Origin of the sequence: Sulfuricaulis sp., assembly GCF_040901545.1 — a bacterium.
Lineage (GTDB): Bacteria > Pseudomonadota > Gammaproteobacteria > Acidiferrobacterales > Sulfurifustaceae > Sulfuricaulis.
Genome location: NZ_JBBDYL010000018.1, coordinates 1 through 40,381 on the forward strand (window position 1 = coordinate 1; position 40,381 = coordinate 40,381).

Here is a 40,381-nt window from a genome sequence, read left to right on the forward strand (position 1 = left end):
TGGGATGCGGCACAGTACGCCAAAGCTTGACACCGGATACAGTTGCTTTTCTTTGTCCGTACAAAGAAAAGTCACCCAGGGTGCAGGGGCGGAGCACCCCGCAAATATGCTTTTGAGCCGTGCGCGGAGCGCACACAAGAGGTTTCCGTGGGTCAGCCACCCTCAAGTATAAATGCGGCCGCAGGCCGCTCGACACGTAATAACGGATCTCAGCCATGATGCTCAATCCTCGGCAAAACCTTCCTCGCGGATGACCCGCGGCACCTGAATTCTCGGCTCGATGGAAACCGGCTGATAAACTACCCGTTGTTTTTCCGCGTCATAACGCATTTCGACCTCGCCGATAAGCGGGAAATCCTTGCGGAAGGGATGCCCGATAAAACCGTAATCGGTGAGCAAGCGGCGCAGATCCGGGTGCCCTTCAAACACGATACCGAAAAGATCGAACGCCTCGCGCTCGTACCAGTTGGCTGAATTCCAGATGCCGGTCACTGAGGCAACCAGGGGGTTTTCATCGTCCAGGTACGTGCGCAGCCGCAGCCTTCGATTGTGTTTGAGCGACAACAGATGGTAAACCACGGCAAACCGCGGGCCCTTTCTCGGTCCCTGGGGGGATTCGCGCTTATAATCCAGGTAATCCACGCCACACAGATCGATCAATTGCGCGAACGAAAAAACCGCATTGTCGCGCATGGCGCGACATACCTCGAGGATTTTGTCACGCTGTACTTCCAATGTGAGTTGTCCGGCCGACTCGCGCTCGCCGGTGATCGCCGCGCCGAATAATTCCCGGGCGTGCGCGACGAGTTGCTGATGAACTTCATTCATGACCAGAATTTCTCGGTGGTATCAGCGGGCAATGGTATTCGTCCGCTTGATTTTTTTTTGCAGCTGAATGATGCCGTAAAGCAGGGCTTCCGCGGTCGGAGGACAACCGGGAACATAAACGTCCACTGGCACGATGCGGTCACAACCACGCACCACGGAATAGGAATAATGATAATAACCTCCGCCATTGGCGCAGGAACCCATCGAAATCACCCAGCGGGGTTCGGCCATCTGGTCATAGACCTTGCGCAGCGCCGGCGCCATTTTATTTACCAACGTACCTGCCACGATCATGACGTCGGCCTGGCGCGGGCTCGCTCGGAAAATGATACCGAAACGGTCCAAGTCGTAGCGCGCGGCGGCGGAGTGCATCATTTCTATCGCGCAACACGCAAGTCCGAAAGTCACGGGCCAGAGCGATCCCGTCCGGGCGGCGTTGATCAACTTGTCTGCCTGCGTGGTTACCCAGCCTTTTTGGGAAATACTCTCCAGGCCCCGGCCGGCTTCGGGCCGGGAGATGCCTTTAAAGCCGGTGCCGGCGGGCGTATCCAGAACGCCTCTTATTACTCCCATTCCAATGCCCCCTTCTTCCATTCGTAGATGAAGCCAACGACCAGAATTCCGAGAAATACCATCATCGAAAGGAAGCCGAACATGCCGATTTCATCAAGCACAACCGCCCACGGGAATAAAAACGCAATTTCAAGATCGAAAATAACGAACAGGATGGCAACGAGATAATAGCGGACGTCGAACTTCACGCGGGCATCTTCAAACGCTTCAAATCCGCACTCGTACGGTGACAGCTTTTCATCATAAGGGTGGTGCGGGCCAAGCAGTCGTCCCGCCAAAACGATGACACTGCCCATGACGAGAGCGACAGCAATGAATATCAGGATGGGAAGGTAACCTTCTAGCATTCAAATCCCGGGAATACCCCGGTGGAATACATGGCAACACGATGGATATGAAGATGCGGCGAGTCTAGGCCCTCACAACAAAGGATGTCAAGCATCCACCAGTGTAAAAAACCTCTAACTTTCATAGGATTATGTTACTTTCGCCGATCACAAAGACCTTAGTAATTTAATATTTTCCTGAACAAGAACTCGGTGTTCGTTTTAAGTCAAGGCAAGCAATGAATAAATTATTTTTACTTTTTTTGTTTATTAATTAAATGGTGCCGAAGGTGGGACTCGAACCCACACGGCTTTCGCCACTACCCCCTCAAGATAGCGTGTCTACCAATTTCACCACTTCGGCGCGAAACTTAAGGTTATTTTAGCGGCAGCGCGCGAATAGCAAAACATGAATCTGATCTTGATGCCCGCTGCTTCGTTTAATAATTATGGAACTGAATGTACGTGTTATTTTGGAACTTCAGGCGCCTTGGGTGGCGCGGGCACCTCGGAAGGAGATATCGGCATATCGGTCTTCGGTTGCGGCTTCGTCTCCACGCTCTGGGTCACGCTCGCGGGCTCAGTATTCTGAGAATACAGCCAGGCAAGCCCGAGGTTGGAAAGGAAAAAAATCGCGGCCAATACCGCCGTGGTGCGAGTCAAAAAATTGGCTGAGCCCCGGCTGCCAAAAAGCGTTTGTGAGGCGCCGCTGCCGAAGGCCGCTCCGATATCCGCACCTTTGCCCTGCTGAAGCAATATCAGCGCAATCAGGAATACAGCCGATAACACATCAATCACCAGTACCAGATCTCTCATAGTATCTCCTTCATTTGGCGGCACGGCAGATTGAAAGAAATTCATCCGCTGACAGCGATGCGCCGCCGACCAATCCCCCATCGATATCCGGCTGGGCCAGAAGCTCGCCCGCACTGGTTGCTTTCATGCTTCCACCATAAAGAATACGGACGCCGTCCGCCACGGATTTGTCCATGACGGCCAGGCGTCCACGGATGAATCGGTGCACGTCCTGCGCCTGCTCCGGTGTGGCGGTTTTGCCGGTACCGATGGCCCACACGGGTTCGTAAGCAATCACGGCATGCTTAAAGCTGCTCACGCCATGCGCGCGGATCACGGCATTCAGTTGTCTGGCCACCACGTCTTCAGTCCGATTCGATTCCCGCTCTTGCAAAGTCTCGCCCACACACAGAATAGGAATCAGCTCTGCGGCTTGAGCAGCGCCGTATTTTTCCGCCACCAGACTATCGTTCTCGCCATACAACGTGCGCCGCTCGGAATGTCCGACGATAACATACGTACAGCCATAATCCTTGAGCATTGAGCCGGATATTTCACCGGTGTAGGCGCCGGATTTGTGCGTGCTCAGGTTTTGCCCGCCCCAAAAAACGGGGCCGCCTGCGAGTTTTTCGGCAACAAGCGGTATCAGGATAAAGGGCGGACAAACCGCCACGTCCGCGACAGAGAAAGCATCAACACCATGCCGGATGGTAGCAACGAGCGCCGCCGTTTCCACGCGATTCCCGTGCATTTTCCAATTACCCGCCACCAGCGGCCGACGCGTAGCCATGTCTCCTCCGGATAAGCAGTTCGGTGCAGAAAAATGCGCGCGATGTTACCGGTCACCCTCACAGAAAGCAATTGTCAAACGCCAACCAAGCAACACTTTTAGGCGCTCGCCACAGGCTTACCTGGCGGCGGCGTAATGCGGGGCATTCCGGCACGGATACCGGATGCCTAGAACAACATACTGGCGCCGATATAGAGGCCGCGAATGCCAGCGTCGACCGAATTGCCGGCATCATCTTCAGTCTTCGCCGAAAGCCGCTTCAGTTCGGTATAGGCACTGACTTGGCGCCAGCGCATTTCGAATCCGAACATGGCCTGAAAGGCCAACCCGATGGTATCGCCGCTTAAGGCCGCGCCGCTGAAGTCCGATCTCGCCACACCCGCACCGAGACCAAGATATGGATAGAAGTTACCACCGGCGGAAAAATATTTCTTTCCATTGAACATTTCACCGCCGAAGTCCATGGTGCTGGCCAAGCCCGTAGAAGTAGCGGTAAGTTTATTGCTGTAACGTATCAACTCGAAACCGAAAGCCAAACCGTTTTTCAGGCGCCATTCCCCTTCAAAACTGAAGGGGCTGGACGCGCTGTCCGCAAATTCCGACGGCACCGAACCGGATGCGGTCTGAATGGTTTGGCGGCGGTTAGACATTTTAACGCTGCCGGTTTTCAACATCAGGGCAACACCTTGTGCATGACCGGGTCCTGGCGACCCAGTCGTTAATCCGGAAGCCGGCCTGGCTTCTCGCGTTGGCTTGGCCTTCGGAACCGGTCGGCCGAGTGCCATGGCAGTATATGCCGATTCGGCTTCAATCAACCGGCAGCGGTTGACGGCCACACGTCCCCGGGCGTATGAAACTGATTTCAACTCAAGCGGCGCACCGGTTGCCGTGACGCGCAGTGCCACAAAGTAGTTGCGGCCGGATTCAACGTCCAGTGCCACGGTCACACCACGGTCGTTCCCGGCGGCTATCCTGTGTCTTCCGGGATCGACTGCCCATAAATAATAGGAACGCGGCGCGCTCATACCCATGTAACTGTCATCGAGCCATACCGGTTCTTCACCTTTTTTTTCCGTGTTGTCTTCCCGGAACAAAAAGACCAGCGCCTTCCCGGACGGGGGCAGGGCATTCTTGGCGCGAACATCATCTGCCTTGGGAGCGAATGTCACTTCTGCAAATGACTCTCCCGCAGCGAGCAACAGCAGCAGCGCCATGGCACCAACCCGGACACGTGTAGTTTCCATCAAGATTTTGCTTTATTGTAATTTTCCGGACAACGAGCGCGCGATCATGCGCTCTTAAGCCGCCTGGTCCGCGGCACGCTGCACGGTATCAGCAAGGTGACGGGAAAGGCGCGCGACCTGTTCCGCATCGCGCCCTTCCACCATGACGCGGATTACCGACTCGGTGCCCGAGGCGCGAAGGACCACCCTGCCCGCATTCCCGAGCTCTTTTTCCACCTGTTTGATCGCCTGCTGCACGAAAACCGATCCCTTGACATCAAAACGCCGTTTCATCCGCACATTGATCATGCTCTGGGGATAAATTTCCATGCCAGCGCTGATATCGGCCAACGTTTTGCCTGCGCCAATCATGGCCAACAGAACCTGCAACGCCGCAATGATGCCGTCTCCCGTCGTGCTGCGGTCGAGACAGATGATGTGGCCCGAGGTTTCACCGCCCAGATCCCATCCCTGATCATGCAACATCGCCAGCACATAGCGGTCGCCGACGGCGGCTCGGCGAAAGGGTATGTTGAGTGCCCCGCACGCATGCTCAAGGCCCAGATTGCTCATGAGCGTTCCGACAACACCGCCACGCAGGCGACCGCTTCGCTGGCGTTCATGCGCGATCACGTAAAGCATTTGGTCGCCGTCGATGATATTACCGTTGTTATCAACCATGATGACCCGGTCGCCATCGCCATCGAGCGCCAAGCCGAGATCCGCGTTTTTTTCCAGCACGGTCTTGCGCAGAAGCTCCGGCTGGGTCGAGCCGCATTCATGATTGATGTTGAATCCATCGGGCTCATTCGCGATGGGTATGACGTTGGCGCCAAGTTCGGTGAAAACATGCGGGGCGATGTTGTAGGCGGCGCCATTCGCGCAATCCACAACGATGGTCAGGTGGCTAAGACCGAGTCGGTGTGGAAAAGTGCTTTTGCAGAATTCAATGTACCGTCCTCCGGCATCGTCGTACCGTTTGGCTTTGCCGAGTTCCGCCGGTTTTGCCGTGGTCAGCGGCTTTTGCATCATTTCTTCAATGGCGAGTTCCACCTCGTCCGGCAATTTGGTGCCTTCGGACGAGAAGAACTTGATGCCGTTATCGTCGTAGGGGTTGTGCGAGGCGGAAATCACGATGCCGGCGCGGGCACGGGCCGTACGCGTGAGGTAAGCGATTGCCGGGGTGGGCATCGGTCCGAGTAAATTAATATCCACGCCGGCCGCGGAGAGCCCGGCCTCCAGCAACGACTCGAGAAGATATCCGGAAATCCGCGTGTCCTTGCCGATAAGTATCTTGGCGTGATCGGATGCCCCTTTGCCAAGTACGCGCCCGGCGGCCCAGCCCAGCTTGAGAATCGTTTCCGGAGTGATCGGATCATCGCCGACCTTGCCGCGAACACCGTCGGTGCCGAAATAGTGTCGCTTCTTGTCCATGTTCTTACTCTCCCCTGCTTCCCGGGTACACGATCTTCCACATACGCAGCGCCTCGACCGTCGGGCCCACATCGTGCACCCGGACAATTCGCGCGCCATTCTGCACCGCCAGTATCGCCAGCGCCACACTCGCGTGGAGACGCCGATGAACGGGATATCCCAGCGCATGGCCTATCATGGATTTGCGCGACAATCCGGCGAGTATCGGTGCGCCGAGACAATTCAGTTTATCGAGGCCTCGCAGTAATTCTAGATTATGCGCCAGGGTTTTGCCGAAACCGAATCCGGGATCGATCACCAGGCGTTCGGCCGCAATACCCGCATCCTGGGCGGCTTTCAGGCGAACACGCAAAAAATCGGTTACCTCGGCCACGACTTCACGATAAACAGGATTTTCCTGCATCATGCGCGGTTCGCCTTGCATGTGCATGAGGCATACCGGCACTTGCAATTCCGCCGCAGCCTCAAGCGCACCGACTTCACGCAAGGCACGCACATCGTTGATAAACCCCGCCCCCGCCGCCACCGCGGCCCGCATAACCTCGGGCTTGGAGGTATCGACAGATAGCGGCAATGGGAACTCCCCGTGCAGGATCTCTATGACCGGGAGCACACGCTCCAGCTCCTCCTGCGCCGGGACCGATGATGCGCCGGGCCGGGTCGACTCGCCGCCAATATCGATCATATCGGCGCCGGCCTCGATCATTTGCCGGGCGTGAGCGATGGCATTTTCGCGGGACAAAAAAACACCCCCGTCCGAAAACGAATCGGGGGTGACATTGAGAATTCCCATGACCGCGGGACGGCTCAAATCGAGCCGCCGCCCGCCGCAGTCCAGTACCGTCATTTCAGCTCAGTGCTCTCCGGCGGGCGAGTCGAGGCGCGGTTTGATTACCTTGCCGCTCGGCTTCTTTGGAGTGCCGGCATCGTTCGAGGACGAACCATCCAATCCCGCCGGTGGACGCGGTTCCTTGCCTGCCATGATGGCTTCGATCTGGTCGGATTCCAGCGTCTCCCATTCGAGCAGCGACTTGGCCAACTTCTCGACCTTGTCACGGTTCTCCTCGATGATGGCGCGCGCCCGCGCATATTGCTCGTCGATGATGCGGCGGATTTCCTTGTCAACGGTTTCGGCCACCGCGTTGCTCATGTTCTTGTGCGTCATGACATCGCGTCCGAGAAATATCTCGCTTTGATTGTCGCCGTATACCCGCGTACCCATCACATCCGACATGCCCCAGCGCATGACCATGTTGCGCGCCAGATCGGTTGCGCGTTCGAAATCGTTGGACGCACCGGTCGTCATCTGGTGCATGAACACTTCTTCGGCAATACGTCCGCCCATCAGCACCGCGATCGTCGCGAGCAGGCTCTCCCGATCATGGCTGTATCGGTCTTCGGTCGGCAATTGCATGGTGACACCCAGCGCGCGACCGCGCGGAATGATCGTAACCTTGTGTACCGGGTCGGTATTGGGCAGTGATTTGGCGACCACGGTATGTCCGGACTCATGGTACGCCGTGTTTCTGCGCTCTTTCTCGGGCATGACAATCGAACGACGTTCCGCGCCCATCACCACCTTGTCCTTGGCGCGCTCGAAATCCTCCATGTCCACAAGACGTTTGTTCGCGCGCGCGGCGAAGAGCGCGGCTTCATTGACAAGATTCGCCAGATCCGCGCCGGAGAAACCGGGCGTGCCGCGCGCGATAATATTTGCATCCACATCATCCGATACCGGCACTTTGCGCATATGGACTTTCAGTATTTGCTCGCGCCCGCGAATATCGGGAAGCGGTACGTATACCTGACGATCGAATCGGCCCGGTCGCAGGAGCGCGGGGTCGAGGACATCCGGTCGGTTGGTGGCCGCGATCACGATCACGCCTTCGGTGCCTTCAAAACCATCCATTTCGACGAGCAGTTGGTTCAATGTCTGTTCGCGCTCGTCATGTCCGCCACCGAGGCCCGCGCCGCGCTGACGCCCGACAGCATCGATTTCATCGATAAATATAATGCAGGGTGCGTGCTTCTTCGCTTGCTCAAACATGTCGCGCACGCGCGAAGCGCCGACACCGACAAACATCTCGACAAAATCAGAACCGGAAATGGAGAAAAAAGGAACCTTCGCCTCGCCGGCAATGGCCTTCGCGAGCAACGTTTTGCCCGTACCCGGGCTGCCGGTCATGAGCACCCCCTTGGGGATACGACCGCCGAGTTTCTGGAACTTGGACGGGTCACGCAGAAATTCCACGAGTTCCCCCACCTCTTCCTTGGCCTCCTCGACACCGGCCACATCGTCAAACGTGATTTTGTTCTGTTCCTCGCTGAGCATGCGCGCCTTGCTCTTGCCGAAGCTCATTGCGCCGCGGCCACCCACACCGCCCTGCATCTGGCGCATGAAAAATACCCACACGCCCACCAGCAACAGCAGCGGGAACCAATTGATGAAGATGGTCAACAACAGCGATTGCTCATCCGGCGGCTTGGCCTCGATCGTGACGCCGTGCTCAAGCATGTCCCCGATCATGGCCTTGTTGTCGGTCTCGGGGCTGTAGGTGGTGAATGATTCGCCGCTTTTATACTTGCCTGCGATCTCGCGCCCCTGGATGGTTACACGGTCGACCTCGTTCTGCTTCACTTTCTGGATGAAGGAAGAGTATTCGAGCGGGCGCGTGGCCTGCTGGCGGTTGCCGAAATTATTGAACACCGACATCAAAACGACGGCGATGACAAGCCAGAGCAGGAGATTCTTCGTGAGATTGTTCAAGCTTTACCTCGTTGCATTCAGCAGTGCCGCGACCGGCGGCTCGTGTACGGCAATAACCGTATTTTCCTACTAATAACTCATCGGTACAAATCCGCCGGGAACGTGCTGCATTGGGTTGCAAATATGTTCCGTTAGCGCATCCCCTGAACCGTCAGTTTGCAAATCAAACGCCTTTAAACCCTTTTCCCAGCAAGAATATTTCGCGGCTCTCGGACCGCGATGCGGTCGGTTTGCGTGACACAAGTTTTGCAAAGCGCCCGCGCATCCGGTCATAAAGCGGGTTAAACCCTTCACCCTGAAAGGTCTTGATTAACAAGGAACCTCCGGGCTTGAGCATTTTGTCGGCGAATTCCAGCACAAGTTCCGCCAACCCGATGCTGCGCGCCTGATCGACGGTGGCCATACCGCTCATATTGGGGGCCACGTCCGAAATTACAAGGTCAACAGGCTTGTCCATCAGCCGCTCTCTTATCAAGTCTAGCACCGGCGGTTGCGCAATATCGCCTTCAATGACCTCAACGCCGGGAATCGGCGCTAGCGGCAAAATATCCACGGCAATCACTCGACCGGATCCACCCACGCGTTTAATAGCGTACTGCGACCAACCGCCCGGCGCCGCGCCCAGATCAACCACGGTCATGCCCGTCTGGATCAGGTGGTCGCGCCGGTCAATTTCTTCCAGCTTGTAGGCGGCGCGTGATCGCGCTCCTTCCTGGCGGGCACGTCTGACGAATTTATCTTTTACGTGCCGCGCCAGCCAGCGACGACTGCTGTTAGAACGAGACATGGATCGTGAGTCGTGAACCGTAAGACGTGAATTGTAAGGCGTGTATTATGAATGTTCTACGACTAACAATTCACGACTTACCGCCTTGTCAGACGTAACTAATGGAGAGAATTTCGTAACGGCGTATGCCGCCGGGCACCTGGACCTCGACCACGTCGCCGAGTTCTTTACCAATCAGCGCGCGCGCGATGGGCGAGCTAATGGATATCTTCCCCTGGGCAATTTCCGACTCATGATCACCGACGATTTGATAAGTCACCTCCTGGCGGGATTGATCATCCATAAGACAAAGCGTGGCGCCGAACACCACCCGACCGTCGGCACTGACAGTCCTGGGATCGATGACCTGCGCGGTCGCGAGCTTCAATTCGAGATCGGCGATACGTCCCTCGACGAAGCCTTGCTGCTCCTTGGCGGCATGATACTCGGCGTTTTCCGAAATATCGCCGTGCGAACGCGCATCGGTGATGTGCTGAATGATGCGTGGACGTTCGATCGTCTTCAGACGGTGCAGTTCAGCCTTGAGCTTTTCAGCACCGGCAATTGTCATCGGCGTTTTTTTCATGAATCGATTTCAAGAATGTATACGAGAATATTGCGCACTACCTCAGTCTCCCGGAATCAGACAATGAGCCAGAAAAATACATATTCATGATCCTGGCACCTGCTCAAGCACCTGACTGGCCAATCAAAACGAGAATACATCTCGTTCCCTGTCCGGTCTTGCGCGTCAGGATTTTCTCCCATTTCCCTGCTCATACTACCAATTCCTTATGCAGATCCTGCAACCGGCTGACGCCAAGATCCCCTGCCGCACGGTGCGCCTCGCAGGCGGCGCGGGCCGCGGCTAGCGTCGTATAATAAGTCACCCTGTTCTGCAAGGCCTCGCGGCGAATGGCATAGGAATCGGCCAGGCTTTGCTTGTCGGACACGGTGTTGATGATTATAGCTATCTCGTCGTTCATGATCATATCGATAATGTTCGGCCTGCCTTCCGACAGCTTGCTGACGCCACGCGCGGCAACGCCGTCTGCTTCCAGCACCGCCGCGGTGCCGCGCGTGGCGAGAATTTCGAAACCCCGCTGGCTGAAATAACGCGCGACCGCCACCACACCCTTCTGGTCGGGATCGCGCACACTGATGAACACCCGCCCGCTGTTCGGAATTGGACTCCCCGCGGCAAGCTGTGACTTGGTGAAGGCCTCGCCGAAACTCCGGCCCACACCCATGACTTCGCCGGTGGATTTCATTTCGGGGCCGAGCATCGTATCCACGCCGGGAAACTTGATAAACGGAAACACCGCTTCCTTGACCGAATAATACGCAGGAACCACTTCACCCACGATGCCTTGTTTTTTGAGCGACAATCCGGCCATGCAGCGCGCCGCGATTTTCGCCAGCGGCCGACCGGTGGCCTTGGAGACATACGGCACGGTGCGTGAGGCGCGCGGGTTGACCTCGAGCACATAAATCTTTCCATTCTGGATGGCGTACTGAACGTTCATCAGGCCGACCACCTTGAGTGCCTTCGCCATTTTCACGGTTTGGTTGCGCAGCTCATCGAGGATTTTTTTCGACAGGGAAAAGGGCGGCAAAGAACACGCCGAATCTCCGGAGTGTACTCCGGCCTCCTCGATGTGTTCCATGATGCCGCCGATGATCACCTGTTTGCCATCGGACACGGCGTCGACATCCACTTCGGTCGCATCGTTGAGGAAGCGATCCAGCAATACCGGTGAATCTTCGGATACGCGCACCGCCACGCGCATGTACATTTCCAGATCCTCGCGGGCGTGCACAATTTCCATGGCACGACCGCCGAGAACGTAGGACGGGCGCACCACCAGCGGGTAGCCGATTTTGTCGGCCAGTTTCACCGCCTCCTCCGGGGTGCGCGCGGTGGCGTTCGGCGGCTGCAACAGTTTCAATTTTTTAATCAGCTTCTGGAATCGCTCGCGGTCTTCCGCCACATCGATGGATTCCGGTGTCGTGCCTATAATCGGCGCTCCCGCCGCCTCGAGCCCGCGGGCAAGCTTGAGTGGTGTTTGGCCGCCAAACTGCACAATCACGCCTTCGGGTTTTTCCAGGCGAATGATTTCCAGCACGTCTTCGAGCGTCAAAGGCTCGAAGTACAGCCGGTCAGAGGTGTCATAGTCCGTGGACACGGTCTCCGGGTTGCAATTGATCATGATGGTCTGGTAGCCGTCATCGCGCAGTGCAAACGCGGCGTGGACACAACAGTAGTCGAACTCGATCCCCTGACCGATGCGATTTGGCCCGCCACCCAGCACGATGATTTTTTTCCTTTTCTCGGGCGCCGCCTCGCACTCTTCTTCATAGGTGGAATACATGTAGGCCGTGGCTGAGGCGAATTCGGCGGCACAAGAATCGACGCGTTTGTAGACCGGGCGTACTTTGGCCGCGTGCCGCCAGCTCCGCATCTGCTTTTCCGTCGCGCCCGTAAGTTGCGCCAGCCGGCGATCGGAAAATCCCTTGCGTTTCCACGGGCGGAGGATTTCCGCCGTGGGTTTTTTCTTGCCGTGCTTCACGATCGTCTTTTCAGTCATGACGAGATCGGCGATTTGGGCCAGAAACCAGGGGTCAATGCGGGTCAAACCATAAATTTCTTCCTGACTCATGCCGATACGGAAGGCATCCGCAAGATACCAGATCCGGTCCGCTCCCGGCACGCGCAATGCCGTCGCCAGCAGTTTGCACGCCTCGTCCATGTTCAACGCCGGATCGAGCTGGGGTTCCAGCCCATAGCTGCCGGTTTCAAGGGAACGCAACGCCTTTTGCAGCGATTCCTGAAAAGTCCTGCCGATCGCCATGGCTTCGCCCACCGATTTCATCTGGGTCGTGAGCGTGGGATTGGCCTTGGGAAATTTCTCGAACGTAAAGCGCGGAATCTTGGTAACCACATAATCGATCGTGGGCTCAAACGAGGCCGGCGTCTTACCGCCGGTAATGTCATTTTTCAATTCATCCAGCGTGTATCCCACCGCCAGTTTGGCCGCGACCTTGGCAATCGGGAATCCCGTGGCCTTGGAGGCGAGCGCGGAGGACCGCGACACGCGCGGATTCATTTCCACGATCACCATGCGGCCATCAACGGGGTTGATGGCAAACTGGACGTTCGACCCCCCCGTATCCACGCCGATCTCGCGCAGGCAGGCGATGGCGGCGTCGCGCATGATCTGGTATTCCTTGTCAGTCAGCGTTTGCGCCGGCGCGACCGTGATGGAATCGCCGGTATGAATCCCCATGGGATCGAAGTTTTCGATCGAGCAGACGATAATGCAGTTGTCATGGCGGTCGCGCACGACTTCCATCTCGAATTCTTTCCAGCCGATGATGGATTCCTCAATGAGCAGTTCGCGCGTGGGCGAGGCGTCCAGACCACGTTCGCAAATCTCGACAAATTCATCCTTGTTATAGGCGATACCGCCGCCGGTGCCGCCCAAGGTGAACGACGGACGGATGATCACGGGGAAACCGATGGCGGCCTGCACCTGCATGGCTTCTTCCAGACTGTGGGCAATGGCGCCGCGCGCGCACTTCAGCCCGATCGATTCCATCGCCTTCTTGAACCGTTCGCGATCCTCGGCCTTGTCGATGGCCGTGCGGGTGGCGCCGATCATTTCGACATGGAATTTTTCCAGCACGCCTTCGCGCGCGAGATCGAGCGCGGTGTTGAGCGCGGTCTGGCCGCCCATGGTCGGCAGCAGCGCATCCGGGCGCTCCTGTTCGATGATTTTGGCAATCGTTTGCCACTGAATCGGCTCGATATAGGTGGCATCGGCCATTTCCGGGTCGGTCATGATCGTGGCGGGGTTGGAGTTCACGAGGATGACCCGATAACCGTCTTCTTTGAGCGCCTTGCACGCCTGTGCCCCGGAATAATCGAATTCGCAGCCTTGACCGATGATGATCGGCCCGGCCCCGATAATCAAAATACTCTGGATGTCAGTCCGTTTCGGCATAACTTCAGTAGCAAGTAGTAAGTTTCAAGTAGCAAGTCATGAGACCCTCGTGGCCGTTTTCTCTCGCAACTTGCCACTTGCTACTTGCCACTTTTGCATCATCTCAATAAACCGGTCGAACAAAGGCGACACATCATGCGGGCCGGGACTCGCCTCGGGATGGCCCTGGAAACAGAACGCGGGCTGGTCGCGGCGTTCGAGGCCCTGGACCGAATCATCGAACAATGAACGATGGGTCATGCGCAGGTTCGAAGGCAGACTGGCCTCGTCAACCGCGAACCCGTGGTTCTGACTGGTGATCATGACCCGGCCGGTATCGATATCCAGCACCGGGTGGTTCGCCCCGTGATGACCGAATTTCATCTTGCTGGTGCGCGCCCCGGAAGCCAGGCCCAGCAACTGATGGCCCAGGCAAATGCCGAAAACCGGCAACCCGGTGTCGACAATTTTCTTAATCGCTTCGATAGCATAAGAGCATGGCTCGGGGTCGCCGGGACCATTCGACAGAAATACTCCGTCCGGTTTCATCTTTAAAACATCCTCGGCCGCAGTCTGGGCCGGGATGACCGTAAGCCGGCAACCGCGCGCCGCCAGCATGCGCAGAATATTGCGCTTGATGCCGAAGTCGTAAGCGACCACGTGAAAACGCGAATCCGTCTTTTGTTCGAATCCCGTGCCCAGTTCCCAAAGGCCCTCATCCCAGGAATAAGATTTTTTGGTAGACACTACCTTGGCCAGATCCATCCCCTTCAGGCCGGGAAACGCGCGCGCCATCTTGAGTGCGGCTTTCATACTGAGTTTGCCGCTTTTCTCCAACGCCAGGATGCATCCATTCTGGGCGCCCTGCTCGCGCAACAAACGCGTCAGGCGGCGTGTATCAATGCCGGCAATACCGACGAGCTTGTGCCGACGCATGAATACCGGGAGTGATTCGGTGGCGCGGAAATTGCTGTGCAAAACCGGCAGGTCCCGGATAATCAGCCCGGTGGCGAACACGCTCGCGGATTCCATGTCCTCGGGGTTGGTGCCGGTATTGCCGATGTGGGGATAAGTCAGCGTGACCATCTGGCGCGCGTAGGAAGGATCGGTGAGGATTTCCTGGTACCCGGTCATGGCGGTGTTAAAAACCACCTCGCCCACCGCCTGCCCCGGAACGCCGATCGACTCCCCGTAAAACAGAGAGCCATCTTCCAGCGCAAGCAGTGCAGACGGCATATACCGGTTACCTCAAGGCGCGCAGGCACACAAAAGCGGGAGGGGCCCCTGGGTGTTTCGGGTGCGTCTCCCGCCTCGAATGCATTTTAAGACTAGGGTACTTTCGGCTGAGCGGGAATTTTACGGAACCGGCGGGCGAGAATCAACGCGACACCGTCTGCCGGGACACCATCCGCAGCGCTTTTTGAACCGGGCATCGGGGGAAACACCGCGATTTCATGCTTGAATTACCCGTTAATTAAATTTATCCGATCACACCACCAATCCCTCCAGCAACCGGATTTCGCGCAACACCTCCGCCATGACCATTTGCCACCCTCATGGCACGCATTATTCCTTATGACTACACTGATTTTTGTGGAACGGGAATATCTCACCATCCTGCTGCATCTCGGCCTTGCGGTGTTGGCGGGCGGGCTCATCGGACTCGAGCGCACCTATCACGGTCGTCCGGCCGGATTTCGCACCCATACCCTGGTGTGCACGGCCTCAAGCCTGTTGATGTTATTGACCGTTTACCAGTGGCAATTGCTCCCCAATGCGCCGCTCGATACCGTGCGCGTCGACCCCACGCGCATGGCGCAGGGCATCATGACCGGCATCGGCTTTCTCGGCGCCGGCGTGATCATGAAGGAAGGACTCACCGTGCGCGGCCTCACCACCGCGGCGTCCATCTGGATCACCGCCTCGATCGGCATCCTCATCGGCATCGGATTCTATTTTCCGGCCGTCGTGGCGACCCTGGTGACCCTGGGCACGCTCTCGCTGTTCCGCTGGATCGAGGCGATCATGCCCTCGCAGTTTTACGCGCGCCTGCATGTCCGATACAAGCGTAATGAAGCACCGGCCGAATCGGATTTACGTGAACTGATTACAAGGCATGGGTTCTCGATTGCCAATCTCAGCTATCAGTTGGCTGAAAAAGGAAAAATATTCGAGTACCAGATGACGATTTGCACCCAGGGTAAGGACAGCTACCGGCGTCTGGCGGAAACTCTGACCGCCCGGAAAAAAGTGCGGGAGTTCCACATTTTCCCGACCGGCGACTGATTCTTTTTCCGGGCATCGTCGCTACAGGACGATGGGTTTGTTATCGAGTTCATTTTTGTCATTCGGCTTCGAAGGATAATGTTCCACGAGGCGTGCACTGACGGCACGGATACCGCTCAGCACCCCGGCCGCAAAATCGCCTACCCGCAGCATCGCCTCGATGTCACGGCAGATTCTTTCCCAACCTTCCGTCCCGACGCGGGCGTGTACGCCGCGGTCAGCGAGGATTTCTACGTCGTGATCGGCCAACAGCAGGTAAATCAACACGCCGTTGTTTTGTTCCGTATCCCAAACCCGCAGCTGGGAAAAAACCTCCACGGCACGGTCGCGCGCCGTTTGTCCGCGCAACAAGGCGCGCAAGTGTAAAGTTCCCTCCACGGCGAATCGAATCTCTCCGGAATGGGATGCTTCGCATTCGCGGATGGCGGATTCAATCGCGCGCAGCGTGCTCCCGGGAAACGCGAGGCGCACGCGCCACGGCGGAATGAAAAGATGACGCAGCATTCGTCCAATAGTCATCACCATCTCCCCGAGGCGCCACCGCCGCCGAAGCCACCGCTGAAACCGCCACCCCCGCCTCCACTCCAACTGCCGCCGGATACGCCGCCGTACCCGCCGCTGCTCCAGCCGCCGTACCCGCCCCGCCCGCCACTGCCACCGATCGCCAGCGTGAACAGAAAAACCACGAGTCCGGCCAAGAACGAACCGATCAGGGAGCCAATGGTGATCCAGAAAACCACACTCACAATTCCACCGGCTACAGCGGCCCCGACCAGTCTCCCGAGCAAGGCGCCGAGAAAACCGCCGCCAATCATGACGGCAAGAAAGGCAATTGGCAGCATCTCCTGTATACCGGACCACGACCTGTCCCGCGCTTCCGGCGGTGGCAGCGGTTCGCCGTCAACCAGCCGGATCAGGCGGGCGACGCCGGCATGAATACCGCCGTAGAAATCGCCTTGCTTGAAATAAGGAATGATGATTTCGCTGATCACGCGCTTGGCCACGGCGTCCGGAATTACACCTTCGAGGCCGTAGCCGACCTCGATGCGCAACTCACGGTCGTGCTTGGCGACCAGCAGCAGCACGCCATCGTCCACGCCTTTGCGCCCGAGTTTCCAGGTCTCGGCCACACGAATGGAATACTGCTCGACGGCCTCGGGCTGCGTGGTGGGTACGATCAGCACTGCAATCTGACTTCCCTTGCGGCTCTCGAAAGTCTGTAGTTCGCGTTCGAGTGTATCGCGCTGCGACGGGGCGAGCGTGCCGGTCAGATCGGTGACGCGCGTTTTCAACGGCGGTACCGCCACCTCGGCGTGCAGCGCGAGACTCGCCAGCAATAAAGTCAGAAGAAACAGCCCGCGCGCAAGCACCCTCATGTCGGCGCCCTCATAGAGTAATCGACAGGAGAGTTACTAGTATCCCGAACCGGTCGGAGCTGGCGGTGGTGTGCCGCCGAAATCGACCTTGGGCGGTTTGGCGATTTCTTTTTCATTCTCCACGGCAAAGCTCGGCTTCACCTTGTAACCAAAGACCATGGCGGTCAGGTTGCTCGGGAACTGGCGCACCGTGACGTTGTACGCCTGCACCGCCTGGATATAGCGGTTGCGCGCCACGGTAATGCGGTTTTCCGTGCCTTCGAGCTGGGCCTGCAAATCGCGGAACAGTCCGTCGGCCTTGAGTTGCGGATAATTCTCCGCCACCGCGATCAGGCGCGACAACGCCGAACTCAGCTCGCCCTGTGCCGCCTGGAACTGGGCGAAGGCCCGTGCGTCGTTGAGCAGTTCCGGCGTCGCCTGGATCGTGCCGATTTTGGCGCGCGCCTCGGTCACGCGCGTGAACACCTCCTTCTCGTGCGCCGCATAGCCCTTCACCACGTTCACCAGATTCGGCACCAGGTCGGCGCGGCGCTGATACTGGTTCAGCACCTCGGCCCAGCCGGCCTTGATCTGTTCGTCCGTGGATTGCAGCGTGTTGTAGCCGCAGCCGCCGAGCAAGGTAAACACGGTCAGGAACAACGGGAAAATTATTTTGTTACGCATGGCGCTCTCCTTGATGCTTGTCGAAACTTTCAATTCGCCTTGGTGACAAACTGCTTGCGGTAATTCACCACCTTGTGCAGGTACTGGCGGGTTTCCTCGTAAGGAAGATGCGCGCGCAGTTTCTGGTACACGCCTGAAGGCGACAAGCTGTTGATCGTATTCACCGCCGCGACTTTGTCCCGGGAAAAAGTGCGCAGCACGTTGCCCGGGCCGGTATTGTAGGCCGAGATCACGCAATACTCGCGCGATACCGGGTTCGCGACCGGTTCGAGCTGCTTGTAGGTGAGCACGCTCAGATAGGCCGCACCGAGCTCGATGTTGTTTTGCGCGTCGAACAGGTATTGCTTCGACGGAATTTCATCCGAACCCTTGGCGCGCCGGTAGGCCTCGCGCCCACCGCTGCCGGGAACCAGTTGCATCAGGCCGTAGGCCGGGGCGGAACTCACCGCGAACGGGTTGAAATTGCTCTCGGTGCGGATGATCGCGTACACCAGGCTCGGGCTGATCTGGTACTGCGCGGCGAACTGTTCGACGATATGACCGTATTTCTCGGCCTGCTTGTTCTCGAAATTGGCGATCATCGGAATCTTCACGTACAGCGCGTTCTTCTTGGCGCCGTCGAGCGCAATTTCTCGATTCGCCGCCTGCGCTTGAAGCAGATGATCGGCAAAGCCCTCGGCATCGGCCGGCGAGGCCACGGGCTTGTTGTTCTGATCCACGACCAGGCCGAGCAGATACGGCTCCTTATCGCTCGTGAGCGTGATGGCGCTGTCGGAGAACAGATCCACCGCGCGCGGGTCGTTGGGCGTGAGCAAGGTAGTGACAATAGCGTTCTTCAGACTGGTGCGCGGGTCCTTGTCGTCCAGCGTCTCGACCGTCACCAGGCCGGCGTCGAAATCCACCACCGCGCGGCTCATGTAGTTCTGCGTATACTTTATATATTGCACGCGCGAGGGCAGCTTCACCTCCTTCTTGCCCCAGGTCTTCTTGACCCGGCCGGTCAGCAGCGTCACCAGCTTGTCGTAATCGCGCTTGATGGTGCGCACGTCCTGCACCAGCGCGTAGGGATTCGTCTCGTAAACCGACTTGCGGCTCTTGAGGCTTTCCTTGAGGGCTTCCTTGGGATCGCTGCTGCGGGCGACGCTGCCGAGCGTGCGCGCGGTCGGGCTGGTAATTACCGCCAGCGTCTGGTTGATGCTCGGCGCTTTATTGCCGGTCGTCGAGCATCCCACCAGCAGGATGATAGAAAGAAAAATTAAAAATAATAAACCCATTCCTTTTCTGTGATATTCAACTCTGATCAGCATGTCATGGATGTCGCCATTGCCATGGTACGGAGATTGCTCCGCCATCGCGCGGACACGCGACAGTAAAAGCCTCAGCGTTCGATGACGCATGATCCTCTCCTGAGCACATTTAGTGTCACAAAGGATAATCGTTCTCACTCAGGCGGTCATCGTAACTCAAGCCGGCGATGTCGGTAATATGCCTGGAAACCACCTAAAATGAACAGAAGATTCGGTAAACCCACTGAAATCAAATTAATTTTTTCGGCCTATTTTGAGGCTATATTTACACACAGAGTCATCAATTCCCCAAGTTGTGGAGTCAACTATATTTAGTAAGGTGCGGCTAATTTTTTCCTACAGGTTATCGAGAAGAATTTATGAAACTCAACAAAATGTTTAACCATTTTTTTATCACTTTCTGCCTGATTTCCTTGTCCGGCATCGCGTCCGCGGACTCTGCTGTGGGTGTTACGGATAATACCATCGTCCTCGGCCAGTCGGCCGCCTTCAGCGGCCCGGCGTCCAAATTGGGCGAATCGATGCGGGAAGGAGGGTTGGCTTATTTCGAAGAAGTCAACCGGCAAGGTGGCGTACACGGCAGAAAAATCGAACTCATCTCATTAGACGATGGCTACGAACCGGACCGGGCCATCGCCAATACTCAAAAATTAATCGGGGAACACAAGGTGTTCGCGCTCTTTGGTTACGTGGGCACCCCCACCAGTTATGCTGTGATCCCTATCATCACCAATGCCCGGATTCCGTTTTTCGGCCCGTTCACCGGCGCCGAGGGGCTGCGCAACCCGGTCAACAAATATATTTTCAATATCCGGGCCAGTTACTTCGACGAAACCGAGCAGCTTGTTGACTGGTTAGTGTCATCCCAGCACAAGACTAGAATCGCCATATTCTATCAGGACGATGCCTATGGCAAGGCTGGCTTGAATGGCGTAACTCGAGCCATGGATAAACGCAAACTTAAGCTGGTCGCCTCCGGAACCGTTACCAGGAATACCGTCGACGTAGAGGACGCCGTCAAGACAATTAAAAATGCTAATCCGGACGCGGTGATCATGATCAGCGCCTACAAATCTTGCGCGGCTTTCATTAAAAAAGCGAGTGAATCAGGCCGTCAAACATGGTTTTTAAATGTATCTTTCGTTGGCAGCGAAGCACTGGCATCCGAACTGGGAACGGACGGACACGGTGTCATCATATCGCAAGTGGTTCCGTATCCGAACGACCCATCCTTTAGCGTAGCCATGGAGTTTAGCCGGTTGCTGAAACAGCAGAAACCCAATAGTAAAGCCTCCTTCAATAATCTTGAGGGCTACATCGCGGCCAAAGCGCTTGTTGAGGGCTTGAGGCGGGCGGGCAGAGACCTGACTCGGGAGAAGCTTATCGCGGCCCTGGAATCATTCCGTGACGTGGACCTGGGAAAATTCCACGTATCCTTTTCTCCCAAAAATCATAGCGGCTCAAAACTGGTAACGCTCACGGTAATTACCGGCAGCGCTGGGTCGTTTATGCCTTTCTGGTACGGCTCCGCGACAGCGACAGCTGGAAAATAAATCGTTACCCGTTTACCGCAATCCCAGCACGTCCTGCATATCGTAAAGCCCGGTCTTTTGGTCGGTGACCCAGCGCGCGGCGCGCAATGCGCCGTTGGCGAAGGTCAGGCGCGATTCGGCGCGGTGCGTGATCTCGAGGCGTTCACCGCCGCCGGCAAACAACACCGTGTGATCGCCGACGATGTCGCCGGCGCGAATGGCGGAAAATCCAATGGTCTGGCGCTTCCGCTCGCCACGTACACCATGCCGGTCATAAACGGCACATTCCTTAAGATCGCGTTCCAGCGCCTTGGCCAGGACTTCACCCATGCGCAGCGCCGTTCCCGACGGTGCATCCACCTTGTGGCGGTGATGCGCCTCGACGATTTCCACGTCCACGTCGTCACCCAGCACGCGCGCGGCGGTTTCGAGCAGCTTGAAACACAGATTCACGCCCACGCTCATGTTGGGCGCGAACACGATGGCGATATCTTTGGCAGTCTTGGCAATGCGATTGCGCCCGGCTTCATCGAGGCCGGTGGTGCCGATCACCATTTTCTTTTTTGCCTTCAGGCAATGGTCAAGATGGGCCAGCGTGGCTTCCGGAGTTGTGAAATCCACCAATACATCGAATTCCTGCTTCCCAAAGCTAGCACCGACGATCACGCCGAGCTTTCCGACACCGGCAATCTCCCCCGCGTCAGCGCCGATGCCGTCGCTTCCGGGCCGCTCGACAGCGACGCTCAAGCGCATCCCATCCGCGCGGGTGCAGGCCTCGATGAGCGTCCGGCCCATGCGTCCGGCGGCGCCGGATACGGCGATATTGATCATTGGGTAAGTCCGTTAGTTGCTGTACATGCATCGTAACGCGTGATTCGATTGGCGTAAATTGCAGTTACTCCTTCTCCCTACGGGAGAAGGCAGGGATGAGGGGAACCAACCAGCCGTTCGCCTTGAGCCTGTCGAAGTGCGAACACATCTGTCGAGCCGCCTGCGGCGGCGTATAAATTGTGGGTGGCTGACCCACGGCAGGTGACTTTTCTTTGCTTGTCCTAAAGAAAAGTCACCAAAAGAAATGACACCCGGAGCGCGCGAAAACCCCTTGCGTTCCTCGCCCCACCGGGCGCTCGACCAACTCGCCGCCCGCAAAATACGCGGCTCGGGCTCAAACACGGTCTCGCTTAAAAGCTCCCGGTGAGGCTGCAGTACTCGGCGCGCGCTACGGGGTTTGGAGCAACACCTTGCCCTGCCTGAATTTTACTCAGCTAACTTGCGGGGTTTATCAGATGGGTTAATACTGCATCGCCATGTGACTTATAACCTAAACCACCCGTTGGCGAACTACTTATGGACTTCCGGCTCTGCCAGGTTATACGTCAAAATGTGAAGCATAAATTCCGTTAAGCGCGCTAAAGCAGCAATCTCTGAGGAACGATATGCTCAAGAAGATTTTCCTCGCCACGATTCTACTCATAGTAATTCATCCAGCTATTGCGGGCGAATATGTGTTTTGTTTACAGATCAATCGAATCGCAAATGCTGGAATGCTGAAAGACTACAGCAATAAGCAAATTGAAAACGGGTTGTGTATGACTTCGAAGGATGTTGTTCTAGCAATCGCAGCGAACAACTCCTACAAATAAGAGATTTGCATGCAATCCGCAGAACACATGATGCGGGAGTTTAAGAAGAGATTTCTAAATCGCGACCCAAAAGACGTTATAGGCAAGTGCTAAGAGTCACGTCACTTGTGCCTAACTAGCTAGCGAGTCGAGCCAACCTTGTGTCCTGCTGGCGCGGGCCATTCCACTGCACACGTAAAGTATTAGCTACCTTAAATATTCTACTGCTCTACTATGTATAAAAGTAAAATTTCCATTGAGAAAAAGTTAGCGCAGGCTAAGTATGTGCTGAAGATGATTAACAAATACAGGGGTAGGATTTTTACTAACGGTGGAAAAGATCCTGAAACTGGTGCTAACACGTTAGTAACACATATAAGCTCATTTCTTGCTCATACCAGATCTATCGTTCAATACGCTCACAAGGAAGCCAAGGAATCCTATAACATTGAGAAATATGATCAATATGTAACAGGAAAGAAAATATTCAGTTTTTTCAGAGTTCTAAGGAACAGTGATATTCACGAGTATACAATTGGAGCATATTCTTTAATAGAAGCCACAGCATATTTCGCACCTGCCACTAAAAATAACAAGTCAAGAACTAGCAATCCGATAGTTATGTATGTAGATGAAGTATCAAATATAAATACTCCTGGTAGAGAACAAAGAAATGTAAGAATTACTCACAAGCTATTAAAGAAAGTCGAAATAAACAGCGAGGTACTATCACGGTTAGAAAGCGAAGGCCGTAATGATCTTGTTGCGTCTGCTAAGGATCGCGGATATTTATATTGCGTACAAGAATTTGCGGGGATCGAAGATCTTCATGAGCTTTGTAGTCTATATGTAAGCGAAATAGAAAAGTTTATTTCATATGGAGTAGAAAATGGATTCATCAGTTGAAGATCGGAATTAAGCAGCTCACCATATATTCGAGCAGATGGTGGAATGCTCGGGTTGCGCCTCGCGGCAGGTACCGGCACTACTGTTCAATTCGTTCGTTAGCTGAACATCCCCTACAGCTTATCGAGAAGGGAGTACTCACAGCCGTCTTACGCCAATCAGCCAAAAATGCTCTTGATCTTGTCGAGCCAGGAATGCTCGCGGGGGTTATGGCGCGGCGAGCGCGAGCAGGGAATAGGCTCCACCAGCTTCGCTTGCGAGCTGGTGGAAGTGACCGTCGCGAGTCGCTCGCGCACCCGTCAATCGACTTAGCCGAACAAGCTCTTGATCTTATCCACCCACGAGGCTTCACGAGGGCTATGACGGGTGCCGCCCTCTTTCACTAAACGCTCGAACTCTTCGAGCAATTTCTTCTGTTGGGGTGTGAGGTTCACCGGCGTTTCCACACTGAGACGGCAGTACAGATCCCCGGTGTGGCCGGTGCGGACGTTGCGCACGCCCTTGCCCCGCAGGCGGAACATTTTTTCGCTTTGGGTGCCCGGCGGGACCTTGATCGCGGCGCGGCCGTCGAGCGTCGGCACTTCGAGATCGCCGCCGAGCACCGCGGTGGCGAAGCTCACCGGCATCTCGCAGTAGAGATCGTCATGTTCACGCTTGAACAGCGCATGCGGCTTGAGCCGCACCTGCACGTAGAGATCGCCCGGCGGGCCGCCGCTTTCTCCGGCCTCGCCCTCGCCCGCGAGCCGGATCTGATCGCCCTCGTCCACGCCGGCGGGAACTTTAACGGAAAGCGTTTTTGTGTGTTGCACGCGGCCGGCGCCGTGACAGGTCTGGCAAGGATCGGTGATGACCTTGCCGGTGCCGCGGCACTTCGGGCAGGTCTGCTGGATGGAGAAGAAGCCCTGCTGCATGCGCACCTGGCCGTGGCCGCCGCAAGTGTGGCAGGGCGTGGGCGACGTGCCGGGCTTGGCGCCGCTGCCCTTGCAGGTCTCGCAGGTTTCCATCGCGGGCACGCGGATCTTCACTTCCTTGCCGCGCACCGCGTCTTCGAGCGCGAGCTCGAGGCTGTAGCGCAGATCGGCGCCGCGGAACACCTGCGTGCCGCGCGTCCGGCCCGCGCCAAAGATGTCGCCGAAGATGTCGGCGAAATTGCCGCCGCGCGAGGAATAAAAACCGCCCGCGTCGCCGGCGGCCGCCGGATCCACGCCGGCGTGCCCGAACTGGTCATACGCCGCGCGTTTCTGCGCGTCGGAAAGAATTTCGTACGCCTCTTTGGCTTCTTTGAACTTCGCTTCCGAAGTCTTATCGGCCGGGTTGCGGTCCGGGTGATGTTTCATCGCCAGGCGCCGATAGGCCTTCGTGATCTCCGCTTCGGAGGCGTTGCGCTGGACCCCGAGGGTCTCGTAGTAATCCTTTTTCGCCATTCCTGCTACCTCTCCTGCATGAATGTCCCTGCCTCAAACAGCAAAGGCGCAGTGGTCAATCATCGCCCGACCGCCCACTGCGCCCTCGTCACCAAAGCAAACGTAGTTTATTTCTTGCCTTTGTTTTCTTTCACTTCCTCGAATTCGGCATCCACCACATTCTCTTTCTCCTTGGCGTCGCCTTTTTCGGCACCCGGAGTTTCCGCGGTACCGGTCGACTCCTCGGCCTTGGCTTTGGCCTGGGCCTGGGCATACATCTGCTCGGCCAGCTTGTGCGAAGCTTCCAGGAGCGCGTCGGTTTTCTTCTTGATGTCTTCCTGGTCGTCGCTGCGTGACGCCGCTTCGAGGTCCTTGATGGCGGCCTCGATCTTTTCCTTTTCCGCGGCGTCGAGCTTGTCGCCCATCTCCTTCACCGACTTGCGCACGCTGTGCACCAGGCTGTCGGCGTGGTTGCGCGCCTCGGCCAGTTCACGCGCCTTGCGGTCTTCCTCGGCATGCGCCTCGGCGTCCTTGACCATTTGCTGGATCTCCGCCTCGCTCAGTCCCGAACCGGCCTTGATGGTGATCTTGTTTTCCTTGTTGGTGGCCTTGTCCTTGGCCGACACGTGCAGGATGCCGTTGGCGTCGATGTCGAACGTGACCTCGATCTGCGGCAAGCCACGCGGCGCCGGGGGAATGTCGCCGAGGTCGAAACGCCCGAGCGATTTATTGCCCGCGGCCATCTCGCGCTCGCCCTGGAGCACGTGCACGGTCACCGCCAACTGGTTGTCGTCGGCGGTGGAAAACACCTGCGAGGCCTTGGTCGGGATGGTGGTGTTTTTCTGGATGAGCTTGGTCATCACGCCGCCCAGCGTCTCGATGCCGAGCGACAACGGGGTGACGTCGAGCAGCAGCACGTCTTTCACCTGACCGCCCAGTACACCGCCCTGGATCGCGGCGCCGATGGCTACCGCTTCGTCCGGGTTCACGTCCTTGCGCGGTTCCTTGCCGAAAAAGTCCTTGACGAGTTGCTGCACCTTGGGCATGCGCGTCTGGCCGCCGACCAGGATCACGTCGTTAATGTCCGCGGCCTTCAGACCCGCGTCCTTGAGCGCGGTTTTGCACGGCTCGATGGTTTTCTGGATGAGGTCCTCGACCAGCGCTTCGAGCTTGGCGCGCGTGATCTTGAGGTTGAGGTGTTTCGGACCGCTCGCATCCGCCGTGATGTACGGCAGGTTCACTTCGGTCTGCTGGCTCGAGGACAGCTCGATCTTGGCCTTCTCGGCCGCATCTTTCAGCCGCTGCAGCGCGAGTGGATCCCGGTGCAGGTCCACGCCCGCGTCCTTTTTGAACTCCTCGGCGAGATAATCGATGATGCGCTTGTCGAAATCCTCGCCGCCGAGAAAGGTGTCGCCGTTCGTGGACAGCACTTCGAACTGGTGTTCCTTGTCCACCTCGGCGATCTCGATGATGGAAATATCGAACGTGCCCCCGCCCAGGTCATAGACCGCGATCTTGGAATCGCCCGGCTTCTTGTCCATGCCGTACGCGAGCGCGGCGGCGGTCGGCTCGTTGATAATGCGCTTGACCTCGAGGCCGGCGATGCGCCCGGCGTCCTTGGTCGCTTGACGCTGGGAATCGTTGAAGTAGGCCGGCACGGTGATGACCGCTTCCTTCACTTCTTCGCCGAGATAATCCTCGGCGGTCTTCTTCATTTTCTGAATAACGCGAGCGGAAATCTCCGGCGGCGCCATGGACTTGTCCTTGATCTGGATCCACGCATCGCCGTTTTTCGCCTTGACGATCTTATATGGGACCATCTTGATATCGCGCTGCACCACTTCGTCCTCGTACTTGCGGCCGATGAGGCGCTTGACGGCATAAAGCGTGTTCGACGGATTGGTGATCGCCTGGCGCTTGGCCACCTGGCCGACGAGGATCTCGCTGTCATCCGTGTAAGCCACGACGGACGGCGTGGTCCGGTCACCCTCGCTGTTTTCGATCACCCGGACTTTATCGCCCTCCATGATCGCGACACAGGAGTTGGTGGTGCCCAGGTCTATTCCAATAATTTTCGCCATAGTGATCGCCTCGAAAGTTCTTTATTCAGGTTCGAAATGGGGTTATATCGGGACTTTTCAAGTCTGTTCCGCGCCTTTTTTGGCCGCGGGTTCCCCGCGTATCACGACCATCGCCGGACGCAGCAGCCGGTCGTTCAGGAGATAGCCTTTCTGCACCACGTTAACCACGTGGTTAGGGGGAACTTCCTCGGCTTCGACCAGGCTGATGGCCTGATGCCGTTCCGGGTCGAATTTCTCCCCCCGGGGATCGAGGCGCGTCAGGCCGAATTTCTGAAAAATGCTGTCCATGAGCTTCAGGGTCAAGTCCAGGCCTTCGTGCATTTTTTGCACGGCCGGACTGGAATCCGCCGGAAGCTCCACCATGCGGGCGAGTTCCAGGCTGTCCCGCACCGCAATGATTTCAGCGGCAAACCGTTCCAGCGCGTACTTGTGTGCCGACGCGACGTCCGCCTGGGCCCGTTTGCGGGTGTTTTCCACTTCGGCTTTGGCGCGCAACAGGCGGTCCAGAAGTTCCGCGGCTTCGGCACGGGCCTGGTCCAGGTCTGCCTGCAATTGTTTGATCTCCGGGGCCAATTCAAGATCATGCGCCGCGGCGCCCGCATCCACGGTCGGGATGGTATTTTCCTCCGCCTCCGGATTTCCCGCCGGAGTTGCCTTATTATCATTCACCTCATTCATCACTAAATCTCCACGCTGAATTAACCTTGATTGGATGGGGCTATCGACTTGTCGATTCAAGCCGCCCGCTGCGATCGCCGCTGTTCAAGGCCCCGCTTAAAAGTTTGGCGGTTATATCAACGATGGAAATCACCTGCTCATATGCCATGCGGGTGGGACCGATGACACCCAGTGTTCCCACGATTCTGCCATCGGCGGTATAGGGGGCGGTAACGACACTGTAGTCGGTCAGCACTTCGTATCCCGATTCCGTGCCGATGAAAATCTTCACCCCGCCGGCGCGCATGCTTCGGTCGAGGAGATGCAGCAGATCGCGCTTGGCGGTAAAGGCATCGAATAGTTTGCGCAACTTGCGCACATCCCCCAGCTCGGGAATATCCATCAGATTGGACTCGCCACTCACCACCAGGTCATCCAGCTCTTCCTCGCCGCTCAGGGCCGCGCGCGCCATCCGCACCGCCACTTGCATGATCCGCTGCATGTCGTCGCTTGCCTGTTGGATTTCGGACAACAAGGCGCGTTTGACATCCCCCATCGACACGCCGGTGAAGGTTTCATTGAAGTAATTCGCGGCTTGCACCAGCTCGGAGGGAGAATATTCCCGGTCCGACTGAATAATCCGGTTATGCACCTGGCCATCCTGTGTGACCAGGATCACCAGGATGCGAAGACCGGTGAGGCTGACAAAATCAATGTGCAGGAACGCGAGTTTATCTTCGCGCTTGGGTGCCATCACAATTCCAGCCAGCTTGCATACTTCCGACATCAACTGCGATGCATTTTCGATCAAATGCTGCGGTTCGATATCGGCCAGCAGCTCCTGTTCGAGCCGATGCAGTGCTCCGGCATTGATCGGCTTGAGCTTAAGCAGGGTATCCACGAATAAGCGATAGCCGCGTTCCGTGGGAACCCGGCCGGCTGAGGTATGCGGCGAGCGGACCAGGCCCATTTCCTCAAGGTCGGCCATGACGTTGCGCACCGTCGCGGGGGACAGTTCGAGCCCCGCCTGGCGTGACAGCGTACGGGAACCCACGGGCTGACCATCGGCGATATACCGCTCAATCAACGTCTTTAGCAATATTTCTGCACGGGCGTCCAGGGCCATGGCATTCCTCACGTTCTGACGGTGACTTTAGCACTCTCCATGAGTGAGTGCCAATCCCGGCACGGTTGCCCGTTTTTGGAATTGAATCCGGGACCACCGACAAAACAGCGGGTCGTCAGGGCCCATCGACATCTGTTCGCCGGACGGAGGAACGGGAACACTATCAATCCGTGGAAATTAGGTTACATGAGTGCGCCACAAACCAACAATGCCTATCCTGTGTAACCGTAAGCGCGGCGATTGGCCATTGCGACTGTGCGTGCTAGCTTAATGCCTCAATCCGGAACAGGCGCATGAAAAAAACAATTAATACCGTTGGGGTGTTCGGCAAATTCCAGGATAAAACCGTTGCCGAACACATACTCCGGCTGGGTGAATTCCTGCGCAGCCGCAAGCTCAATATATTGTTCGACGAGCCGACCGCGAAGCTGTTCACCCATCCCATCGCCCCGGCGCGGTCGCGCGCCGCCATCGGCGGCGAGATCGATCTCGCAATCGTGGTGGGCGGTGACGGCACGTTGCTCAATGTGACGCGCGATCTCGCGCCGCACCGCGTGCCTATTATCGGCGTCAATCTCGGGCATCTCGGTTTTCTCACCGATATCCAACCTGAAGACATGACCGCCGCGATCGGGAAAATTCTCGATGGCGATTATCAGACCGAAACCCGACTTCTGTTGCAGGCGGAAATCATCCGCAAGGGACGGGCGGTTCACACCGCCAATGCCTTCAATGACGTCATCGTCAGCAAGGGCGACCTCGCGCGTCTGATCGAATTCGAAACCTATCTCGACGGTGAATTTGTCAACAGCACGCATGGCGACGGTATCATCGTCGGCAGTCCGACCGGCTCCACCGCCTATGCGCTCTCGGCGGGCGGGCCGATTCTGCATCCGTCCTTGCATGCCATCGCCCTGGTACCGATCTGCCCGCACACGCTCTCCAATCGGCCGATTGTGGTTTCCAGCAACAGTACCATCGAGATACTGCTCACCGGGATGGGCGGCCAGCGTGCCCATGTCACGTTCGACGGCCAGGTAACTTATTCGCTGGAAAAAAACGATCGCGTAAAAATCAGACGGGCGGAGAACGAGATCGAGCTGCTGCATCCTTCCGATCACAGCCATTTTGAGGTCATGCGCATCAAGCTGGGCTGGGGCAAAAAACTCTGATGCTCGCGTATCTTTATATTCGCGATTTTGCGATCGTGCGTGAGTTGAGTCTCGCCTTCGAACCGGGTTACACGGTGCTCACCGGGGAAACCGGCGCGGGGAAATCCATCCTCATCGATGCGCTGGCGCTGGTATTGGGTGATCGCGCCGACAGCGACGTGATTCGTCACGGATGCCGGCGCGCGGATGTCTCGGCCGGTTTTGCGTTGCAACCTTCTCACGACGCTTCCAAATGGCTCAAGGAGCACGATCTGTTCGATGAACCGGAGTGCGTGTTGCGGCGCGTGGTTGAGGTGGAGAAACCCTCGCGTGGCTTTATCAACGGCCGGCCGGTGCCGATCCAGATGTTGCACGAACTGAGCGATTATCTCGTCGACGTCCACGGCCAGCATGAACATCAATCGCTGCTGCGGCGCGACGCGCAACGGCAAATACTCGATGACTTCGCGGGGCTGGAAGAAAGCGTGCGCCGGATCGAAGGCCAATACCATGAAATGAAGTCGCTGCGCGAACGCCTTGAAGCCCTGAAGCAGCAGACGGCGGACCGCGAGGCGCGCGTGGAACTATTGCGCTACCAAGTGCGTGAATTCGATGCCCTGGGGTTGACCGCCGACGAAATTCCCGCCCTCGAAGAAGAACATACGCGTCTGGCCAACGGCGCCGAGCTCATCGAGGGCGTACAGGCCGTAGCGCAGATCATCCAGGAAAACGAGGAGATGTCCGTGTCGCAGCAGCTCGCGCGCGCCATCGGCCAGCTCGAGTCGCTCGGCCGATACGATGCCAGGTTGGGCGAGATCGTCGCCTTGCTCAACGAAGCCGCCATCCAGATCGACGAAGCCGGTGGGCGCCTGCGCCACTATCTCGACAGCCTGGAGCTTGATCCGGCGCGCCTGCAAACGGTCGAGCGTCGCCTGTCAACGGTTCATGACCTTGCCCGCAAACACAAGGTAAAACCGGAGGAACTTCCAGCCGTGCACGCGCGCCTGCGCACCGAACTGAGCGACGTTGAAAACCTCGACACCAGCCTTGGCCAGTTGCAGGATAAGCTGCAGAATGCGTGCGCCACTTACCTCAAGGAGGCGAAAGATATTTCTCGCGGTCGCGAAACCGCCGCCAAAAAATTCGCGCGGGTGGTCACGGATGAAATGCAGGAACTCGGCATGCCGGGCGGAAAATTTTCAGTGGCCCTGGCGGCGTTGCCGGAGGGCGAAGCCGGCGCCTACGGACTCGAGCGCATCGAGTTTCTGGTCAGCGCCAACCCGGGACTGCCGGCACGGCCGCTGGCGAAGGTTGCCTCGGGTGGCGAGCTGTCGCGCATCTGTCTGGCTTTGCAAGTGGTGCTCGCCGGCGCCGGCCGGATCCCCACGATGATTTTCGATGAAGTGGACGTCGGCATTGGCGGACGAGTCGCGGAAGTCGTGGGCCGAAAACTGCGTGCGCTGGGCCAAACGCGGCAGGTGCTGTGCATCACGCATTTGGCTCAAGTGGCCGCGCAAGGGGCGCAGCACGTGCTGGTGGAAAAACGTAACGAAGGCAAGGTCACGCTGGCGGAAGCGAAGCCGCTGGGTGACCGCGAGCGCACGTTGGAAATTGCGCGTATGATCGGCGGCGTCGAAATCAGCAAGCAAACTCTCGCCCACGCCAAGGACATGCTCACCCGTGCCTCAGCCTGATGCGCACGCTAGCAGGGAGCGCACGACCGCCGAGGGCAGAGCAGGGGCCCCACGCAGTGGGGATGCGACCCCGAGGCGGGACGGGGTGCGCGCCCAGCGGTCGTCGGCATCGCCTTCGCTGTCCGATCCCCTTGCGGGGGCCCTCGGACAACGCTCAGGCGCGCCGGCCCAGCTATGAAGCGGGGGTAGCGGCGTGAGCCGCGGAGCAGGGGCCCCGCGCGCGTTGCGCGTGGGGATGCGACCGGCGAATCGCCGCAAGCTCGCCGACGATGATCAGTTGTTGACTGCTGGGATACTCCGGAGGCGAGGACCGCGGCGAGTCGGGCGCGGCGCCGGAATGAACTGAGCTAACAGATGCCAATCAAGAAGCCTATGAGCAGTGGCGCCGCTTCGCACGCCGGCGCGACCCGCGCCGTCGGCAGCGCCGCGCCTATCGTTCGTCCGGCGGCGATCGACGACGTGCCCTATATTCACCACCTGCTCGAAATCTATGCCGCCCAGGGAAACCTGCTGCCGCGCACAATGAGCGAACTGTACCAGCGCTTGCGCGACTTCTTTGTGATCGAAGTCAACGGTCGCGTCGCCGCCTGCGGCGCGCTCGAGATTTTCACCGAATATCTGGGTGAAGTGAGGAGTCTGGTCGTGGACGATGCCTTCAAGGGACAAGGGTTCGGGCGGATGTTGGTGGAGCGCATCATCGAAGAAGCGCGCCTCATCGGCCTGAGGCAACTGATGGCGCTGACCTATGCGGCGCCGTTTTTCCACAAACTGGGTTTCAAGACCGTGCCCAAGGATACGTTTCCCGAGAAAGTTTGGGGCATTTGCGTCAAGTGCTACAAATATAACAACTGCGATGAAACGGCGGTGCTGCTGGAACTGAAGTAGCGCGTAGATACTTGCTTTTACCCGGTCGAAATATAAACTGTCGAAGTTCATGATCGGAACACCGCGAGGAAAATCACGCTATATCGTCTGGCTGCTGGCGGCGGTGCTGCTGCTGGTCGGCGCGGTGGCGGCGGCGCACGAACTGGATCACGCACTCGATCATCATCAGGAACTGTGTGCGCTGCACCACTACGCGGGCCATCATGGCGGTCTGCCTTCCACGTACGCCCATTCGCCGGCGCCGCCGATTAAAGTCCGGCTCGATCTTCCCCCTTCTTATCTATTCGTTTCCGAATCGCGTCCGGCGCCCTACGCCGTGCGTGCCCCTCCGCAAGTCTGAAGCGCGCCATCGCGGCGCCCGGTCCGTTTTTATGGACCGTCATCGGGAATTTTCACGTATTCATAAACCGCGCGCGGCGCGGATACGATTGCCATCCATCCAGGCGCGCGCCCGTTCAGACTTCTGGAGGAGACCATGTACCGAACCATTTTCATCGCGGGCCTGATGCTCGCCGCCACGACCGCCGTGGCCGAACCGGCCGCCAAACCGGATCTGCAACAACGCGTACAGGACATTGACGAACGCGTGAAGCAACTTGAAACCGGCACCCTCGCCGCGGACCAAGGCGGGATGCGCACTACTTCAAGCGCCTTCAACCCGTCTATCAGCCTGATTCTGGACGGCAAACTGTCCGCCTTTTCCCAAGACCCGGCGACCTATGCATTGCCCGGATTCGCGCTCGGCGAGGAAACCGGCCCCGGCGACGAAGGCCTGCGCCTCGGCGAGTCGGAGCTGGTGATGAGCGCCAACATCGACGACAAATTCTACGGCCAGTTCACCGCGGCGCTGACCCCGGAAAATGAAACCGAGATCGAGGAGGCCTTCTTCGAGACTCTGGCTCTTGGCGGCGGCGCCACGCTCAAGGCCGGCCGTTTCTTCTCCCATATCGGCTATCTCAACCCGGTGCACGCGCACGCCTGGGATTTCGCCGACCAGCCGCTGGTCTACCGCGCCCTGCTCGGCAACCAGTATGGCGATGACGGCGTGCAGGCGCGCTGGGTGACGCCGACCGACGTGTTTGTGGAAGTCGGCGCCGAACTGTTCCGCGGCGACGGCTTCCCGGCGGGCGGCGCGGCGAATACCGGCAAGGGCACCCATACCGTCTTCGTGCATATCGGCGGCGACGCCGGCGTGAGCCATGCCTGGCGTATCGGGCTCTCTCGGCTCGATGCCGATGCCAAGGATCGCGCCAGCGGCGATGCGGCCACGCCCGATCTTTTCACCGGCACCAGCAAGTTGACCGGCGTGGATTTCATCTGGAAGTGGGCGCCGAACGGCAACCCAAGACAGACGAACTTCAAGTTCCAGACGGAGTATTTCACGCGCGACGAGGACGGCACGTTCGATCCGGCATCAAGCGGGACACCGCTCACTTATAACGGGAAGCAGAAGGGCTGGTACACCCAGGCGGTGTACCAGTTCATGCCGCGCTGGCGCGCCGGGCTGCGCACCGACCGGCTCAAGGCCGACGCGGTCGGCGCGGCGTTCGCCGGAACGGCGTTGGACAACCAAGGGCACGATCCCAAGCGCACCAGCGCGATGGTCGACTTCTCCAACAGTGAGTTCAGCCGGCTGCGGTTCCAGGTCAACCGGGACGAGTCGCGCGTGAATCAGAAAGACACGCAGTGGTACCTGCAATACATCATGAGCCTGGGCGCGCACGGCGCGCACAGTTTCTGAGAAAAGGAGACCGTACATGAAAATACTCAATCGATTATTTGCCGGGCTGATGTTGCTGATCGCCCTCCCGGCCGCGGCGGAGATCAAGGTCTTCGCCTGCGAACCCGAGTGGGCGGCTCTGGCGCAGGAACTCGGCGGCGACAAGGTATCGGTGTTTACGGCCACCACCGCGCGCCAAGACCCGCATCGTATCGAAGCACGGCCGAGCCTGATCGCGCGCCTGCGCCAGGCCGACCTGCTGGTCTGTACCGGCGCCGAGCTGGAAATCGGCTGGTTGCCGGTGTTGCTGCGCCAGGCCGGCAACGCCAGGGTCCAGCCCGGCCGGCCGGGTTACTTCGAGGCCGCGAGTCATGTCCGGATGCTCGAGGTTCCCGCGCGCCTGGACCGCGCCGAGGGCGACGTGCATGCCGCGGGCAATCCGCATATCCAGACCGATCCACGCAATATCGGCCGCGTGGCCACCGCGCTGGCGCAACGACTGGGCGAGATCGATCCGGAAAACGCCGATTACTACCAGACGCGTCATCGCGATTTTGTCCAGCGCTGGGAAGCCGCGATCAAACGCTGGGAACAGCAGGCCGCTCCGCTCAAGGGGATTCGCATCGTGGTGCAACACAAGGGGTTTCCCTATCTGGAGAACTGGCTCGGTCTGCGAGAAGTCGCGGCGCTCGAACCTAAACCGGGCATCGAGCCCACCAGCGCACACCTCACCGAAGTACTGGAACAATTGCGGCGGCAACCGGCGAAGATGATCCTGCGCGCGGCCTACAACGACGGCCGCGCCTCGGAGTGGCTGGCTGAACGCACCAAAATTCCCGCCGTCATGCTGCCGTTCACCGTGGGCGGTTCGGACAAGGCGAAAGACCTGTTCGAATTGTTCGACGACACTGTGCAGCGGCTGCTGCGCGCGCTGACATGAGCTTCGACGCGCTCGATCTCAGCATCCTCGGGCCCGCGTTTTGCGCGGGCCTGCTGGTGCTCGCCACACACGTGCCGTTGGGCCAGCAGGTGCTGGCCCGCGGTATCGTGTTCATCGATCTCGCCATCGCGCAGATCGCTGGCCTGGGTGTGATCGCCGCCGACGCGCTGGGCTGGGAACCACGCGGCTTCGGCGTGCAGATCGCGGCCGTGGGCGCGGCCCTTGTCGGCGCGCTGCTGCTGACGTTTACCGAGAAACGCTGGCCCGAGGTGCAGGAGGCGCTGATTGGGGTGCTGTTCGTGTTGGCCGCCTGCGGCGGCATCCTGCTGCTGGCGAATAACCCGCACGGCGGCGAGCACCTCAGGGATCTCCTCGTCGGCCAGATCCTGTGGGTGAGCTACCGCCAGTTGCTGCCCGTCGCGCTGCTCACCGCCGTCCTCCTCGCTCTCTGGTTCGGCGTCGGTACGCGTCTGGGCCGCATCGGCTTCTATGCGATCTTTGCCTTCGCGGTGACGGCCTCGGTGCAGCTTGTCGGTATATATCTCGTGTTCGCCAGCCTGATCATCCCGGCACTGACCGGCCGCTTTCAACCCGCGCGCCGCCAACTCATCGTCGGTTACAGCGTCGGCGTTGCCGGCTACGCCACGGGGCTTTCGGCCTCGGCGTTGTTCGACCTGCCATCCGGCGCGGTCGTAGTGTGCGCACTCGCACTGATCGGTATCGTGGCATGGGCGCTCGGCGCGAACGGAAAACAGAACGAGAACGTGTGAGTTTAAAAACCCTGCAACTGCTGGTGGGTCGGTTCAGCGCAACAATACCAGGGTTCGGACAAGCGCGGGATCGGCATGCCCATTCCCAACTCCGCCAGCAAGGGGGCGTCCACACCCTGCGCGGCATGCGCCAATCCCCAAATGCGCGCGAAGATTTCGCGCCGGCTCAAGTTTTCAGCCTCGGACTGCGCCACCCATTCCTGCACCGCGAGCTGCAGGCGATCGACGCGCGCGTCGGGATTGTTCCATGGATAGCCCAATAGCCTGGAGTCGAACGCGCCGATGTAATCCTGCACGTCCGGCAGCGCCAGCAACAGCGAACCCCGCGGGAGCAGCAGGCGGATGGCCAGTTGGATCGGCGGCACGCTCTCGACCAGATCGAGCTCGAGCAGGCGTTTGAGCAGCGCGATATAACCTTCCAGCGTGGTCCAGGGCGTGAACGCGACGAACGTCGGCGCGAGCGCGATGCCGGCCGCGCGGGTGAGCGCCACGGCGCGCGCGAAATCGGCGTTCGTATGATTCTTCGCGAGTAATTCCAGCACGCGATCGTCAACCGATTCCACCGCGGCGGTAATGAACAAACAGCCGGTGGCTTTCAATTCCGGTAACAATTCGGCGTGGTTGATAACATGCTGAATCTTGATCGTGGCGTCATAAGTGATATCCGGAAATTCGGCGTGCACGGCGTTAACGATCTTCCGCGCATGGGTCGGGCCGTTCAGGAAATCCGGATCGCCGAAGGAAATATGTTGCGCGCCGGCCGCGACTTGCTGGCGCACGTCGGCCATGACTACATCCACCGGGATGACGCGGAACTTGCCCTGATACACCGGCACCACCGGGCAATGGCGGCACCGATGCTTGCATCCGCGGCTACCTTCCGTGAATCCGACGGTTTTGCGGCCGCCGTCAGGCAATTGCAGATGCGCATAGCGCGCAAGCGGCGGCAACGCGCGGCGATCGGGCGTCATGAATTCAATCCTGGAGAGGTTCACCACGGGCTCGGTTTGAACCCGGCCGTCGCCGGCGCGCAGCCGCTCCACCAGCGACACCAGGGCCGGCTCGACTTCACCGCCCAGCACGGTTTGAACACCCAGGCCGCGTAACAGCTTTTCATTCATCGGCGCGTACAGGCCATACACGCACAGATGCGCCTGCGGCGCGATGGCCCGCACCCGCGGTATCGCCGCCACCGCGATGCGCGTGGCGGTGTGCATGGCGACATAGATCGCCACTACGCGAGCGTCGCGCAACACCTCGGGTTCCAGACGTTGCAAGGTGAGATCGAGGCAATGCACCGCGCAACCGGCGCGCGTGAGCCAGGCGGCCGGTTCGGCCAACCCGAAGGGCTGGCGGCCGATTTCGTAGGGATTAATCAGGACGACTTTCATGCAGGCGGACGCGAATAACGGCGTCGGGTTTTTCAGGCCCGGTTATTTTTTGCCGCCGGCGGGCTGGAAGCCGGGCGGGAGCTGGCCCATATCGCCTTCGCCGAACAGGAACCCGACCATGTGCTGCTCGATGATCTGGATGCTGGCCGGGTCGGCGGTGTTGAGTCTATTCTCGTTGATGATCGTGGCCAGGCGTTGCAGCCACTGTTTCCAGCCTTCCTGCGAGACGTTTTCGAAAATGCGCTGCCCCAGCGGACCCGGGTGCGGCGGGCGCTCCAGACCGGCGGCCTCGCGTTTCAGTACTACGCAGCGAACATTGCGTGTCATGCAATTCTCTTGAGAGTAAAACGAACCACCATTGTATTACGGAATACCGGGCCACGGGTCATTGTCACACGAAATGCGGTGACATAGATGCCGATGTGTTCTTGAAGTCGGTTAATTTTGTTACCATGCTTTACATCTGGATTCATGCATGAGGAGCAATATCATGGGCTCAATCGAATATTCCACCCGCATCGGCGATACCGAGCTGCGTCTCACCCCGGCGGCACAGGCCAAGTTCACTGAAATTCTGGCTGGCGCCGACGACGATGTTGCCGGCATCCGCGTGTTCGTCGCAGGCGGTGGCTGTGGCGGTATGACTTACGACATGACCTATGCCGACGGTACGGACAACCATTACGACAGCGTCCTCGAAGGCCCGGGTTTTAAGATTTATGTCGATGCGGTCGCGCTTAATTATCTGCAAGGCAGTGAGATCGATTTTCGCGACGCGACCTTTGTGTTTAACAATGTGTTCCAGGCCGTTGGCGGTAGCGGGACCTGTGGCGGTTGCGGCGGCGGCGGTTTCTAGCCCAGAGCCATCAATTCAATTCGATTAATGTCGGGTGCGCCCTGCGCACCGATCGACAAAAAACGGTGCGTGGGACGCACCCTACAGATGAATAAGTCATCCCCCCTTCGCTGTCCGGAATATGAACCCCATCACCCCAGCCCCTTGCCTGCTGCGGGAGAGGAAGTTCTTCAGGTTCCGCGTCGCATTCTGTTGATCGCGCCGCACGACAGTTACCGCACCGCGCCGTACCTGGCGGCGGCCAAGGCCCGCGGCATCGAAGTACTGATCGCTTCCGAGGCCAAACATTCTTTAGTAAGCGCCTATGCCCAGGGCCTGCATCTCGACCTCGGCGATCCGCAGGCTGCGCTGCAAACTATTCTGCGCGAAGCGCATCGGCGGCCGTTCGCGGCCGTGCTTGGCAGCGACGACGCCAGCACCGAACTCGCCGCGCTCGCGGCGCATGAGCTCGGACTCCCTCACAATCCCACCGACGCGGTGCGGCGCGCGCGGCGCAAGGATCTGGCGCGCGCGCGGCTGGCGCAGGCGGGCGTGCCGGTGCCGCGTCACTGGCGGCTCGATCTCACGCGCCCGTTGGCCGCGCAGATCGAGGACATTCACTTTCCGTGTGTGCTCAAGCCGGTGGCCTTCGCGGCCAGTCGCGGTGTGATCCGCGCCGACAATATCGAAGAACTCACGCGTGCGGCCGCGCGTATCCAGGTATTGCTGGCGCGCGCCGGTTTGCACGAGGCGGAAGAACGCGAAACTATTTTAGTTGAGGAATTCATTCCCGGCTTCGAGGTGGCGGTGGAAGGCCTGCTGACGCAAGGCGAGCTCGAAATTCTCACGGTCTTCGATAAACCCGATCCACTGGATGGCCCGTATTTCGAAGAGACGTATTACATCACGCCGTCACGTCTGGAGGCGCCGGTTCAGCGCGCGCTGCGTGAGACGATCTCCAGCGCGTGCGCGGCCTACGGGCTGCGCGAAGGGCCGATCCACGCCGAATGCCGCATCAACGTGGAGGGTGTGTGGATACTGGAAGTCGCCGCGCGCACCATCGGCGGCTTGTGCGGGCGCCTGCTGCGCTCTAGCACCGGTCTCAGTTTGGAGGAATTGGTATTACTGCATGCCGTGGGCGAACGCCCGGAGATAAACAGCGAAACCGGCGGCGCCGGGGTACTGATGATCCCGATCCCGCAGGCCGGCATCCTGCGGCGCGTCGAAGGCGTGTTGGCCGCCGGGAAAGTGCCCTACATTGAGGAAGTGGTGCTCCACGTGCGCGAGGGTTATGAACTCGTGCCCTTGCCGGAGGGTTCCAGTTATCTGGGATTTATTTTTGCACGCGCGCCAAACGCCGCACAGGCGGAGGCGGCGTTGCGCGCGGCGCACGCCTGCCTGCGCGTGGTGGTGATGCCATTGTGGCGGGGCATCAGCGTTTGACGTTCATCCTTAATTTAAAATCACAGGCATGCCGCTGGCTGCTCCCACTCGGTGCGTTCATTCCCGTGACGGTTAATTCGGTTCTTGGTTCGAGCCTCGCTCCGAGAGCCGCCGAATTAGTGCGGCGGGCAAGGCGAGCGGCAATATTTACACCCTGAATTCGGCGTTGTTCGCCAAACAGGCAACGATCTTGATTTCCCAAACATGTGGCGCGCCAATTTGAAATGGCTGTTGACACAGAGAATTATTAAGCGTAAGGAATTATGTTCGTCGTCTGGGTTCCGCATCCCTCACCGTCACAACACCTGGATAAAGACCACAGGAGAAACCCCATGAGCAAACTTTTCTTGGCCGTCGTCCTGACTTTGACGCTTGTCCCCACCGCCATGGCGGCGGGCTCGAGCAGCACGTCCCGACCCCCTTCCCCACCGAGGGCCCAACCGAGCGACTACGATCTCGGGGTGAAGGCTGTGCAGGCGGGCGACTACCAGCGCGCCTTGGCCCTGCTCCAGAGGGTAGTCCAAGCCCAGCCGCGCAACGCGGATGCCTGGAACTACGTTGGCTTCAGTCACCGGAAGCTGCGGCAGTTCGAGCTATCTCTGGCCGCCTATCAGAAAGCGCTGGCGATCAACCCGGGCCATCGGGGCGCCAACGAGTACCTGGGCGAGCTGTATCTCATGACGGGGGAGCCGGAAAAAGCGCAAGCGCAACTCGCGAAACTCCAGAGCGTCTGCCCGGGGGGTTGCGCCGAGTACGATGATCTGAAGAAGGCGATCGAGGCGTATCGATCGGCGAAGAAGAAAGGCTGACCCGGCCTTCGTGTCGCGCCTCCCGTGACGACGGTTTCGCTCCTGGGAGACTACGGACCTTCGCTCGTTGCGTTTGGCCTGTTCGCGTTCCTGCACTCGATCGGGGCGCGGGAGCCGTTCAAGAATGCCCTCGCCCGTTGGACAAGCCCATTTTTCGTCGAGCACTTCTGGCGTCTCGTGTATTGCGCCTTAAGTTTAGTGGCGCTCTATTACGCCGTCGCGACGCTCCACTGGGCCCGGCATCCTGAAAACGATGTCTGGCTGATCGTCTATCCCGACTGGCTCTGGCAAGCGATCAC

Annotated in this window: 39 protein-coding genes and 1 tRNA gene; 15 read left to right on the plus strand and 25 right to left on the minus strand. The window is 58.5% G+C overall.

Translation table 11 applies throughout. From position 1 onward, the window contains the following. Positions 1–222 precede the first annotated feature (222 nt). The 14 genes from WD823_RS03175 to carA all read right to left on the minus strand — a co-directional run bounded on the left by WD823_RS03175 (position 223) and on the right by carA (position 14,721). Positions 223–828, minus strand: a complete 606-nt coding sequence (locus WD823_RS03175; protein WP_368428039.1) for an NADH-quinone oxidoreductase subunit C — start codon at positions 826–828, stop codon at positions 223–225. 21 nt (positions 829–849) lie between these two features. After that, positions 850–1,422 (minus strand): NADH-quinone oxidoreductase subunit B family protein, encoded by a 573-nt coding sequence (locus WD823_RS03180; protein WP_368428040.1) that lies wholly within the window; start codon positions 1,420–1,422, stop codon positions 850–852. Then, positions 1,392–1,748 carry an NADH-quinone oxidoreductase subunit A gene (locus tag WD823_RS03185; RefSeq protein WP_368428041.1) on the minus strand — a complete coding sequence of 119 codons (357 nt, stop codon included), beginning with the start codon at positions 1,746–1,748 and terminating at the stop codon, positions 1,392–1,394. The genes WD823_RS03180 and WD823_RS03185 overlap by 31 nt, the downstream gene beginning before the upstream one ends. 258 nt (positions 1,749–2,006) lie before the next feature. After that, positions 2,007–2,091, minus strand: a tRNA-Leu gene (locus tag WD823_RS03190). A gap of 104 nt (positions 2,092–2,195) precedes the next feature. Beyond that, a complete protein-coding gene (gene secG / locus WD823_RS03195) occupies positions 2,196–2,588 on the minus strand; it encodes a preprotein translocase subunit SecG (protein ID WP_368428042.1) in 393 nt (130 codons plus the stop codon). Continuing rightward, on the minus strand, positions 2,554–3,312 hold the full coding sequence (tpiA, locus tag WD823_RS03200) for a triose-phosphate isomerase (RefSeq protein ID WP_368428043.1): 759 nt from the start codon (positions 3,310–3,312) through the stop codon (positions 2,554–2,556). Before tpiA ends, secG begins: the two co-directional genes overlap by 35 nt. A gap of 167 nt (positions 3,313–3,479) precedes the next feature. After that, positions 3,480–4,556 carry a DUF2846 domain-containing protein gene (locus WD823_RS03205; RefSeq protein ID WP_368428044.1) on the minus strand — a complete coding sequence of 359 codons (1,077 nt, stop codon included), beginning with the start codon at positions 4,554–4,556 and terminating at the stop codon, positions 3,480–3,482. Positions 4,557–4,610: 54 nt separating this feature from the next. Then, entirely contained in the window at positions 4,611–5,969 is a 1,359-nt protein-coding gene (gene glmM, locus WD823_RS03210; protein WP_368428045.1) for a phosphoglucosamine mutase, read from the minus strand. Between the two features lie 4 nt (positions 5,970–5,973). After that, positions 5,974–6,816 carry a dihydropteroate synthase gene (gene folP / locus WD823_RS03215; protein WP_368428046.1) on the minus strand — a complete coding sequence of 281 codons (843 nt, stop codon included), beginning with the start codon at positions 6,814–6,816 and terminating at the stop codon, positions 5,974–5,976. A 6-nt stretch (positions 6,817–6,822) separates the two neighbouring features. Beyond that, positions 6,823–8,736, minus strand: a complete 1,914-nt coding sequence (gene ftsH, locus WD823_RS03220) for an ATP-dependent zinc metalloprotease FtsH (protein ID WP_368428047.1) — start codon at positions 8,734–8,736, stop codon at positions 6,823–6,825. 163 nt (positions 8,737–8,899) lie between these two features. Then, positions 8,900–9,523 (minus strand): RlmE family RNA methyltransferase, encoded by a 624-nt coding sequence (locus WD823_RS03225; RefSeq protein WP_368428048.1) that lies wholly within the window; start codon positions 9,521–9,523, stop codon positions 8,900–8,902. An 88-nt stretch (positions 9,524–9,611) separates the two neighbouring features. Further along, the gene (gene greA / locus WD823_RS03230; protein WP_368428049.1) at positions 9,612–10,088 is read right to left on the minus strand and encodes a transcription elongation factor GreA; all 477 of its coding nucleotides are present in this window, start codon (positions 10,086–10,088) and stop codon (positions 9,612–9,614) included. A gap of 190 nt (positions 10,089–10,278) precedes the next feature. Then, complete coding sequence (gene carB, locus WD823_RS03235; RefSeq protein ID WP_368428050.1) at positions 10,279–13,506, minus strand: carbamoyl-phosphate synthase large subunit; 3,228 nt, start codon at positions 13,504–13,506, stop codon at positions 10,279–10,281. A 36-nt stretch (positions 13,507–13,542) separates the two neighbouring features. Then, positions 13,543–14,721 (minus strand): glutamine-hydrolyzing carbamoyl-phosphate synthase small subunit, encoded by a 1,179-nt coding sequence (gene carA, locus WD823_RS03240; protein ID WP_368428051.1) that lies wholly within the window; start codon positions 14,719–14,721, stop codon positions 13,543–13,545. Positions 14,722–15,060: 339 nt separating this feature from the next. On the opposite strand from carA, the gene WD823_RS03245 reads away from it, so the two are divergent. Next, the gene (locus WD823_RS03245) at positions 15,061–15,771 is read left to right on the plus strand and encodes an MgtC/SapB family protein (RefSeq protein WP_368428052.1); all 711 of its coding nucleotides are present in this window, start codon (positions 15,061–15,063) and stop codon (positions 15,769–15,771) included. A 21-nt stretch (positions 15,772–15,792) separates the two neighbouring features. Here WD823_RS03245 and WD823_RS03250 read toward each other — a convergent pair whose 3' ends face one another. Genes WD823_RS03250 through WD823_RS03265 form a run of 4 tightly spaced genes read right to left on the minus strand, consistent with a single transcriptional unit; the run spans position 15,793 to position 19,207 of the window. Next, the gene (locus WD823_RS03250; RefSeq protein WP_368428053.1) at positions 15,793–16,290 is read right to left on the minus strand and encodes a TPM domain-containing protein; all 498 of its coding nucleotides are present in this window, start codon (positions 16,288–16,290) and stop codon (positions 15,793–15,795) included. Further along, complete coding sequence (locus WD823_RS03255; RefSeq protein WP_368428054.1) at positions 16,290–17,147, minus strand: YgcG family protein; 858 nt, start codon at positions 17,145–17,147, stop codon at positions 16,290–16,292. The genes WD823_RS03250 and WD823_RS03255 overlap by 1 nt, the downstream gene beginning before the upstream one ends. Positions 17,148–17,183: 36 nt before the next feature. Continuing rightward, positions 17,184–17,810: a LemA family protein gene (locus WD823_RS03260; protein WP_368428055.1), complete on the minus strand. Its 627-nt coding sequence runs from the start codon at positions 17,808–17,810 to the stop codon at positions 17,184–17,186. 29 nt (positions 17,811–17,839) lie between these two features. Next, positions 17,840–19,207 carry a murein transglycosylase domain-containing protein gene (locus tag WD823_RS03265; protein WP_368428056.1) on the minus strand — a complete coding sequence of 456 codons (1,368 nt, stop codon included), beginning with the start codon at positions 19,205–19,207 and terminating at the stop codon, positions 17,840–17,842. A 269-nt stretch (positions 19,208–19,476) separates the two neighbouring features. Between WD823_RS03265 and WD823_RS03270 the strand changes: the two genes are divergently transcribed. Continuing rightward, entirely contained in the window at positions 19,477–20,670 is a 1,194-nt protein-coding gene (locus WD823_RS03270) for an ABC transporter substrate-binding protein (protein ID WP_368428057.1), read from the plus strand. A 12-nt stretch (positions 20,671–20,682) separates the two neighbouring features. Here the strand turns inward: WD823_RS03270 and dapB are convergent, their stop codons facing one another. Then, the gene (dapB, locus tag WD823_RS03275) at positions 20,683–21,480 is read right to left on the minus strand and encodes a 4-hydroxy-tetrahydrodipicolinate reductase (RefSeq protein WP_368428058.1); all 798 of its coding nucleotides are present in this window, start codon (positions 21,478–21,480) and stop codon (positions 20,683–20,685) included. Positions 21,481–22,085: 605 nt separating this feature from the next. On the opposite strand from dapB, the gene WD823_RS03280 reads away from it, so the two are divergent. Together WD823_RS03280 and WD823_RS03285 are read left to right on the plus strand one after the other, a co-directional pair. Then, on the plus strand, positions 22,086–22,292 hold the full coding sequence (locus WD823_RS03280; RefSeq protein ID WP_368428059.1) for a hypothetical protein: 207 nt from the start codon (positions 22,086–22,088) through the stop codon (positions 22,290–22,292). Between the two features lie 213 nt (positions 22,293–22,505). Continuing rightward, a complete protein-coding gene (locus WD823_RS03285) occupies positions 22,506–23,177 on the plus strand; it encodes a hypothetical protein (protein ID WP_368428060.1) in 672 nt (223 codons plus the stop codon). Between the two features lie 308 nt (positions 23,178–23,485). Here the strand turns inward: WD823_RS03285 and dnaJ are convergent, their stop codons facing one another. The 4 genes from dnaJ to hrcA all read right to left on the minus strand — a co-directional run bounded on the left by dnaJ (position 23,486) and on the right by hrcA (position 28,444). Then, a complete protein-coding gene (gene dnaJ, locus WD823_RS03290; RefSeq protein WP_368428061.1) occupies positions 23,486–24,601 on the minus strand; it encodes a molecular chaperone DnaJ in 1,116 nt (371 codons plus the stop codon). Positions 24,602–24,708: 107 nt separating this feature from the next. Further along, positions 24,709–26,661 (minus strand): molecular chaperone DnaK, encoded by a 1,953-nt coding sequence (dnaK, locus tag WD823_RS03295; protein WP_368428062.1) that lies wholly within the window; start codon positions 26,659–26,661, stop codon positions 24,709–24,711. A 57-nt stretch (positions 26,662–26,718) separates the two neighbouring features. Further along, positions 26,719–27,339 (minus strand): nucleotide exchange factor GrpE, encoded by a 621-nt coding sequence (grpE, locus tag WD823_RS03300; protein WP_368428063.1) that lies wholly within the window; start codon positions 27,337–27,339, stop codon positions 26,719–26,721. Positions 27,340–27,379: 40 nt separating this feature from the next. Continuing rightward, positions 27,380–28,444, minus strand: a complete 1,065-nt coding sequence (hrcA, locus tag WD823_RS03305) for a heat-inducible transcriptional repressor HrcA (protein ID WP_368428064.1) — start codon at positions 28,442–28,444, stop codon at positions 27,380–27,382. 293 nt (positions 28,445–28,737) lie between these two features. On the opposite strand from hrcA, the gene WD823_RS03310 reads away from it, so the two are divergent. The 7 genes from WD823_RS03310 (at position 28,738) to WD823_RS03340 (ending at position 35,604) form a co-directional block, all read left to right on the plus strand. After that, entirely contained in the window at positions 28,738–29,616 is an 879-nt protein-coding gene (locus tag WD823_RS03310) for an NAD(+) kinase (protein ID WP_368428065.1), read from the plus strand. Next, the gene (gene recN / locus WD823_RS03315; protein WP_368428066.1) at positions 29,616–31,289 is read left to right on the plus strand and encodes a DNA repair protein RecN; all 1,674 of its coding nucleotides are present in this window, start codon (positions 29,616–29,618) and stop codon (positions 31,287–31,289) included. The genes WD823_RS03310 and recN overlap by 1 nt, the downstream gene beginning before the upstream one ends. Positions 31,290–31,643: 354 nt before the next feature. Continuing rightward, a complete protein-coding gene (locus WD823_RS03320) occupies positions 31,644–32,174 on the plus strand; it encodes an N-acetyltransferase (protein WP_368428067.1) in 531 nt (176 codons plus the stop codon). A gap of 49 nt (positions 32,175–32,223) precedes the next feature. Then, complete coding sequence (locus WD823_RS03325; RefSeq protein ID WP_368428068.1) at positions 32,224–32,514, plus strand: hypothetical protein; 291 nt, start codon at positions 32,224–32,226, stop codon at positions 32,512–32,514. 135 nt (positions 32,515–32,649) lie between these two features. Beyond that, positions 32,650–33,915 (plus strand): hypothetical protein, encoded by a 1,266-nt coding sequence (locus tag WD823_RS03330; protein WP_368428069.1) that lies wholly within the window; start codon positions 32,650–32,652, stop codon positions 33,913–33,915. 16 nt (positions 33,916–33,931) lie between these two features. Next, complete coding sequence (locus tag WD823_RS03335; protein WP_368428070.1) at positions 33,932–34,834, plus strand: metal ABC transporter substrate-binding protein; 903 nt, start codon at positions 33,932–33,934, stop codon at positions 34,832–34,834. After that, positions 34,831–35,604: a metal ABC transporter permease gene (locus WD823_RS03340; protein WP_368428071.1), complete on the plus strand. Its 774-nt coding sequence runs from the start codon at positions 34,831–34,833 to the stop codon at positions 35,602–35,604. Before WD823_RS03335 ends, WD823_RS03340 begins: the two co-directional genes overlap by 4 nt. Positions 35,605–35,606: 2 nt before the next feature. Here the strand turns inward: WD823_RS03340 and WD823_RS03345 are convergent, their stop codons facing one another. Both WD823_RS03345 and WD823_RS03350 read right to left on the minus strand, forming a co-directional pair. After that, positions 35,607–36,995, minus strand: coding sequence for a CUAEP/CCAEP-tail radical SAM (seleno)protein (locus WD823_RS03345; protein WP_368428072.1), 1,389 nt, complete (start codon positions 36,993–36,995; stop codon positions 35,607–35,609). Between the two features lie 42 nt (positions 36,996–37,037). After that, positions 37,038–37,322: an oxidative damage protection protein gene (locus WD823_RS03350; RefSeq protein ID WP_368428073.1), complete on the minus strand. Its 285-nt coding sequence runs from the start codon at positions 37,320–37,322 to the stop codon at positions 37,038–37,040. Between the two features lie 163 nt (positions 37,323–37,485). Between WD823_RS03350 and WD823_RS03355 the strand changes: the two genes are divergently transcribed. The 4 genes from WD823_RS03355 to WD823_RS03370 form a co-directional block, all read left to right on the plus strand. After that, the gene (locus tag WD823_RS03355) at positions 37,486–37,851 is read left to right on the plus strand and encodes a HesB/IscA family protein (protein WP_368428074.1); all 366 of its coding nucleotides are present in this window, start codon (positions 37,486–37,488) and stop codon (positions 37,849–37,851) included. Between the two features lie 144 nt (positions 37,852–37,995). Beyond that, positions 37,996–39,273, plus strand: a complete 1,278-nt coding sequence (locus tag WD823_RS03360; protein WP_368428075.1) for an ATP-grasp domain-containing protein — start codon at positions 37,996–37,998, stop codon at positions 39,271–39,273. A 332-nt stretch (positions 39,274–39,605) separates the two neighbouring features. Further along, complete coding sequence (locus tag WD823_RS03365) at positions 39,606–40,082, plus strand: tetratricopeptide repeat protein (RefSeq protein ID WP_368428076.1); 477 nt, start codon at positions 39,606–39,608, stop codon at positions 40,080–40,082. Between the two features lie 24 nt (positions 40,083–40,106). Then, positions 40,107–40,381, plus strand: a 275-nt coding sequence (locus tag WD823_RS03370; RefSeq protein ID WP_368428077.1) for a hypothetical protein, incomplete at its 3' end; no start/stop codon positions are given.

Coding starts and splice junctions, on each gene's coding strand:
- WD823_RS03175 (WP_368428039.1), bottom strand. CDS start 828: ATGAATGAAGTTCATCAGCAACTCGTCGCGCACGCCCGGGAATTATTC.
- WD823_RS03180 (WP_368428040.1), bottom strand. CDS start 1,422: ATGGAAGAAGGGGGCATTGGAATGGGAGTAATAAGAGGCGTTCTGGAT.
- WD823_RS03185 (WP_368428041.1), bottom strand. CDS start 1,748: ATGCTAGAAGGTTACCTTCCCATCCTGATATTCATTGCTGTCGCTCTC.
- secG (WP_368428042.1), bottom strand. CDS start 2,588: ATGAATTTCTTTCAATCTGCCGTGCCGCCAAATGAAGGAGATACTATG.
- tpiA (WP_368428043.1), bottom strand. CDS start 3,312: ATGGCTACGCGTCGGCCGCTGGTGGCGGGTAATTGGAAAATGCACGGG.
- WD823_RS03205 (WP_368428044.1), bottom strand. CDS start 4,556: ATGGAAACTACACGTGTCCGGGTTGGTGCCATGGCGCTGCTGCTGTTG.
- glmM (WP_368428045.1), bottom strand. CDS start 5,969: ATGGACAAGAAGCGACACTATTTCGGCACCGACGGTGTTCGCGGCAAG.
- folP (WP_368428046.1), bottom strand. CDS start 6,816: ATGACGGTACTGGACTGCGGCGGGCGGCGGCTCGATTTGAGCCGTCCC.
- WD823_RS03225 (WP_368428048.1), bottom strand. CDS start 9,523: ATGTCTCGTTCTAACAGCAGTCGTCGCTGGCTGGCGCGGCACGTAAAA.
- greA (WP_368428049.1), bottom strand. CDS start 10,088: ATGAAAAAAACGCCGATGACAATTGCCGGTGCTGAAAAGCTCAAGGCT.
- carB (WP_368428050.1), bottom strand. CDS start 13,506: ATGCCGAAACGGACTGACATCCAGAGTATTTTGATTATCGGGGCCGGG.
- carA (WP_368428051.1), bottom strand. CDS start 14,721: ATGCCGTCTGCACTGCTTGCGCTGGAAGATGGCTCTCTGTTTTACGGG.
- WD823_RS03245 (WP_368428052.1), top strand. CDS start 15,061: ATGACTACACTGATTTTTGTGGAACGGGAATATCTCACCATCCTGCTG.
- WD823_RS03250 (WP_368428053.1), bottom strand. CDS start 16,290: ATGACTATTGGACGAATGCTGCGTCATCTTTTCATTCCGCCGTGGCGC.
- WD823_RS03255 (WP_368428054.1), bottom strand. CDS start 17,147: ATGAGGGTGCTTGCGCGCGGGCTGTTTCTTCTGACTTTATTGCTGGCG.
- WD823_RS03260 (WP_368428055.1), bottom strand. CDS start 17,810: ATGCGTAACAAAATAATTTTCCCGTTGTTCCTGACCGTGTTTACCTTG.
- WD823_RS03265 (WP_368428056.1), bottom strand. CDS start 19,207: ATGCGTCATCGAACGCTGAGGCTTTTACTGTCGCGTGTCCGCGCGATG.
- WD823_RS03270 (WP_368428057.1), top strand. CDS start 19,477: ATGAAACTCAACAAAATGTTTAACCATTTTTTTATCACTTTCTGCCTG.
- dapB (WP_368428058.1), bottom strand. CDS start 21,480: ATGATCAATATCGCCGTATCCGGCGCCGCCGGACGCATGGGCCGGACG.
- WD823_RS03280 (WP_368428059.1), top strand. CDS start 22,086: ATGCTCAAGAAGATTTTCCTCGCCACGATTCTACTCATAGTAATTCAT.
- WD823_RS03285 (WP_368428060.1), top strand. CDS start 22,506: ATGTATAAAAGTAAAATTTCCATTGAGAAAAAGTTAGCGCAGGCTAAG.
- dnaJ (WP_368428061.1), bottom strand. CDS start 24,601: ATGGCGAAAAAGGATTACTACGAGACCCTCGGGGTCCAGCGCAACGCC.
- dnaK (WP_368428062.1), bottom strand. CDS start 26,661: ATGGCGAAAATTATTGGAATAGACCTGGGCACCACCAACTCCTGTGTC.
- grpE (WP_368428063.1), bottom strand. CDS start 27,339: ATGAATGAGGTGAATGATAATAAGGCAACTCCGGCGGGAAATCCGGAG.
- hrcA (WP_368428064.1), bottom strand. CDS start 28,444: ATGGCCCTGGACGCCCGTGCAGAAATATTGCTAAAGACGTTGATTGAG.
- WD823_RS03310 (WP_368428065.1), top strand. CDS start 28,738: ATGAAAAAAACAATTAATACCGTTGGGGTGTTCGGCAAATTCCAGGAT.
- recN (WP_368428066.1), top strand. CDS start 29,616: ATGCTCGCGTATCTTTATATTCGCGATTTTGCGATCGTGCGTGAGTTG.
- WD823_RS03320 (WP_368428067.1), top strand. CDS start 31,644: ATGCCAATCAAGAAGCCTATGAGCAGTGGCGCCGCTTCGCACGCCGGC.
- WD823_RS03325 (WP_368428068.1), top strand. CDS start 32,224: ATGATCGGAACACCGCGAGGAAAATCACGCTATATCGTCTGGCTGCTG.
- WD823_RS03330 (WP_368428069.1), top strand. CDS start 32,650: ATGTACCGAACCATTTTCATCGCGGGCCTGATGCTCGCCGCCACGACC.
- WD823_RS03335 (WP_368428070.1), top strand. CDS start 33,932: ATGAAAATACTCAATCGATTATTTGCCGGGCTGATGTTGCTGATCGCC.
- WD823_RS03340 (WP_368428071.1), top strand. CDS start 34,831: ATGAGCTTCGACGCGCTCGATCTCAGCATCCTCGGGCCCGCGTTTTGC.
- WD823_RS03345 (WP_368428072.1), bottom strand. CDS start 36,995: ATGAAAGTCGTCCTGATTAATCCCTACGAAATCGGCCGCCAGCCCTTC.
- WD823_RS03350 (WP_368428073.1), bottom strand. CDS start 37,322: ATGACACGCAATGTTCGCTGCGTAGTACTGAAACGCGAGGCCGCCGGT.
- WD823_RS03355 (WP_368428074.1), top strand. CDS start 37,486: ATGGGCTCAATCGAATATTCCACCCGCATCGGCGATACCGAGCTGCGT.
- WD823_RS03365 (WP_368428076.1), top strand. CDS start 39,606: ATGAGCAAACTTTTCTTGGCCGTCGTCCTGACTTTGACGCTTGTCCCC.